The organism is Nocardia sp. NPDC003183, assembly GCF_053590715.1.
Genome location: NZ_JBSFTG010000020.1, coordinates 1 through 56,220, shown reverse-complemented (window position 1 = coordinate 56,220; position 56,220 = coordinate 1). Strand labels below are relative to the sequence as shown.

Below are 56,220 nucleotides of genomic sequence, written 5' to 3'. Positions count from 1 at the left end.
CAGCGGATCGCCGCGGTGGCACCGAACGACCCCGTCGTGCCCGCCACCGCCACCGCCGCCCTTCGCCTGCCGATCTGGCCGGTCACCGCGTCCACCCACGAGGACCGCTGAGCTCGGTGTAGAGAATGCGATGAGATCGCCGGCCGAGACTTTGTGACCTCTCCCGCCTCCCCCGCTTATCGCGCTGCCACACCGTGATTCGACTACCGTCGCGCACAGCATTTGAGTTGGTTGGAAGGTGGCAGTAAGCGTGGTAAGTACCAAGGCGAAGCTCGACGGGCTGGCCGAGATTCTGGCGATCGCCGCGGAACCAGCAGGTGAGGCCGCCGTAGCGAAGCGAGCGAAGAAGGGCGTTCCGAGCGTTCGCGAGCGGATGAACATGCTGCTCGACCCTGGGACATTCATCGAAATCGGAGCGTTGGCACGTCAGCCCGGACAGCCCGATGCCCTCTACGGCGACGGACTGGTGACCGGTCGTGGGCTGATCCATGGCCGGACAGTGATCGTGATCGCTCATGATCCGACCGTCTACGGCGGGTCGGTCGGTATCACGGCGGCGCGCAAGTTCATGCAGGCGCTCAAACTCGCGTTCGACAACGGTTGCCCGGTCGTGACGATCAACGAATCCCCCGGCGCGCGGGTGCAGGACGCGGCCGGTTCACTCGCCTCGTTCGGCGATATGACCCGGGTTCTGGAGAAGCTGTCGGGCTATGTGCCGCAGGTGTCGATCATGCTCGGCAAATGCGCAGCGGGCTCGGTCTACGGACCGATCAATACCGACGTGCTCGTCGGCACGAAGGATACCTACATGTTCGTCACCGGGCCCGACGTGATCAAGGCCGTCAACGGTGAGGACATCAGCGCCGAGGCGCTCGGCGGCGCGGAGGTGCAGGCCAAACGTGGCACCCTGCATCACGTCGCGGACAACGAGCAGGAAGCCTTCGACTGGGCCCGCAACTATCTCAGCTATATGCCGTCGAGCTGCCTCGAACAGCCGCCGGTCGTCAATCCCGGCCTGGAACCCGACATCACCGCCTACGACCTGGAACTCGAGACGATCATCCCGGATTCCGATCGTGCGGGTTACGACATGCACGACGTCCTGTTGCGCCTGTTCGACGATGGTGAATTCCATGAGATCCGGGCGGCTTTCGCCCCGAACCTGATCACCGGGTTCGCCAGGGTCGACGGCTATCCGGTCGGTGTGATCGCCAATCAGCCGCTGGTCCTCGGCGGGTCCGTCGACGCCGCGTGCTCCGACAAGGGGACCTACTTCATCCGGCTGTGCAACGCCTTCAACATCCCGCTGATCTTCGTCACCGATACTCCCGGCGTGCTGCCCGGCCTCGATCAGGAAGACGCGGGCGTGATCATCCGGGGCGGCCGGATGCCACGCGCGATCATCGAGGCGACAGTACCGATCATCAGCCTGGTGGTGCGCAAGTCCTATGGCGGCGCCTACGGAATGATGGGCTGCCGTCAGGTCGGTGCCGATGTCAGCTTCGCCTGGCCGACCGCCCGGATCGCCGTGATCGGCGCCGAAAGTGCGGTCGACCTCGCCGCCAAACGCCAATTGGCCGCTGTCCCCGAGGAACACCGCGCCGCGGCGCGCGATTTCATGATCAACCAGTACAACGAGACCATCGCCACCCCGTGGGTCGCCGCCGAGCGCGGCTACATCGACGCGGTGATCGAGCCCTCACGCACCCGCCTCGAGATCCGGCACGCACTGCGCCTGCTGCGCGACAAGCCGCCGGTCAAGCCGGAGTTCAACCCGCGTAAGCACCCGCTCTACCCCATGTGATCAGCCCGCGCGCGAACTGGTTTCGCTCGGAGGCCGATAGAGCTCTGTTGATCCGGACCCGCGGTGGGCCCGGATCAACAGAGCGGCGCGCAGATGACACAGACCGGACACGTCGTTGAGGTCGAACCCGGTCATCTGGCCGATCCTTTTCAATCGGTAGTCGACGGTGTTCGTGTGGATGAACATCATGCGCGCGGTCCGTGACCGCTGCATATTCGTGGACATGTACACCTCGAGCGTGCGTAGTAGTTCCGGATGCGCTTCGAGGGAATCGACGATGGAACTCAGATAATCGCGCGCGGGGCCCGGCCGGGTCAGCTGATATTCGAAGGCCAATTCGTGCGGGCGATATACCTTGCTCGGACCACCGAACCGATGCACGATTTCGACGAGTTCATGGACTTGCTCGGCGGCGTGCGGGATTTCGGACGGCGTCGCCGACGTCGCCACCGCACGCACCGGCACCTGCGCCGCGGCGGACAGGTGCACGATCAGCTCATCCAATTCCACCTGGGTGAATTCGTGCGCGGGCAACAGTAGCGTGCCGCCGTCCACGCTCAACAGCGACAGCACCTTCCCGTCACAGCGGTCCGCCAGTTCTGCCTGCACGCGGCGCAATTTCCGTCGCGCGACGACTTTCGCGTCCAGAGTGGGATCGAATTCCTCTGCGTGCGGCGGGAGTTCGAGCGCCATCACGTGATAGCGATCGGCGACCTCGATGCCACATTCGCGTGCCATCGTCGACGTGTTCTGGCCGCCGAGCAGCGCCGACGTGAGGGTGTGCACCGCGGTGTGGTGCTCACTGTCCACCGATCGCAATTCGCGGACGTAGGCCACCGAGACCGCCGAGGTGATCATCTTCTGGGCGTCCATCAGCCGCCGAGCCACCCCGACCACGGTGTCGTAGTCATGATTGGTGACGTTGGTGATGACGAGATCGAAGCCCAGTTTGAAGCCCTCGTGCACGGCGTCGTGAATGGTGTCGATCGGGATTCCCTCGCGCGCCCAATCGGCGGCGGCGGCCTGTACTCGCTCGACCCGTCCCGGGATATCGCGGCCGTCGAGCATGCTCCTGGTCAGCTCGAGACAGACGCGGGTCACCGTGGTGACGTCTCCGTCGAGTGCTTCGCCGGGCAGCGTGCCGCACGGCACGACATTCTCGATGAAATGCACCACCATCTGGCGGGATATCGTCCGTACATCCTTCAAGGGGTTCGACACCGGCCGCCCCGAAACGGTCAGGAACGGCTCGATGGACGTTGCGCCAGCCATGATGAATCCTTCCCACCCAGATCACTGGGCAAGCCCCCAAACTACCGTGAACGACAATCCCCCGTCCAACCTTCACTTGTGACAAAGAGTAAGAGAAGGCTGGATCAATGATGCTTTCCGACAAAGAAACCCGCGGGCCTGCGGGTCCACAACGGTGCGGCGGTGGCGGATCCGAACCGGAGCCGCGCACATCTTCACTCCGTGAACGGTGTCGCCACCGCCGCATTTAGCCGTGTCAGTCGGTTACAGGCAGAAGCTGACCTCGAGCACCGGGAGCGGAAGGGGAACACACACTTCCACCGAACCCGAGACGGGCGCAGGCGCCGCGGCCGTGGCGGTGCCTGCGCCGATCGCACCGGCGGACAGCGCGATCGCGGCGACGGCGAGCGGACGGGAAATTCTGGAGTTCATACGGTCATCCTTATTTGCACTCTGTGAAGCATCCCAGCTTCGGGACATCTCGATCAGATCACGGCCACCACGCGGACCGCTATCACCGTGCACAGGTTTTGACGTTCCAATTCCCTTTCCGCGGAATTGTCATGGATTTCCACAACAATTTCCATCGCGAACTTCTCGCGTTTCGTAGCGCCTTCAGGTATTGCGCGGCCGCCGGTCCCGAGCGGGATTCGGGATCGGTTGCGGCACTTGACGCATGAGCCATCTGCGCGGGCCGCCACCCGGCAGGTCGAGCACCCCGGTCGTCTCGAATCCGAGGCGTTCGTAGAAGGACAGGTTGTGGGGATTCGTCGTTTCCAGGTGCACGGGGACACCGTCCGCGGCAGCTCGGTACATTCCCGCCGCGATCAGATCCCGTCCGTGTCCGTGTCCGCGCGCCGACGCGGAGACGCCCACGGCCAGCAAGTGCCAATGCTGCTCCTGCACACCTGCCGCGTAGGTCGCGCGCGCACCGGCACTGGCACGTCCGGCATGCGAACCGTAGGTGTGGATCGATCTCAGCTGTCGACCCAGCGTCGCTCGCGGCAGGATGTGAAAGGTGGCCAGCCATACCGCGACGCCGACGATCGCGCCGGTGCTGTCGAGCGCGAGGTCGACGCCGTCGCTGCAATCGCGGGCGTCATCGAGCGAGAATCGAAACGAGCGGACGAGCCGGGTTCTGCGGCTGGATTCCTTCGGGTGCAGCCACAGGCTCGCCGGATCATTCGCCAAGGAGGCCGCCAAGAGTTCGGCGGCGACACCGAAGTCCTTCCGGTTGCCGGGGCGAACCCGCCGGGCATCTTCCTGTACCGCATCTCCCACGGGCGGAATGATAATGGCGAGCCGTCCGTCCGGCTGCTCGAGCAGGGCGATCAGACCGGAACGGCTCGGCCGCGCAGGTAGGCGATGACGTCCTCGGCGCCCGACTGGTTCGGGTCGGCGACGGATAATCGGAACTGGGTCACCGCATCGTCGAGTCGCGGTCCCGGCCCGTGTTCGGCGAGCAGAACGATGATCGCCTCCAGCACGGCAGGCCGTGGATTCGGGTCCGCCAGTAGTTCGTCCAGATAGGCGTCCGGTTCGAGCAATCGCAGTGCCCGGCGCGCGTAGGCATGGACGCGCACCGGCAAGTCGGCGCGCACGGCGTCGACGTCGGCCTGGAGCGCGGGGCGCTCCCGGTGGGCCGGATCGACGCGCAGCCACCACAACTCGGTCAGCTCCGCGCTCAGGCCGTGGTTGTCGATCACGCCGGGACCGGTGGCTTGCTCGAGCGCCGCCGGCGGGAGGTCGCGCACAGCGTCACGCCACGCGCAGTATTCCCACCAGGCGGTCGGCGTCGCGCTGAGCTCGAGACCGAATCCGAGCGCCTGCTGACCGTCTGTCCAGGTCCGCTGGACGCGGGTGCGGCGGATCGAGGCGACCCCGCCCTCGGTGACCTGGGTCCAGGATGCTTCCGTTCCGTGAAAGCCATATGGCCGCAACAGCTTTCCCGCCTCGCGGGTCAAGCGGCGTAGCGCAGAGTCCGGTCCGTCCATGAGAGCAGACTAACTTCGCGCACCGACAAGTTCGGTTCACCGAGCAACAGCGCCCGCTCCGCCGCATGTCGCGGCGGAGCGGGATTCACGCCCGGCGGTGGTTGGTTCGTCCTAGGAATCGACGACGCGGGCGCCCGTCGTCGCGGTGCGCACCGCGGCGGTGACCTGATCGGGCGCCTCGACCATCACCAGGTGCCCCGCACCCTCCACGACGATCGCCCGAGACGGCGCCAACGTGCGGTTCAGCGTGGCGCCGGCGCGAGCGCACAGCACTCGATTGCGGCTGCCCCAGACCGTGGTGATGGGCGGAAAGCCGGGGGGCGGCACGAACTCGTCCAGTTCGCCGAGCCGCGGGATCTCCCGGGAGATCGCGGCGGTGACCATCAGCCGGCGGGGTTCGGTCCAGCTCTCGCGTAGGTGCGCGACGATGTCCGCCGCGTGCGGCGCTTTCTCCGAGCCCAGCTGTTCTGCCACGATCAGTCCCGCCAGCGGGCCGGGAATGCGCACACGGGCAAGCAGCGCGTCGATGTGCACGCGCCGACCCAGTCGCGCCGCCCATGCGGTGCGGGTCGGCCGCAGAGTGGCCGGGGTCAGCGGGCTGCTCAGCACCAGTGACCGCACCCGGTCGGGATTGCGCTGTGTGTAGAGCAGCGACAGCGCACTGCCGAAACAGTGGCCGACCAGCGTCACATCGCGCAGATCCCGCTCCTCGAAGAACGCGGTGACCATGGCCAGATAGTTCTCGACGGTGTATCCGTTGTCGGGAGCGTCGGAATCGCCGTAGCCGATGAGGTCGATCGCGAACACCCGATGCGTCTGCCGCAGGGCGTCGAATTGCGCACGCCAGATGTGACGATCGCCGCCGAGGTTGTGCAGGAAGACGATCGGGGGCCCCGCACCCGCCTCGTCATAGGTGATCGAAGTTCCGCGAAAGTCGAAATACCGCATCCCCGGGCTTCCTTCCGGTGGCAGCCACGTGACCACGCCGTCGTGGTCAACCCACGGTAGCCCCGACCCCCTCGTCCGCACGGCGAAACTCTCGCTTCTGCTCCTCGGCACGCCACACCACCAGGGCGATGATCAGCGCGAACGCGACCAGTGCTGTCCCGGTCCGCAGGAAGTGGAACAGATCCCACCGCGCGAGGATGTCGGCGTAATCGGCGGGCGCGCCGTCGACAGCCCAGGCGTTGATCTTGTGGTTGATCGGCACGTTGCCGAGCCGGGTGATGAGGAACGATCCGACGACGAGCAGCGCGGCCGCCGCGGCGAGCGCCCGGTCCCTGCCCGTCTGCACGACGGCCAGGACGAGGCAGCTCAGCGCGGCGGCGGCCATGGTGAGTTGCATGCTGATGCTGTTGTTCTGCATGAGCTCGGTGTGGAATTCCAGGCGCATCTGCAGCGGGACCCGATGAAAAGTCGGGACCAGATTCGCGGCACCGTAGCCGAACGCACCGGCGAGAAGACCGGTGGTGAGCAGGGCCAGTGCGCGTATCGGAGCGTGTTTCATGAGGTCGAAGTTAGCCGCCCGCCTCTAACTCTGACAAGACTGTCAAATTTAATCGAGGCAGAACTCGTTGCCTTCGGGGTCGGTCATCACGATCCACCCGGCACTCATCGGCGGCTCGGGCTCGAAGCGCTCGCCCCGCTGCGCACCCAGCGCGACCAGTCGCGCGCACTCGGTCTCCAACGCCGCCATCCGCTCGTCCCCCTGCAACCCGGGCGCCGCCCGCACATCGAGGTGAACCCGGTTCTTCGCGACCTTGCCCTCGGGTACCCGCTGGAAGAACACCCGCGGACCGTGACCCGCTGGATCCTCGATCGCCGATTTCGAGTTCCGCTCCTGCGCCGGAACCCCGATCCGCGCGAGGAACTGATCCCACACCACGAGCGGGTCCACCCCGGCGGGCACCTCGACGCCCGGCGGCCCCGGATGCACGTATCCCAGCGCATCCCGCCAGAAGGTCGACAGCGCGGCCGGATCGTGCGCGTCGAAGGTGATCTGAATATGGCGGCTCATCAGTACTCCGTTCATGGCAACCGAACACACGGCGTGACAGATCTCCGGTCACCGTATGTCAGAGGTCCGACAATCTGCCGCTGTCGTTGCCGAGGACGGTGATTCGCCCAGTCCGAATCTGGCGTGGACGGCCTTCATCCAGGTGGGAGCCCACCAGCAGTCGTCGCCGAGCAGTTTCATCGTCGCGGGGACCAGGAGCATGCGCAGCACGGTGGCGTCGATGATGAGCGCGGCGATCATGCCGTAAGCGACGTATTGCATGAGGACGAGGTCGGAGAAGGCGAAGGCGCCGGTGACGACGAGCAGGATCAGGGCGGCGGCGGTGATGATGCGGCCGGTGTGGGCGGTGCCGATGCGAACAGCCTCCGTCGTGGAGGCACCCGCGGCCCGCGCTTCGACCATCCGCGAGAGCAGGAAGACCTCGTAGTCGGTGGACAGGCCGTAGATGATGGCGATGATCATCACCAGCATGTTGGCCTGGATGGGTTGCGGGGTGAAGTTCAGCAGACTCGCGCCGTGACCGTCGATGAAGATCACGGTGAGGATGCCCAGCGTCGAGCCGAGGCCGAGCGCGCTCATGAGGGCGGCCTTGATCGGCAGGACCAGCGAACCGAAGGTCAGGAACATCAGCAAGGTGGTGACGAGCAGGACGAGGGCGATCATCCATGGGATGCGCTCGAGCAGCGCGTCGATGCTGTCCTTCTGGATGGTGGGGACACCGCCGACGAGCATCTGGACCCCGTCGGGAAGTTCGATGCCGCGCAGGTACTCGATGGTGTCACCGGCCGCATCGGAGTCTGTGAGCGTCGTTGTGGTGCGGTAGACATCGGACTGCACCGGCGAGCGCGACGGCAGTTCGAACTTCGCCGCCAGCCCGGGTGCCCGGTTGGCCAGTTTCAGGGCCGCACCGATCGCGACGCTGTCGTCGGAGACGAAGATCAGGTCGATCGGATCCGATCGGCGGCCGGGGAAGGTCGCGTCGATCTGCTCCTGCGCGACGCGTGTGCTGTTGTCCGGCGGTAGATATCGTTCGCTGAAGCCACCGAAGGCGAGGTTGCGGGCGGGCAGAATCAGCAGCACCAACACCACGCACAGCACACCCGCGACCTTCACCGGATGCCGCATCACCCACTGGGTGCTTCGACCCCAGAAACCGTTCTCCACCTCGTGCGCGGACTTCGTTCGCCGGAGCCGTCTGCTGCCCCACAGATCCACGCGCGCACCGAGGATCGCGAGCATCGCGGGCAGCAAGGTGATCGCGGTGAGCGCCGCCAGCGACACGGTCGCGATGGCGCCGTAGGCGATGGATTTCAGGAACCCCTGCGGGAACAAGAGCATGCCGCCCGCGCTGGCGATGATCATCGTCGCGGAGTACACCACGGTGCGCCCCGCCGTCGTCATCGTGCGCCGCACCGCCGACGCGGTGTCGTAGCCTTCGGCGAGTTCCTCACGGAAGCGACTCACGATGAACAGCCCGTAGTCGATGGCCAATCCGGCGCCGATCATCGACACCACCGGCGCGACGAAAGAGTTCACCTCGGTGACGTAGGTGAAGGTGCGCACGATCCCGCTCGCACCCGCCATCGTCAACCCACCCACGATCAACGGCAGCGCGGCCGCGACCACACCGCCGAAGATGAAGAACAGCAGCAGGGCGACGACCGGGAAGGCGAGGACTTCCATCCGCCGAATGTCGTCGGACAGGGTGTCGTTGAGTGTTCCCGCCACCGGTTGCAGGCCGCCCACCTGCACGTCGACACCGGGAATCGTGAAGGCGTCCTTCACCTTTCTGGTGTTGCGCAGCATCTCGGTGTCGTTGTCGCCGACGATGGCCACGGCGGCGACCGCACGGGTGCGGTCAGGGGTCGCGAACAGCGAACCACTCGCCCGGCCCGTTTCCGTCGGCCAGTAGGCCCCGTTGACGCCGGAGATCGCGCCGGGATACGCACGAGGCAGGCTGTTGAGGTTGTCGACGATCTTGCGGCTGAACTCGGGATCGTCGACGGTCCGGCCGGGCGGCGCGGTGTAGAGCACCACCACATCGAGGTCGTGGTTGCGACCGAAGGCACTGTCCGCCAAGCGCCCTGCCAGCGCGGATTCCGAGCCGGGATCGTCCATGCCGCCCGAGCTCAGCTCATCGTGCAATCCCAGGCCGTACCCGCCGAGCGCCAGCAATGCGGCCACGACGACGCCGAGTACCGCGAACCGGAATCGATGGACCAGATCGCCCCAGCGCGCGAACACTAGCTCGCCGTCCGTTCATCGGCTCCGAGCGCAATCTCCAAGAGGCCGCGTCCTTTCCCGTGGTTCGCCTGATCTGCCTCCCATCAAAAGTACCGCCACTTCGCGGTTTTCCACCGAACGACTACGCGAGCAGGCTCACCGCGAGATTTCCTGACCTACGACCGCGCGCGCTGATCGACGCCGACCTCCCGTAGCGCGGCGATCAGGAAGTCGTTGACCGCGGCGGTTCGCTCGAGGTGGACGAGGTGGCCCGCCCCCGGAAGTTCCACGACCGCGCGAAGGTCGGTGACATTGGCACGGAGCGTGGCGAGGGGGTCACGACCGCTGAAGCCCTCCATGTCGGGATCGTTCTCGCCGTAGAGGAAGTACGTCGGGACCTCGATCCGGGCGTCGGCGAAAGGCTCGGAGAGCTCCCAGTTGCGATCCAGGTTGCGGTACCAGTTCAAGCCTCCGGTGAAACCGGTCCGTTCGAATTCGGTGGCGAGGGTGTCGAATTCGTCCTCGGTGAGCCAGGCCCACGGCAGCGAGGGCGCCTGGGGCAGCACATCCAGGTAACCCAGACCCGGCGGGTTCTTCCAGGTGTCGAGATAGTGGTAGTCGCCGGAGAGGGAGAAGTAGACGCGGGACAGGAATTCCCGCGGCCGTGCGGCGAGTTCGACATCGGCGACGCCGGGTTGCTGGAAATAGGACAGGTGCAGGAAGTGACGCTGGGCGGCCTTGGTCCAGAACGCCGACGGCGGGCGCGGCGGGCGCGGCGAGTACGGATTGTTCAGCACCACAACGGCTTCGACCCGCTCGGGAGCGCGGAGCGACAGTTCCCACACCAGTTGGGCACCGAAATCGAGGCCGACGAACACGGCCTTCTCGGCGCCGATGTCGTCGAGGAGCGCCAGCAGGTCGCCGATCACGGCCGCATTGGTATAGGCGGCGACATCAGCGGGCGCCTCGGTTCGGCCGTACCCGCGCAGGTCGGGCGCGATGGCCCGGTATCCCGCCTCGGCCACGGCGTCGATCTGCCGGTGCCAGATGAACCCGGTGTGCGGAAAGCCGTGACAGAACACGACCGGGTAGCCCTGCCCCTGCTCGGTGACATGCATCCGGATTCCGCCCGTGTCGAGGAATCTCTGCTCCACTACCGCCTCCAATTTCTAGAACGTGTTCTGATTTGACGGTAGTGTCCGGAGGTCATGAGCGGAACACCCAAGATTCTGGCCGGGCGCGTCGCGGTCGTCACCGGGGCAAGTCGTGGCATCGGCAAAGGCATCGCCCTCGAACTGGGCGCGGCCGGCGCGACCGTGTACGTCACCGGGCGCACCACCGAGCCGGGCAGACTGCCCGGCACCGTGCAGGAGACCGCCGCGATGGTCACCGAGTTCGGCGGGCACGGTGTCGCGGCGGTCTGCGATCACCGCGACGACGGTGCGGTCGAAAAGCTCTTCGCCCGGGTCCGCGAGGAGCAGGGCCGTCTCGACGTGCTGGTCAACAACGTCTACAACTCCCCCGCCGCCGCCCGCTGGCTGGGCCGCAAGTTCTGGGACGTGCCGCCCAAGGCTTGGGACGAGACCTTCGAAATCGGCGTGCGATCGCACTACGTGGCCAGCGTTTTCGCCGCGCCACTGCTGATCGAGTCGGCCGGGCTCATCGTCAATGTCTCCTCCCCCGGCGCGCGGCGGTACATGCACAATGCCGTCTACGGCGTCGGCAAGACCGCGCTGGATCGCCTCACCGCCGACCTCGCCCACGACCTGAACGGCACCGGTGCGACCGCCGTCTCGATCTGGCCGGGAATCGTGGATACCGAACTGCTGCAACTGGTCCCGGCCGACGAACACGGTCACCGCCGGGTGACCCTGCCCGGCGAGGGATCCTTCGATCTCGACGCCGCCGAGACCCCGCGATTCCCCGGGCGCGCCGTGGTGGCACTGGCCGCCGACCCGGGCCGGTCGACTCGCTCCGGGAAGTCCTGGAAAGTCGCCGACCTCGCCGAGGACTACGGATTCACCGACATCGACGGACGCATCCCGCGCGCCGACTGACTCCCCCTAGAATTACCTGCGACAGTGCGTTACATTTACATCGAGGATCAGCCGCTCGATGGCTGTCCAGGTGACAACGGAGAGAAACAATGACGTTCTCGAAAACCGCGGCTGCCGAGTACGCCGAAACCCTGCACACACTGTCGGAAGGGTCGGTCCATCGCCGGTTCGACCCCTACCTCGACATCGACTGGGACGCACCGGAACTCGCGATCGATCGCGACGATCCGCGCTGGGAGCTCTCCGGCGAGCTCGACCCGCTCGGCGCCACGAGCTGGTATCAGAACCTGCCGCTGGAGCGCCGGATCGAGATAGGGCGGTGGCGACAAGCCAACGCGGCCAAGGTCGGGCTGGCATTCGAATCCATCCTGATCCGCGGGATGATGCAGTACGCCATGACCTTGCCCAACGGCTCTCCCGAATTCCGGTACTGCCTCCACGAGATGACCGAGGAGTGCAACCACATCCAGATGTTCCAGGAGCTGGTCAATCGCATCGGCGACGATGTGCCGGGCATGCGGCCGATGTTCCGGGTGATGTCACCGTTCATCGGTGTCGCGGGCGGCTACTTCTGGGCCATTCTGTTCATCGGCATCCTCGGCGGTGAGGAGCCGATCGATCACTATCAGAAGGCGCTGATCCGCTCCGACAAAGAGACCCAGCCCGCCCTCCTGCGGATCATGCAGATCCATATCGCCGAGGAGGCGCGCCACATCTCGTTCGCCAACGAGTTCCTGCGCACCCACATCGCCCGCATGGGCCCGGTGCGCACCGCGGTCTGCGCGGTGGCGTTCCCGATCGCGATGCGCTGGCTGGCCGACGAACTGGTCAAGCCGTCGAAATCCTTCGCCACCAAGTTCGACATCCCCGACGAGGTATTCGACGACGCGTTCTGGCGCAGCCCCACCTCCCGTCAGATCCTCAGCGGATTCTTCGGCGACATCCGAACGCTGGTCGACGAACTCGGCATGATGAACCCGGTGACCCGACAGCTGTGGAAGCTACTGAAAGTCGACGGCGGCTACACCCGCTACCGCGGTGAGCCGCAACGCCGGGCGAGCTGATCGCCACTGATGCCGAGCGAATAACCCGCGTCGTCGTCAACTAAGATCAACGACGGTAATTCTCGGCACCCGAACGAACAGGACTCCCATGGCGCGCAAAGTCGTTGTCACACTTGTCGATGATTTCGATGGCACGTCCGCTGCCGATGCGACTGTCACATTCGGAATCGATGGGGCGGCCTACGAAATCGACCTGTCGGATGCCAACGCGGCACAGTTGCGTGAGGTGTTCGAACAGTGGGTTCCGTACGCGCGTCGCACCGGCCGCGCGAAGGCAGGCGCCGCACGTCGTCTCGGCGCGGCACCGGCGGCAGAATCCACCCGTCGCAACGATCTCACCGAGATCCGGGCGTGGGCTTCGCAGAACGGACACACGGTGTCCAGCCGCGGCAGGATCTCGGCGGACGTCATCTCGGCCTATGAGCAGGCCTCGGCGTAAAGTTTCGGATCGTCGACAGCACGGCGCGCATTCCCTCCGCGCGCCGTGCTGTTTTCGTTTCAGTTGGGCAGCGGGATATCGGCTTTGAATCGCTCGCCCGGCGGGAGACCGCGCAGCACCGCACTGGTCCAGGCGACCGCGGGCGGCCAGCCCGCGACGGCATTGACGATGTGTTCCGGCAGCGGCATCGTGTAGAACCGCAGATCCGCGCCCCGGTTCCAGTAGTCGTGCACCGTCGGTAGTACCGCCGACGTCGGGATCAGTTCGTCCCAGATTCCGTGCCACCAGAAGATCGGGCTGTCCGGAATATGGTGTCCCAGACTCTGGTCCGCGAGAACCTCCATCACCCCCGGTGCCGTTTCGAGTGACTTCCCCGGCTGGAAATAGGCACTGATCGGCCGGTACGCGCCGGCAGCGGCGATCGTGTAAACGCAACGACTGCGCATATCCGCCACGATCGCCTGCCCTTCCGGGGTCAGCAATTCCTTCGCGTCGAACTGATCGGGAAATTCCCGCGACAACGCGGCGAACCCGAGCCACATCGTGAAATTACCGGCGCCGGTAAGGCCCGGCCGCTGGGCGATCGCGTACTGGGCCTGGGCTCGCAGATCGGCGGGGAATCCACCCACCGCGGTGCCGAGCAACCGCACATCGGGGGCGTAGCTCTCGCGGAGTTCAGCCGCCCGGATCGAACCGGAGCCGCCGCCGGAGTACCCGTAGAGCGCGATCCCGGAGTCCGTCAGGCCCAATGCCGAGTTCTTCATGGCGCGCAGGCTGTCGAGCACCATTTTGCCTTCGTCGTAGGTGTTGAAGGTGTTGAACTTGCCGTCGAAGTCGGCGACATTGATCGCGAACCCCTGCGCAAGCCAATACACCGCCAGCGCAGCCTCTTTCATCGTGCCGGTCTGCAATGTGTAGGACGGGTTGCACGACGAATCGGTGGCGTCGATGGCTTCCTGGAAGGACACCACCGGCCGCGGACTGCCCGACCACGGGATACCGGGAACGATCACCGAGGTCGCGGTCGCGATCGGGTTGTCGTGCACGTCGTTGCTCCGGAACAGCAGCTGTTCGGTATGCACCGGGAAGGGTAGGCCGAGCAGGCGTGTCTGCACCGTTCGGGAACGGATGATCTGTCCGGGCGCATAGGAATCGAGCTCCGCCGGGTCGTCGTACCAGGGATCCTCGGCGGGCACCGGGATCGGCAGCATGTCGTAGAGCTGGGGTTCGGCGGGCAGCTGTGGGAGCTGGTTCTGATCCGGCGGGAAACTCGGATACGGGTCACCGGCGGCGGTGCCGACGCTCGATATCGCCAGGCACACCGCCGCCAAGGGCACCGCCGCCCACCTCGTTCCGAGCCTGCGTCCCCACCCCGGGCGAACGGTGGCTGCCGTGCTGCGCTGCATGGCGTCTCCTCTGTCTAGGTGACGCTGATTACAGCACGGTGACTTGTTTCTAACAAGACTTCTTGTTCACAAGTCCACCACTCGCCGTTGACAAGCGATCAATCGTGCCAATATTCTCTTCTTATACGCAGATACTTCTTTCAGGCAGAGTTAGTCGAGAGGCGCCCCCATGACCACCATCGCCACCACCCGCCCCACCAAATCCCGACGGCGCACCATCGGGCGAGCGCTCGGTGCCACCACCCTCGTGCTCGGCCTTGCCGGCGCCGCCGGCTACCTGTGGTTGGGCTACACCTCCGAGGTGCGCAACATCGGCGTCACCGAGTGCGCGAGCCTCGTCCCCGACGGCGGCACCGAGTCCGATCTGCGTGCGGTGTGCGCCACGCTCAGCGCGATGACCGCCGCCTGGGACCGCAACGACGCCGATGCCTTCGGCGCCACGTTCACCGAAAATGCCACCTACACAACGTTTATCGGCACCCACTACCGGGGCCGCGCGGATCTGACCGAGGCGCATCGCGCACTGTTCAACGGCTTCCTGAAAGGCTCCAAGCTCGCGGACTCCTTCCTCGATGCCCGCTTCTACGGCGCCGACGTCGCCATCGTCACCAGCCGCGGCGACCGCTACGACGACGACAAGCCCGCCGAACTGTCCAAGACCCAGACCTACACCCTGGTGCGCGAACCCGACGACCAGTGGCGCATCGCGGCCTTCCACAACACCCAGCGTCAGCCCAGGATGGAGCGGATCTCGTTCCTCTTCGACCCGGCAACCAAGCCGACAGCCGAACGATGAACACCGATCACCTTGTGCGAGTGGACAACCGGCGCGGGGTAGAGTGCGCGTGAACGTTACAGGGGTGTCGGCGCTCGATTCGGGGGAATACGGTGGACGAAGTCTTGGCCTTGATCGGGGTGGGTGGTCTGATCCCCACGATGATCGCCGCGGTGTCTGCGTGGTTCTCCGCGACATTCAGTCGCCGCGTCAGCAAGCGGGCCATCGAAGTCACCATGACCGGCGACACCGCTGCCCCGGTCGTCTCGGAACCGGCGGATCCGGCCACCGGCGACACCGGGACGCCGCGTCGTCGAACAGAGGAATACCTTCGCCAGGTACGCAGCGCGATGGCGCAGAGCACGGCGTTCTTCTGGGCGTACATGATCAGCGGTTGCTGCGGCGTGGTGGTGGTTCTCGCCGCGGCGTCGATGGTGGCGTTCGGCAATCGCGACGCCGCCGCCGCGACCTCGATCATGGGCGCGGTGCCGGTCGGGATCACCGCGCTGTTCTACAAGCGCTCCACCGACCTCGACAAGATCGTGGGCGAGAACCTCACCCGCTTGAGCAAAGCCGACGAGATCGCCGAGGCCAACCGTGCCGCCCACGATGTGGTGTCGCGGATGGGCGTCGGTGCCGATCAGGATCGGCTCCTGGCGATGATCGGTGTGCGGCAGCTCTTTCCCTCCGCCACACCCACCGAGGTGGCCGAACTCCTTCGCACGGTGCCCGTCGAAGCCGGGACGGTGACCTCGCGGGTGTGACGTGCGGACGGCGTTCAGTTGCCGTATTGCGCGGTCTCCGGGCGCTCGATCAAGAGCACGTGCGCGACCTCGTCGGCGACCGGCCGGTGCCGAATTCCCTTGGGCACCACGAACAATTCGCCGGGTCGCAGGATCACGGGTGCGCGGTCTGCCAGTTCGACGCGGAACGTGCCGTCCCAGCAGAGGAAGAGTTCGTCTTCGTCGTGGTGGTGCCAGGGAAACTCACCCGCCAGCCGGGCGACGCGGACGACGGTGTCGTTGACCGTTGCCAGCTCGTGCTGCTGGAACGGGCCGGGCAGGGCTGCGATGGCCGCGGGGATCGAGACGGAACCGGTGGTGCTCGAGGCTGTCATGGTGATCATCGTCGGGCCGCGCGGGGCGACGATCCAGCGCCAATCGAGCATAATTGGTCTGCCTATGGAACCAATTGACGTGACAGATCGGCTCGGCCGCTGGTCGGCGGGGCGTGGGCCGCTGTACGCCCTGCTCGCGGCGGGGTTGCGCGCGCTGATCGAGGACGGCGAACTGGCGCCGGGGGTGCTGCTGCCGCCGGATCGGACACTCGCCGTCGCCTTGTCGGTCGGGCGGAGCACCGTGGTAGCGGCCTACGACCTGCTGCAGGACGAAGGCCGGATCGTGCGGCGGCAGGGCAGTGGCACCCGCGTCGCGGGGACGCCACGGATCGATCCGCCGGCGACCACGAGTGAGCCGATGTTTCTCGACCTGCTCGAGCCGCGATCCGACGTGATCTCGCTGGCCTGCGCGGCGCCGGACCGGCCGCCGGTCGAACTGGCCGAGTCCTACGCGGCGATGCTGCCCGCGTTGGCCGCGACGACCGACGACATCGGCTACTACCCGTCGGGCCATCCGACGCTTCGGGAGGCCGTCGCCGAGTACTACCGGGGGCGCGGGCTGCCGACCGAGGCCGGGCAGATCCTCGTCACCGCCGGTGGGCAACAAGCACTGTCGTTGCTCGCCCGGGCTTACCTTCGGCCCGGCGATCACGTCCTCGTGGAAGCCCCGACCTACCCGGGGGCGTTGGAAGCCTTTCGCGCGGAGGCGGCGGTCGTCTCCGGACTGCCGCCCGGACTGCACGGTTTCGCGGGCGCGATCCGAGACCGTCGGCCCGCACTCGCCTACGTGATCCCCACCTTTCAGAACCCGACAGGGTCGGTGCTTTCCACGCTCGTGCGCCGCGGTCTCGCGGAAACATCAGCAGCAGAGGGGATTCCGCTGATCGATGACGAGGTGCTCGCCGAACTCGGTTTCCCGGGCCAGGAGACTCCGCCGCCCCTTGCCGTGTTCGCCGACACCGTGATCACCGTCGGTTCGCTGAGCAAGAGCGTCTGGGGCGGACTACGTATCGGCTGGATACGCGCGGCGACCCCCGTCGTGGCCAAGCTCGCCAGACTGCGCGCGGTGCACGATCTCGGCGGCAATCTTCCTGCCCAGCTGGCCGCGGCCGAGCTACTCCCCCGCCGCGACGGCATGCTGCGCACCCAGGCCGCCGAACGCGAGCGCCGCCACGACCACCTGTGTGCCGAGCTCGCGCGCCGGATTCCCGAATGGGACGTGGCGCGGGTCCGGGGCGGACAGACGCTCTGGATCCGGCTACCGCACGGTGATGGCGCCTCCTTCGCACAAGCCGCACTGCGACACCGTATTTCGATCCTGGCCGGCGGCGGGCTCGATCCGACCGGCGGCAGCGACCGTTATCTGCGGATCCACTTCCTGCATCCGCTGGAGACCCTCACCACCGCAGTCGATCGCCTCGCGCAAGCGTGGCGTACCTACCGCCCGCCGACCACACTCACTGCCGCCGCACCTCCGCTCGCGCTGTAGCCGACGCAGAGGTTGACCTTGACGCAGCGTCAGGGTTGCACCCTTGTCGCATGACGAACAACGACATCTCCTCGACGAAGCCCGCACCGCCGGTCGGCGGGTTCACCGAGATCGACGGCAATCGCCTTTTCGTCCATCGGTCGGGCAGTGGTGGACCGGCGGTGGTCTTCCTGCCCGGCGCGAGTGCGGTCGGCCTCGACTATTTCGGTGTGCAGCAGCAGGTTTCGCAGTTCACCAGCGCCGTGGTGTACGACCGCGGCGGCACCGGCTACAGCGATCCGCTGCCCCTGCCCCGCACCGCCACCGCGGTCGCCACAGAATTGCACCAGCTGCTGGGCACTCTCGACGAACTCTCAGGCCCTTATGTTCTCGCTGCCCACTCACTCGGATGCCTCTACGCGCACCGGTTCGCGCAGCTGTACCCGCGGGACGTGGCCGGACTGATCTGGATGGACGGCTTGCACCGAGACTGGGACGAGTTCATGCCACCGGCGATGGGACTGGCCGCGGCCGCGACGCCCGCACCCGATGCCGAGCAGCTCGAACGCCTGCGTACAACCCTTCGCGAAATGGCCGCCGGGCTGCTCGCGGACTACCCGGAACCGGTGCGGCGAGCATTGACGGAGGCGAAGGCGAGCGACGAGTGGATCCGGGCGGGCTTCGCCGAGCGCAACGGATTGCCGGAACTGGCCTCCGAATTGCACGCCGGGCCCAACATTCCCGACATTCCGCTGGTGGCGCTCAGCGTGCTGGGCCCGGACCCACACCAGTCGCCCGAGGCGCTGGCCGAGATCCACGACGGCAGGCGGCGAATGGACGCGGCGATGGTACGCGGGGTTTCCCAGGGGCAACAGCGCATTCTCTCCGACACCGTGCACCACCGGCTCTGCTTCGATCGCCCCGATGCCGTGGTCGAGGCGATCCGCGATGTCATCGACCAGGTTCGTCGCCGCTAGGATCGGCGCGGTGCTCACCATCGGCCAACTCGCGGCGACCGTCGGCGTGACCGTGCGCACCGTACGCCACTACCACCAGGTCGGCCTGTTGCCCGAGCCCGAGCGCGACGCCTCCGGCTATCGCCGCTACCCCGCGCAGGCGGCGGTCGATCTCATCCGGATCAGAACCCTCGCCGACGCGGGCGTTCCGCTGTCCCGGATCGACGCGCTGCTCCACGCCCAACCGGCCGAATTCGCCACGGCCATCAGCGAGATCGACACCGCGCTCGGGCGCAAGATCGATCAGCTCGCCGAGTACCGCCAGCGGATCGCCGAACTGGCAAGCGGCGAAAGCCTTTTCCTCCCCGGCGAGGTGGTCGCCCTGCTGAACCGGATGCGCGGTCTCGGCATCAGCGAACAACGGATACGCCTCGAGCGTGACGCCTGGATCTTGTTGCACGCGTTGGACGCCGACGCGATCCCGCACCGGGTCCGGGAGAAGAACGCCGAATTCGACGACCCGGAAACCATCCGCCTGTACCGCGCGGTCGATGAATCGGTCGACTGGCACCCCCACGACCCACGCCTCGACCGCCTCATCGACGACCTCGACGCCTGGGAAATCGCCCACACCCGCGGCCCCACCCGCTCCACCGAACTGGTCGCTTCCCGCATCGCGGAGTCCTCCCCCGCCTGGCAACGCATCGTCGACGCACTCACCCACCGCGCCGAACACCGAGCCTCCGGAACCTGACCCGATTGCGCGGTCGGTATCACGCTGGTCCGGACCGCGTCGGATCACTGCGCCGCGCTGCGACGCGGCACGTAGCGCGAGCTCAGCACGGCGATCGCGACGAAACACACGGCTGTCAGAATGATCCCGATGCGCGCACCGATGATCGGATCCGGAGCAGCCAGGCACCCACCCAACAGTGCGATCCCGATCGCCATTCCGACCTGACGCGAGGTGTTGAGGACTCCCGATGCCAGACCGGCACAGCGCGGCTCCGCGGAGGCCATCGCCGCACCGTTGCAGCTGGGCCCGAACAGTCCGCAGCCGAATCCGACGACCGCGGAGCCGAACAGCACGGCGGGCCACCTGTCCGGCTCTCCCACCGCCGAACACATGACAGCCCCGACCCCAGCGGTGAGGGACCCCGTGATCAGCAACCACCTCATCCCACGGTCCGCCCACCGGCGGTTGAGTACCAGGGTCGCGAACGTCCACAGAACAGCGAACGGCAGGAAGAACAATCCAGTGGTGCGGGCGTCGTAGTCCCACTGTGTCTGCAGGAACACCGCGAGCATGAATTGCAGGCCGTAGGCGCCGAATTGGAAAGCGAACCCGTTCGCGATCGAGGCGGAGAAGGGTGCGCTGCGCAACATCGTCAACGGCAGGACCGGCGACGGAACCCGCGATTCGGCCCCGACGAACCCCACCAGGAAGAGCACGGACGCGGCAAGGAGTACCAGCGTCAACGGCGACGACCAGCCACGTTCACCACCTTCGATCAGACCGCCGACGAGTGCCCCCAGACCCGCGATCGCCAGGAGTTGGCCTGTCCAGTCGAAGGATCCGTCGTCACGGCGTGCGGTTTCGGCGATGTGCCGCCAGGTCAGCCACAGCGCCGTCGCTCCGATCGGCACGTTGAGCAAGAAGATGGATCGCCAGCCCAGTACCTCGGTGAGCAGTCCGCCACCGATCGGCCCGGCAACCAGTGCGACACCGCCGGTCGCGCCCCACACGGTGATCGCGCGTGCGCGCTGCGTCGCGTCCGGATACATCCGGGCGATGATCGCCAGCGTGGTGGGCAGGACTCCGGCGGCGAAGATCCCTTGAACGCACCGCGCGACGAGGAGCACCGGCAAGGTCGCACTCACAGCGCAGATCAGCGACGCGACGGTGAATCCGCCCAGCGCCCAGGCGAACACCCGGCGCGCGCCGAGCCGATCAGCCAGCGTTCCCGCGCTGAGCAGCAGCGCGGCCAGCGGAATTGTGTAGACGTTCACCAACCACTGCACGGCCACCATCGACCCGCCTGTCTCGGCCCGAATCGACGGCAACGCGATATTCAGCGCGCTGCCGTCCAGCAGAATCATGAAGAACCCCAGGCAGAGTGCGGCCAGGGCGGCGGTTGTGTTCGGCGACCGCTCGCGACTCCTGCCCGATTGCGCGGACTCGTCCGCTGTCACAGACGCCCGTTCCGAACCCGCTGCCCCCATCGCGCCGCCTTTCGTCGATCCTGTACCTATGAGTACAGATCGCCACTGTACCTACTGATAGGTACAGTTGGGCGATGACCGCGTCCGAGCGATTGATCGAGAGCATGCACACCCTGCTGTGGGAACGCGGCTACTCGGGCACGAGTCCGCGAGCGGTCCAAGAGCTCGCCGGTGCCGGACAAGGCAGCATGTACCACCATTTTCGCAGCAAGGCGGCCCTGGCCGTCGCTGCCGAGCTGCAGATGAGCGACGAGCTGAAACACCAGATCACCGCCCGGCTGGACAGCGGGTCCACCACCCGCGAGAAGGTCTCGGCATTCTTGACCCTCGACGAAAATGTGCTGCGCGGTTGCCGACTCGGGCGGCTCGTCCAAGACGCGGCAGTGGTGGACGACGATTCGCTACGAGAGCCGATAGCCACGACGTTCGACTGGATCCAGGATCAGATCCGGCAAGTCCTCGCCGAGGGCAGACGAAACGGGGAACTCGACCCGAACCTGGATGTCGACGACCTCGCCGCCACGATTCTCGCTGTCCGACAGGGCGCCTATGTCCTTGCTCGCGGCGCACAGTCGAGCGAACCGTTTCGCCGGGCCACCCGGGGCATCCTTCAACTTCTGCCGCGATAGCCGAGGCCACACGCCGTCCCGCACGGTGCCCTGGATGCCACGCCCGGCCAGTTCGGCGTTGATCACGCCCGGCGAACAGTTGATCATGGATCCGTCTACGAAATATGTTCAGAGAGGCCGGTTTCGACATGGCGGTAGTGACCGTCCCACATATCAGGCACAGGGTCGTCGAGGTCGACGGGGTGCGGGTCTTCTATCGAGAGACCGGACCCGCGAACGCCCCGACACTGCTTCTCCTGCACGGCTTTCCGTCGGCCTCGCACCAGTTCCGACGGCTCATGGACGCCCTCGGTGGCCGATTCCGGCTGATCGCCCCCGACTATCCCGGTTTCGGGCACACCGAGGTCCCCGACGGTTTCGTCTACTCCTTCGAACGGCTGGCCGACATCGTCGAAGGCTTCGTCGACGCGATCGGCCTGGACCGATTCGTGCTGTACGCCTTCGACTTCGGCGGACCGGTCGGCCTGCGTCTGGCCACCCGCCGCCCCGCGTGGATCGCGGGTCTGATCGTGCAGAACGCGAACACCTACGACGAAGGCCTGTCCGACATGGCACGCGCGATGACCGCGAACAAGCCGGGACAGCCGGGCGCACAGGACAACGTTCGCCAGATCCTCGAACTGCCCGTCACCCGCGGCCAATACGAGGGCGGCACCACCGATCTCGAACTCGTCGCACCCGACGGCTGGACCCTGGACCAGCATTTTCTCGACCTCCCCGGCCGCAAGGACGCGCAGGTACACCTGGCCCTCGACTACCACACCAATGTGGCGCTCTACCCGGTGTGGCAGCAGTGGTTGCGCGAGCACCGGCCGCCGACGCTGGTGCTGTGGGGTCGCAATGACGCCTTCTTCCCCGAGGCGGGCGCCAACGCCTACCTCCGCGATCTCCCCGACGCCACCATCCACCTCTTCGAGACCGGCCATTTCGCGCTCGAGGAGAACCTTCCCGAAATCGCCCCGCTCATCAGTGATTTCGTGGACGGTCTGCGCCGGCGCCAGCCGATGAGGATCGCTGTCATCGGCGCCACGGGCAATCTCGGCGGTGCGGTTGTCCGCGCGGCGACTGCTCGCGGCATGCAGGTCACCGCGCTCGGCCGGGACACGGTGGATGTCACCGACGCGGCCTCGGTCAAGAATGCCGTCGCGGGACACGACGCCGTCGTCGCGGCGGTCAAGGGCGATGATCGACTGGTGCCGCGTGGCGCCGAGACCCTCCTGGCAGCCCTGCCCCTCGCCGGGGTCGACCGCCTGGTGTTCCTCGGCGGTGGCGGCAGCCTCGAATACGCACCGGGACAGCGCTTCCTCGATTCTCCGGAGTTCCCCGCCCAGTACCTGGCGACGGCCCGTGACCAGAGCGAGGCGCTGGAAATACTGCGTGCCGCCGACTCCCCGGTCCGGTGGTCCTACGTCAGCCCGCCGCCGGTGCACCTGGTCCCCGGCGAGGCGACCGGCGTCTATCGGGCCGAGGCTCGCGACACCCCGATCGTGGACACCGCTGGTGAAAGCCGGATCAGCGTGGGCGATTACGCGAGCGCGATCGTCGACGCGCTGGAGGACAACACTTTCGTCGGCCTGCGCTTCACCGTCTCGTACTGAGCGGTGCCGCGCCGACCTCAGCGCCGGAGAAGCTCGCGCAGGGCGGCGGTGACGGTCCGGGGGTCCTCCTCGACCACGAAGTGACCCGTGTCGACGGTGCGGTGGTCGAGGTCGGGTGCCCAGCTCGACCACAGTGCCGCCGCTTCGTATCCGAGCGCGGCGCCCCAGTCCTGCTGCATGACCGTGACGGGCATGGACAGCCTGGCGCCTGCCGCGCGGTCGGCGCGGTCGTGGTCGATATCGATCGTTGCCGAGGCACGATAGTCGGCCACGATCGAGGGGACAGCGCCGCGACAGGCGTCGAGGTACGCGGCGCGCACGGGCGCGGGGATCGCGTCCGGAGTCTTCGCCCACTGGTCGAGGAAGTAGGCGAAGAACGCGTCGGCGCTGGCGGCGATCATCTGTTCTGGCAGTCCGGGCGGCTGTGCCATCAGGTACAGGTGGAATCCGACGGCGGCGGTCGAGCCGTGCAGCACGTCCCACATGTCGAGTGTGGGCAGCACGTCCAGGCAGGCGAGATGGGTGACCGCGTCGGGGTGGTCGAGCCCGGCACGGAAGGCCACCAAGGCGCCGCGGTCGTGACCGGCGAGCGCGAAGCGGTCGTGACCGAAGACAGCGGCGGCGGCGACGATATCGGCGGCCATACTCCGCTTGGAGTAGGTGCCGGTGCCGGCTGCCGCGGGTTTGTCGCTGTCGCCGTAGCCGCGCAGGTCGGGGACTATCACTGTGTGGTCGGCCGCCAGGTCGGCGGCGACGTGACGCCACATCAGGTGGGTCTGCGGGAAGCCGTGCAGCAGCACGATCGGGGTTCCCGCACCGGCGACGGCGACGTTGAGGGCGACATCGTCGGCGACCGGGACGCGGTGGTAGTCGAAACCGGGAATGGTGCGGGTCATCGCGTGGGCTCTCGCTTCGTTCGAAGGGTGTTCCGCGGGGTCTGCGCGGATCGAGTTCGAGCGTGCGGTGTCGTGATGAGCAGCCGATGAACGCGCACTACATTGGCCTGATGCGGTTTCAGGTGCTCGGACCGGTCATCGCGCACGACGACCGCGGTGCGCCGGTCGCGCTGCGCGGTCCGCGCTACCGCGAGGTGCTGGCACGGCTGATCCTCGCGCACCGGCGGGTCGTTCCGGTCGGTCGCCTGGTCGAGGATCTGTGGGACGAGCCGCCCCCGAACGCGGTGGGTGCGGTCCGTACCTTCGTCGCCGGATTGCGGCGAGCACTGGAACCGGATCGCCCGCCACGCACGCCGCCACGTCTGCTCGTCACCGAGGGGCTCGGTTACGCGCTGCGACCCGAACCGGCGGATGTCGACGCGTGGCGATTCGACGATGCGGTGCGTTCGGCGGCAACCCTGCCGCCGGAAGCGTCGTTCTCGCTGCTCACCGCCGCACTGAGCTGGTGGCAAGGGCCTGCCTATACCGACTTCGCCGACGCCGGATGGGCGCAGGCCGAACGGTCGCGGCTCACCGAGCAGCGGTTGTTGGCCGTCGAGCGTCGTGGGGCGGCGCAATTGGCACTGGGTGCCGCCGCCGCCGCGGTTCCCGACCTCGACGCGCACGTCGCCGAACATCCCTGGCGTGAAGACGCGTGGGGGCTGCTGGCCACGGCCCTCTACCGTTCGGGCCGCCAGGCCGACGCGCTCGCGGTCCTCGCCAGGGCGCGGCGGATGCTGGCCGATGATCTGGGCATCGACCCCGGACCGGCGTTGCGCCGCCTCGAACACGACCTGCTCCGCCAGGCCGACTACCTCGACCCGGTCGCGACCGACCCCACAGCACGGGTGTGGGAACAGGCGCGTGCCGCCTACGACAGCGCGGTCCCACCGCGTACGAGGACGCGGCTGGAATCGACCGCGGGCTTGATGCGCGATCTCGCGGTCACGGGTGGCGGCGGTCTGGCGGCCGCACGCGCCCACCGGATTTCGGCGGTGGTCGCCGCCGACGACCTCGGTGACGCCGAGCTGACCGCGCGGGTGATCGGCATCTACGACGTCCCCGCGATCTGGACCCGCTCCGACGACCCGGCGCAGGATCGACGCCTCGTGGGTATCGCCGAGAAGACGCTCCTGCGCCTGCCCGCCCACGATGATGCCGATCGAGCCAGGCTGCTGGCGACCATCGCTGTCGAATCGCGCGGCGCTCTGCCGGTGGACGATCCGACCGAGGCGGGACTGCGCCCGCTGCGTGCCGCCCGCCAGGCCGAGGAGATCGCCCGGCGTCTGCACGACCCCGCCCTGCTGGCCTTCGCACTCAACGGTGTGTTCATGCAGAGCTTCCAGCGAGCGGGACTGGCGCACCGGCGCGACGCTGTCGGCACCGAGATCATCGCGGTGGCGGCCACCAGCAAACTCGCGACCTACGAGGTTCTCGGCCACCTCATCCTCATCCAAACACGATGCGCCTCAGCGGATTACACGGGCGCCGACCGACACGCCGATGCCGCGGACGCGCTCGCGCGGCGTTATGAATTGCCGCTGGTGGAGGTGTTCACCACCTGGTACCGCGCCTTACGGACCAGTGCGACAACAGACCTCGCGGTTGCGGAAGCCGCGTACGCAACGGCGGCCGCCTCACTCACCGGAGCAGGCATGCCGGGACTCGACCGTGGCCTGTTGCCACTGGCGCGGCTGAGCCTGGCTCTGCGGCGGCGCGAGACCGGCAGGATCGCCACGATCGCCCCCGAGACGGACTGGGGTCCCTATAAAACCTGGGTCGAACCCATCCTCCTCGTCACGCGGGGCGAGCTCGACGGTGCGCGAGAGGCCTTGCGCACCATGACATCCCCACCGCGCGACCTGCTGTTCGAAGCACTGTGGGCCATCGTGGCACACGCGGCCACCGCCGTCGGCGATCGCGAGACCATGCGCCGAGCCCGGACCCAGCTGGCCCCCGCGGCGGCCGAAACAACAGCGCAGAGTGGACTTCTCAGCGTAGGCCCGGTTCGCACCTACCTCGACGAGATCGATGCGGCGCTGCTGCGATCGCCGGTCGGATGAGGCCGAACTGCGCGCCGCCCGAGTCGGCCGATGCGATCAGGAGAAGACATAGTCGGTGAGTGGGAAATGACCACTGCGCCAGCCAGATTCGATGGTGGAGGTGGGTCGTAGGGGGACGTCGCCGTGTTTGTCGAAATAGTAACTGTTGGCGGTGACGCAGCTTTCGTCCCAGAACACCTGGCCGCCGCGGCGGGCGAGCATCTCACGGAAGTAGCGGTCGTTGGCTTCCTCGGTGACCTCGATGCGGTCCGCGTCGTTGGCCCTGGCGTGGTGCAGGCAGCGCAAGATGTGGCGGGTCTGGTTCTCGATCAGGGTGAAATAGGAGGCCCCGTTGTAGCCGTAGGGGCCGATGATGGAGAAGAAGTTCGGGAAGCCGGGGACGCTCACGCCCTCGTAGGCTTGCAGCCGGTTCTCGTCCCACCAGGTCTCCAGATCGCGGCCACCGACGCCGTGCAGGTCATAGGTCGGCATATTGCCCGATTCCATGACCTTGAAGCCGGTGGCGAGGATCAGCACGTCGGCGCGATGTTCGGCACCCGTGGCGGTGCGCACGCCGGTGGCGGTGATCTCGCTGATCGCCGCGGTTTCCAGGGTCACGTTCGCACGGTTGAAGGTCGACAGATAGTCGTTGGAGAAGCTCGGCCGTTTGCACCCGAGGGCGTATCGCGGGGTCAGCGCGTCCCGGACGACGGGGTCTTTCACTTGACGCCGCAGATGGGCCAGGCCCGCGCGTTCGCCGATGGCGGCGGTGGGCAGCGAGCGGTGATAGTGGGCGGCGAGCGGGAAGGTGACCTCCACGTAGGTCTGACTCACCAGGCGGGTCACGGTCCGTCCGCCGGGGACCTTCAGCGCCAGCCGGGCGGCGAGCGGCAGCGGCAGGTCCGGGCGCGGCAGGCACCAGATCGGCGTGCGCTGGAACACCGTCAGATGTTGCACCTGCGAGGCGATCTCCGGAATCACCTGGACCGCCGAGGCGCCGGTGCCGATGATCGCCACCCGCTTGCCCCGCAGGTCCTGGCGATGATCCCAGCGCGAGGTGTGCATGGTCGCGCCCGCGAAGCCTTCGATGCCGGGGATATCGGGCAGTTTGGGGCGGGTGAGCACACCGGTCGCGCTGATCACGAACCGTGCGGTCAGATCGTCGCCGTCGGTGGTGTGCAGCACCCAGCGGTCGGCCCGCTCGTCGAAATCCGCGCCGACCACGGTGGTACCGAAGCGGATGCGCGGACGGAGTTCGTACTTGTCCACACACGATTCGGCATAGGCCTTGAGTTCGCGACCCGGCGCGTAGACCCGTGACCAATCGGTGCGCTGTTCGAAGGAGAACTGGTAGCTGAACGACGGGATATCCACGGCGACACCGGGATAGGTGTTCCAGTGCCAGGTGCCGCCCACGCCGTCGGCCTCGTCGATGATCACGAAGTCGTCGAACCCGGCCTTGCGCAACTCGATCGCCACGCCGATGCCGGAGAAGCCGGCGCCCACGATGACGATCTCGTGGTCGATTCCCTTGGTGCTCATGCGATCTCCTTCACGAGTGCGGCCGACGGATGCAGGCGGCGGGGCCGGGCGACGGTGCGCACGACACAGCCCGCGTCCTCGGCGTAGACGATGCTGTCCACCTGATGCTCGATGCCGTCGACGGTGCGCACGCCCAGCGGCACCAACCGTGCGATCGGCCAGGTCACCAGGGTGCAGTGCGGTTGCCGCAGGGTGCGGTAGTAACTGTTGTGCACCGCGACGCCCGCGGTGTCGTCCGGTGTCAGGCGGTGGCGCAGCCACGAATCACGCACCTGGACACGCAGATTGACACCGGCGATGAGTCGCAGGAGTCTTTGCGGCATCGCCGCGGCAGGCAGCGGAACGCGCGGGAGCACCCACACCGCCTCGGTCTGGAACACCGTCACCCGTGCGGCCTCGGCGGCGATACCGGGCAGCAGGCGCGCGGCGGCCGCCCCGCTACCGATGATCGCGACCCGCTGACCGGTGAACTCGTGCCGGGGCGCGAAGGCTGTGCGGTGCACCTGGGAACCGGTGAAGGTGTCGGCGAAACGCAGCGTCGTCATTTCGCCACCGGTTCGTAGGTGAGCTCGTCGGACCAGGACGGTCTGCGGCCGAGCACCCGGATCGGGAACCGATCGATGCAGGCGTTGGACACATCGGCCAGTAACTGGAACGGCTGACGACGGTGAATCGTGGCCTTCCCGTGCATCTTCACCACGTGGTAGAGCGGGAGCTTGCGGATGGCCGGGCTGCGCTGCCCCACGTTCTCGAAACGGCGCACCGCCTGCCACAGCTTCTCCTCGTCGAGGCCCAGCGCCATGATGTTGGTCGACATCCGTGACAGCAATGGCGCGTACAGCAACGCGCCGAGCACAAACGAGGGGCGCACCGCGAAACCGGCTGTCTCGATGACGGTTCGGCGCAGCGGTCCCGCGCCGAGTTGTTCGAGAACCTGGAAACCTACTGCGAGGTGGCGGGATTCGTCGCTGTTGATGTGCCGGAACACCTCGTGGCACACCGGGTCGTCGACCTCGTCGAGCAGGAACTTCACCAGCGCGCCGTCGAGGGCGGTCTCCAGTGACGGGATGACGGTGCCGAGCACGGGCAGGGTCAGCTGGTCGGCGTAGCGGTCGAGCCAGCTGATGACGAGGCGAATGTTCTTGTTGGGCACCGGCATCGCCTCGCCGTCGGGGAGCATGCCCCAGCGGCGCATCAACGCCAGTTCCGCGTTGGCGTGCTTTTGTTCCTCGGCGTGGAAGTACCGGTAGATCTCCCGCAGTGGGCCGGGTGGCGCCTGGCGGGTCAGGGCGGCGAAGCCGCGCGCGCCGACGTGTTCGATCCACACCAGGTCGGCCATGAAGGTGGCCAATCGCGGGCGTTGCTCGTCGGTGATGGTGTCGGCGCCCGGTGCGTCCCAGTCGATATCGGCCAGCGCCCACTGCTTGGCGCGAATCGTGGCGAGCATGTCGGGGTAGGCGAACGTCATTGTTCGATCTCCTTCGGTGTGGATCAGCGCACGACCCGCTCCAGCAGGCCCGCCGAACGGGTATAGGTCGCGGGTAGCCAGCGTTTGGCCTGCCACAGCACCTTGGCCTCGAGCTGCGGCACCACATACAGCTCGCCGCGGTCCACCGCGTCCAGCGTGGTGCGGGCGATGGCGGCGGGCGCGCGGCCGGTCCAGCGCAGCAGCAGCCCGCCGAGCCGCTCGGCGGTGTCGTCCATCGGCGAATCCGCGGTCATGATGCTGGTTTTCACGCCGGTCGGGCACAGCACCGTGACGCCGACGCCGGTGCCGGCCAGCTCGGCCGACATCGTCTCCGACAGCGCCAGCACACCCGCCTTGCTGACGTTGTAGGCGGCCATCCGCGGTGCCGCGCCGAACGCGGCCGCCGAGGCGACGTTCACCAGCGACCCGTGCCCAGCCGCACGCAGGATCGGCGCGAAGACATGGCAGCCGTGGATCACGCCCCAGAGATTCACCCCGAGCGTGCGGTGCCAGTCGTCGAGGGCGAACTCGCCGACCACCGGTCCGCCCGCGCCGATGCCCGCGTTGTTGACGACAACGGTGGGCGGGCCGCCGAACCAATCCTGCGCGGTGGCCGCCAGCTGTTCGACCTCGTCGATCACGGTGACATCGCAACGGGTACCGATCGCCTCGGCGCCCGCCGCCTCCACCAGTTCAGCGGTTTCGGCCGCACGGTCGGGGTCGATATCGGAGCACACGACGCGCCCGCCTCGACGACCAAGTTCGACGGCGAACGCACGTCCGATTCCGCTGCCCGCGCCGGTCACCACAGCATCGGCGGCAGCGGTTCGGCGGTGTCCGCCGAAGGGGAACAATCGCATGGCAACTCCCGGGTCGACCCAGCGAGGCTCTAATTGGTGGCATCTGCCACCATTGGCCGCACCTGACACCAATTAGGCGCGCGGAGGAGTACTTTGTCAACCATGGATGTGCGCGCACCGGCACGGACCTGGGGCGGGCGGACCGCCGAGGAGCGCAGGGCGCAGCGGCGGATCGGCCTGGTCGAGGCCGCCCTCGATATCTGGCTCGACCACGGCTGGGCCGCGGTGACCATGCGCGGTGTCTGCCAGCGGGCCTCGCTCAACGATCGCTACTTCTACGAGCACTTCGCCGACCGCGACGAACTACTGGCCGAGGTCTGGGACGAGGTGTGCGCCGGGGTGTTCGCCGAACTGGCGAGCGTCGTCGCCGAGAACGCCGACCGGACCCCCCTCGAGATCACCCGCGCGGCCATCGCCTGCGCCGTCGGATTGCAGACCGATCTGCGCGGTCGTGCCCGGATTCTGCTGGCCGATCACGCGGGCAGCGCCGTGCTCGAACAGCGCCGCAAGACCATGCTCACCGACGCGACCGATCTGCTCATCGCCGCCGCGTGGCCCTATCTGCGCCCCGACGTCGACGAAACCGCCATGCGGATGAGCACATTGGCCGGCATCGGCGGCTTCATCGAACTACTGTCCGCGTGGCGTTCCGGTGTGCTCGACGTGGACGCCGAGCGCATCGTCGATCACACCAGCGCGATCGCGGCGCAACTCGGCGCGATGTTCCTTCCCCCGGAGATCATCGGATGATTCGCGCCGCCCGCCGGGCAGCGTTCGGCGCGACCGCGCGGCGGTACTACGCGGATCCTTTCAGCGCGCGCAAGCCGGCCGCCATGAACTCCGGGGTGGCCTCGGCGGCCCGGTCGGCGGCGGAACCGGTGTCGGAACCCTGATGGGCACGATGGGTGATGCCCTCGCCGATGATGCCGAGTTTGAAGTTGGCCAGCGCGAGGTAGAAGCCCCAGTTGTCGAGCTCGCGCCCGGACGCGATGGCGTAGGCCTGGGCGAGAGTGTCGGCGCTCGGCAGGCGCGGGCTGGTCCACGCCGCACGGGTCCCGAGGATCACGTCGAAGATCGGCGACCGGTAGACGCACATCAGGGCGACATCGGTGAGCGGGTCACCGAGGGTGGACAGCTCCCAATCGACCACGGCACGAACCTTTTCCGGTTCGGCGCTGTCGAGGATCGTATTGTCGATGCGGAAGTCCCCGTGCACGATCGAGGCCGATGTCTCCGGCGGGATCGCGGCGGCCAGTGCGGCATGCAGGGCTGCCACATCCGCGAGCTCGCGAGTTTTGACCCGCTCCCACTGGGATGCCCAGAGCTTGACCTGCCGGGCCACGAAACCGGTCGGCCTGCCGAATGATTCGAGACCGACAGCGCCCGGGTCCACCGCGTGCAGATCGGCGAGGACGCGGACCAGCGCGCACACACTCGAATCCACCTGTTCATCGGTGAGCGCGGCCAGGTCGTCCTGGTCGCGAAACACCGTCCCGTCGACGAACTCGACGACGGTCATCGGCGCGCCCAGCGCGGATCCGGTCGCGTCGAAGGCGATCGTTCTCGCCACGGGCACGGCCGATGCCTGCAACGCGCTGGTGACGGTGTACTCGCGGGCCATATCGTGCGCGGACGGGGTGAGCCCGGCGACCGGCGGGCGGCGCACCACCCAGCGCGAGACGTCATCGGCGGCGGCGAAGGTCAGATTCGACCGGCCCCCACTGATCAGTTCGACGCGCAGCTCGCCTTCCACCTCGACGCCGTTGGCGCGCAGGAACTGTTCCAGCGCGGCGATGTCCATGCCCGGCAGTGTCATTCGGAGTCCCGCTTCGTCCGCTTGGCGGCGCTCACCGCGCGTTTGGCGATGGCCCAGCGATGCACCTCGGAGGGACCGTCGTAGATCCGGAACGGGCGCACCTCGCGCGAGAGTCGCGCCAGCGGCAGATCGGCGGAGACGCCGAGCCCGCCACACATCTGCATACTCCGGTCGACGATGCGGAAGATCGCCTCGGCGGCATAGGTTTTCGCGATCGAGGTGGCATTCGCGGCGGGCTCGCCACGGTCGAGTTCCCAGCAGGCACGGGTCAGCAGTGCGCGGGTGGCGGCGATGTCGATCTCGTTGTCGGCGATCATCTTCTGGACCATGCCGAGGTCGCCGAGGCGCGAACCGAAGCCCTCGCGGTGCGCCACGTGCGCGACCGCGACGTCATGACCGCGACGCGCGGCGCCGAGCCAGCGCATCACATGGGTCATGCGGGCGGGGCCGAGCCGCACCTGGGCGTATTCGAAGCCTCGGTCCACTTCGCCCAGTACCGCGGACTCCGGGACGAGAAGGTCGTCGAAGAAGACCTCGCAGTGGCCACCGATCATCGACTTGTCGAGGGTGTCCAGATGGCGGCCGACCCGAATGCCCGGGCTGTCGGCGGGTGCCAGGAACATCGTGGCGCCGCCGCGCCGGCCCGGCTCGCCCGAAGTGCGGGCCATGATGATGAAGAACCCCGCCCCGTCGGCGCCGGTGATGAACCATTTGTGGCCGGTGATGCGCCAACCGCCGTCGGCACGGACCGCGCGGGTGCTCAGTGCGGAGGGGTCCGAGCCCGCACCCGGCGCCGGCTCGGTCATGGCGAAGGCCGAGCGCACCTCGCCGCGAGCGAGCGGGGCGAGGAACTGCTGTTTCTGCTCCGGGTCGGCGATATGGGCGAGCATGTGCACATTGCCCTCGTCGGGGGCGGCGATATTGAGGGCCGTCGGGCCGAACAGCGAGTAGCCCGCCTCCTCGAACACCGGGGCACGGTTCGACATGTCCAGACCGTGGCCACCGTATTCGAGCGGCGCGTGCGGGGCGAAGACACCGGCGTCACGGGCGGCCTGCTGGAGTTCGAGGCGCAGCTTCTCGCCACCGGCCGCGGCGATGTCGCCGTCGTGCGCGTCTTCGACCGGGAGCACGTGGTCGCGGACGAAGGTGCGGGTGCGGTCGGCCAGCCGCTGCACCTCGGACGGATAGGACAGGTCGATCGGCACGGGTCCGCTCCTCGGCTCGGTTGCCGAACGATCGCTCGGCAAATATCTGTTACGACAGTCGCACGCGCGTATTCATGCTGTCAACAAGCCTGGTAGGGCCAAGATGTATGTTCAGCTATTCTGAACATCATGGATTCGACGGCAGCCGAACAGCAGGCGGTGGGAGCGCGGGTGCGTCAGGCGAGGACCGCGGCGGGGTTGTCACTCCGGGCGACCGCGCAGCGAATCGGGGTCAGCGCGGCCACGCTGAGCGCCATCGAGACAGGCAAGACCGGCGCGTCGGTTCCGCGCCTGCGATCCCTCGCCGCCGAACTGGGCACGACGGTGGCCTGGCTGATCGGCGACCGGCGCACCACCGGCGCTGCTCCCCCCGAACCGCGCGCGACCGATTCGCGCCCCACCCACCTCGCCGGGAGCCCCGCCCCCGGCGAAACCGGATCGCCCGACTCCGGCGCACCGGACTCCTGGCGTGAGTTCCCGCCCCTGGATCTCGACCCGGTGCTCGCCGCCGCCATCGATTCCTTCGTCGAGACCGGGTATCACGGCGCCACGATGCGCTCGATCGCCGCGCGGGCGGGCATGAGCGTGCCCGGTGTCTACCACCACTACCGCGACAAACAAGACCTGCTGGTCCGCGCACTCGACCTGACCATGGACGAATTGCACCGGCGGGTGCGCGCGGCACGCCTCGACGGCACGAACGGCCGCGAACGAGTGAGCCGTGTCGTCGAAGCGCTCGCCCTGTTCCACACGCACCACCGCGAACTCGCCTTCATCGGTGCCAGCGAGATGCGCAGCCTGAACTCCGCCGATCGCGATCGGATCACCGCCTCCCGCAACGAGATCCAATACCTTCTCGATGCCGACATCGACGCCGCGCTGACCGAGGCGAACCGATCGACCGCCCAGGCCCGCCACGCGGGACGTGCCATCGCGACGATGTGTACCGCACTGCCCCAGTGGTTCCGGCTCGACGGCCCGTCCTCTCCCGAACAGATCGCCGCCGCCTACGCGGACTTCGCCCTCGGACTGCTCGGCGTGGACGGCCGGCACCGATAGCGAAACGGCGCGACAGGCTTCAGCTCTCCGCCTTGCTGGTGATGTCGTCGAGGGACTCGCCCATGGTCTCGGGCACCCGGCGATAGCAGAACACCAGCGACAGCGCGGAAACGACCGCGAAGAGGAAGAACATCGTCGACGCCCCCCAGAGTTCGCCCAGCGGCGGGAACACCAGGGAGACAGTGAAATTGCCCATCCAGATGAGGAAGGTGCAGATACTCATCGCGGTGGCGCGGATCGGGGCGGGGAAGATCTCCGAGATCAGCAACCAGGTGGGAACCCCGACGCCGAGCTGGAAGGCACAGACGTACACGATCATCAATGTCACCAGCACATAGCCGGTGGCAGTGCTCTGCGTGAGACGTTCCATCAGACCCATACCGACCAACGCGACGACCATGATCGCCAGACCGAGGAACATCGGTGGGCGCCTGCCGATCTTGTCGACCAGGCTCATGCCGAGCATCACGCCGATCACCGCGCCGACACCGATGCCGATCGACGAGGTGATCGCCGCATTGTCACCCATCCCCGCCTGAGCGAGAGTGGACGGTGCGTAGTAGATGACGGTATTGACGCCGACGAATTGCTGAATCAACGCCAATCCGATTCCGGTGTAGAACAGCGCACGCACCTTCGGTTTCCGCAACTGGTCGCTCAAACTGTCCTTGACCGCCGCATCGGCGGCCTCGGACTGTTCGATCTCGGCGATCGTCGGCTCGACATTCTCCGGGTAATAAGACCGTTCGAGCACTTTCTTCGCATCGGCGGTACGACCCTGTTTCAGATACCACCGTGGTGAATCGGGCATGAAATACATGCCGATCACGAGCGCCGCCGCCGGAATCGCCGCCATCGCGAGCATGAGCCGCCAGTTCCCGGTCGGGGCGAGCAGCGCGTTGACGATGTAGGCGAGCAACTGCCCGCTGGCGATCATCAGCGAGTTCATCGACACCAGGCGCCCGCGATAGGTCGGCGGGGAGATCTCGGAAACGTACATGGGGACCACCAGCGAGGCGGTACCGACAGCGACGCCGAGGACAAGGCGGGTGATGATCATGACCGTGGCATCGGGCGCCAGCGCCTGGGCGAGCGCGCCGAGGAAGAACAGGGCGCCCGCGAACAGCAGCGTCGTCCGCCTGCCCCACCGGTCGGCCATCCAGCCGCCGGTGATCGAGCCGATCGCGGCGCCGATGAGCAGCGAACTCGTGATGACGCCGACCTGGGTCTGGCTCAGTGCGAAATCAGGCGTGAGGTAGACGAGCACGCCGGAGATGACGCCGGTGTCGTAGCCGAACAGCGCGCCGCCGAGCGCGGCGATGACGACGACAGTGAGCACGAACTTCTTGATCCTGGCCCGCATCGCCGCCCGCTCCGGCGAATCGGGTGGCGTCGCGACCGCTGATTCGGTGGCAGGGGACACCATCACCGTCTCCGGTCCGTCCTGGACGGTGTGCGGTACCCGGACCGAGGTATCGATATCCGGCCCGATCAGGCGTCCGCCGGAAACCTGCGCCACAGGAACGGTGGAGTTCAAGACGGTGCCGCGCCGCTCCGGCTCCTTATCGGTGGATCCACGAGGGGAATCGGGCATGTCCACACCTCCGCCGGATGGAGTAGGTCGATTCCTGCACCTTAATCGAGCGCGGAAGGGTTCGCGATAGCTCGAAATCCACGGATATTGCGTCCACAAATCAGAGGTAAGGGCGATCGGGGAATGTATCCCACCCCCTGCGTGGGATACATTCCCCGATCAACACACTCTTATCGGAATCGCCGCCGACCGAAATACTCACCGTTTGCCCGGATCGGAGAAAGTGTCGCGTAGCTGTCCGACACCATCCATCCGTCAAACCGCAATCACCGGATGCCGCTTTTGCCGGGTTGTCACGAATCTCGTCGACACTCGGCTATCGACGATGCAGCGACCGGACGGTGGCCGCACCCCAGAGCATCAGGCTCGCGGCCGCGGCCATATAGAGGAAATAGGCCAGCACAACCAGAACGGACCCGTAGTTGCCTACCCAGTCACTCAGTCGCAGCAGGCCGACCACACCGAGGCCGAGCAGGATCAGCCCGAGGATCAGCCCCGGCATCGCCAGCGGCGCGACGGGCGATTCGATCGCGGAGGTAGAGGAGACGCGGCGGCCTCGCTCGGTAATTGATAGATTGCTGTTCGATTCGAAGTAGATGCTGCTCATAACAACACGTCCCCTTCCGGACAGCCGCCCCGACACGGCCGATAAGTGATCTATACCGGATCTTTCGATGACCGCCACGCCGCAGCGGAAGTGCGGGTCGTCCGCGACCCCGGATCCCTGTCGACCCGGTCCATGATCACGAACGGTTAACGTTCAGCAATTACAAGCTTGCCAGCCGGGCCGAACAGAGAAAAGATGGTGTGATCTGCATCACATCGAACTCCTGTGCGACACGATCCGATAACGTGCGTTACATTTCGTCGAAATACGGGCAGGAACTGGCGAAAACCCCACACAACTGGGCATCTGTTCAACAAGCCGACACTGCTGTCATTTATCGAACCGTTACGGCCCTGACGTGGGAAAACACACACTCCCGCCTCCCGCGATCCAGTTGGTACCTCCCCGAGCCACCGACACGGCACCGTGACGGAAACCGCTCAGCGAACGCGCTCCTCCACCCGAAATCACCACGCCCCGAACAACTTCGGTGTCGACGCCACACAGAAACCGTGCCGAGACGCGGAAGTTCTCCTACTATGGGCCACGTCCCGCACCGCAGCACCGTACGAGGGGGCGTCGAGGATGAGCGACAACGCGCATGTGATCGACCAATCCAAGCCGAGCATCGCCCGTGTCTACGACTATCTACTCGGCGGCAAGGACAACTACGAGGTCGACCGCGCCGTCGGTGACCACTTCAAGGTGAACCTGCCCGGCTCGGTCGACATCGCGTCCACCAACCGCCGAGCCCTCACCCGTGCGGTGCGGGCCATGGCCGAGGCCGGGCTGACCCAGTTCCTCGACTTCGGCAGTGGGCTGCCCACCGCCGACAACGTGCACCAGGTCGCCCAGTCGATCGATCCCGACACCCGCGTGGTCTACATCGACAACGACCCGATCGTGCTCGCCCATGGTCGCGCACTGCTGGCGACCAACGACCACACCACCGTGATCCACGCCGACGTCCGCGATTCCGCGGCGATCAGGGCCGATCCCGAGGTCGCCCGGCTGATCGACTTCGACAAGCCGGTCGGGCTCATCTTCAGCGCGATCCTGCACCACCTCAACGACGAGGAGGACCCGCAGTCGGTGGTCGCGTACTGGGCGCAACAGATTCCCGTCGGCTCGCGCGTGTTCATCTCCCACTTCCGCTCCGGCGACAACGCCGAGACCATCCAGGCCGAGTCCAAGCTGCAGTCGACCTTCGGGCGCGGCCGGTGGCGCACCGACGCGGAGATCACCGCACTGTTCGGTGATCTGCGCGTGCAGGCCCCCGGCGTGGTCGCCGCGGCCCGCTGGCATCAGGTGAACGAGGATTCCGCACACATCGGCGCACCCAATCGGGACCTGTCGGTCTGGGAGGAACTGATCGTCTCGGCGATCGCCGAGAAGCGGTAGGACCGATCGCCGAGGCTCGAAACTTTCCGGCCGCGACTTCTGCGTGGGTTCGAACGAGGGAACGCGTCACGTCGGCTATCTTGATCTAGTTTTTCGATGCTGCTGGATCGTTCGTGTCGCTTCGCCGAAATCGCGTGCCGCGTGAGATCCACGCCTCGCGCTGTCGGCGACCCTCTCAGACGAAGGGACGCCGGTCACCATGCCCGCACCCGTTATCCTCCACGGCCGCATCGCACGGCTGGAGCCGCTCGCACCTCACCACGTTCCCGGACTGAGCGCCGCGGCCGCGGCGCTCGACGGACCGGCCGGGTTCACCGTCGTCCCGCACGGTGATCAGGAGGCGCGCACCTATGTCTTCCAGGCCGAAGCGGCGCAGCTGGCAGGCACAGCGCTGGCCTTCGCGATCGTCACCGTCGCCGACGAGTGTGTGGTCGGGGCGACTCGATTCGCCCGGCTCGACTACTGGCAGGGACCACTGACCTGGCCGTTGTCCGCCGAACCGGTCACCTCGGTGCCCGGCGGGGCGATCCCCGACGCCGTCGAGATCGGCAATACCTGGCTCACCCCCGCGGTGCGGGGCGGTCAGGTGAATCTCGACTCCAAGCTGCTGCTGCTCACCCACGCCTTCGACAGCTGGGGCGTGCGGCGGGTGACCCTGCGCGCCGACGCCCGCAACCTGCGCTCCCGGGCGGCGATCGAACGACTCGGCGCGGTGAGTGACGGTGTGCGCCGGGCACATTCGCGTGGGCTCGACGGCGCGGTGCGCGACACCGCGTTCTATTCGATCCTGCACGACGAATGGCCGGGGGTGCGCGGACGGATCATCGAACAACTGGCCGCCCGCGCTGCCCTGCGGGGCGCGCCGCTGATCCCGGCGACCGCGGCGGCGTTGCGGCCGTTAGCTTCTTCGCCGATCGGTTGAGGTCTCAGCCCGGCAGCGACTCGATGCGGTCGACGATCAGGTCGGCGAGTTCGTCCGGACGCTCCTCGGGCAGCCAGTGCGAGCCGTCGAGCACGGCAAAGCGATAGTCACCGGTGACGAATCCGCGGGTCAGCTCGGCACCACGACGGGTCAGCGCCGCGTCGCCGGTGCTCCACACGTGCGTCACCGGCACGGTGACGCGTGCCGTCACCGTGCGCGGTGTGATCAGCGCCAACGCGCGATACCAGTTCAACGCGGTGGTGAGAGCTCCGGTGTTGATGATCTCGGTGTGCACGCGGTCGATCGCGTCGGCGGACATGCCCGATGTGGCCAGGATCTGGTCGAAGACGCCGGGCCGCGCGCGAATCAGGCGCTCCGGGAGCGCCGGCAGCTGGAACAGCGCCATGTAGGACGAGCGAAGGAGCTGATCGCTGCTGATCATCGAGCGGGCGAAGGCGCCGGGATGCGGCACCGACACGGTCACCAGCGTGCGGACGAGTTCGGGGCGGGCCGCGGCCACCGACCAGGCGACCATCGCGCCCCAGTCGTGCCCGACCAGATGCACCGGACCTCGGTCGATGTCCTCGATCAACGCGACCACGTCGTCGACGAGTTCGGGCACGCGGTAGGCGAGGCGGCCGGACGGCCGAGCACCGGGTGAGTAGCCGCGCTGGTTCGGGGCGATGGTGCGGTAGCCGCGCGCGTTGAGCAACGCGGTGAGTGGCTGCAACGAGGTCGCGGTCTGCGGGAAGCCGTGCAGCGCAACGACGACGGGGCCGTCGGGCGGTCCGGAGTCGACGACGTCGAACTCGAGTCCAGCCCTGGTGAAAGTGGTCAACTGGGTGCTCAACGAACCCTCCGATCCAGTAACTTACTTATCGGTAAATTACTCGGGGCCCATACCTGGCGTCAACAGCGCTCACCGTCCTGTTCCCCCGTGCACGACGGCGACTTCCGCACCACCGAGGTCGAAGGCCCGGTGCAGGATGCGCACGGCTTCGTCGAGGTCGGTGTCGCGGACGAGCACGGAGATGCGGATCTCCGAGGTGGCGATCAGGTCGAGGTTGATGTTCGCCGCGGCCAGCGCCTCACAGAAGCTCGCGGTGACGCCCGGATTGTTGCGCATGCCCGCGCCGATCAACGAGACCTTGCCGACGCGATCGTCGTAGCGAACATCGGCGAAGCCGATCTCGGCACGGCGGTCGCGCAGCAAGGCGACCGCCCGCGCGCCGTCGGCGGCGGGCAGGGTGAAGGTGATGTCGGTGCGGCCGGTCCCGGTGTTCTGCACGACCATGTCGATGCCGATCTCGGCGTCGGCGACCGCGCGGAACACCTCGGCCGCGTAGCCGGGCTCGTCGGGCAGGCCGACAACGGTCACCTTGGCCTCGTTGCGGTCGTGCGCGACGCCGGTGAGCACGGCCTGGTCGGCGGGGATGTCGGCCATCGAGCCGAAGACGGTGGTGCCGATCGCGTCGGTGTAGGACGAGCGCACATGCACCGGCACCTGGTAGCGGCGCGCGTATTCGACGCAGCGCAGCATGAGGACCTTCGACCCGCAGGCGGCCATTTCCAGCATCTCCTCGTAGGAGATCTGGTCGAGTTTCTGAGCGTCGGCCACGATGCGCGGGTCGGCGGTGAAGACTCCGTCGACGTCGGTGTAGATCTCGCAGACATCAGCTTTCAACGCCGCGGCCAGCGCGACCGCGGTGGTGTCGGAACCGCCACGGCCCAGCGTGGTGACATCGTCGCTGTCCTGGCTCACACCTTGGAACCCGGCCACGAGCACCACCTCGCCGTCGTCGAGTGCGCGGCGCACCCGGCCCGGGTCGACTTCGATGATCTTGGCGCGGCCGTGGGCGCCGGTGGTGATCACGCCGGCCTGCGAGCCCGTCAACGATCGCGCTTCCGCACCGAGTGCATGAATCGCCATGGCCACCAAGGCATTCGAAATCCTCTCACCGGCGGTGAGCAACATGTCCAACTCGCGCGGTTCCGGCGCGGAGGCGATCCGGCCCGCCAATTCGAGGAGCTCATCGGTGGTATCGCCCATTGCCGAGCAGACCACCACCACATCGTGCCCCTGCTTCTTCGTCTCCACGATCCGCTCGGCGACCCGCCGGATCCGCTCCGCGGTGGCTACCGACGAACCGCCGAATTTCTGCACAACCAGGGCCATCCCGAGTCCTCTCCCCTGCTCCCCCGCACGCGATCCGCGGGTGACCCCTTCGAGTATCCAGGCAATCCGGGCACGGCCGTACCAATTCGGCAACGAAAACGACTGCCGCCGAATGGTTTCGGCGGCAGCCCTCGATCACGTGAGCGCCGGGACCGTCATGGCGGCCGGCGAAAAGGACGCGCTGCTCGTCTCGCTCTACGACAACTGGATCACCGCGGTGGCGGCGGCGATCACGTTCGTGGTGTGAGCCGCGGCGCTGTTCGGTACCCGACTGGTCCGCCGCCCGGTGGCAGCGGCGGCGGACCGCTGCCACCGGGCATTTTCAGGTTTCTGGCGTATTCGGGTCGCCCTCGGAGTGGCGGACCGTTGGCCATCGTCGGAGCAGCAATCCCGGGCTGCGGATCAGACCGTGCGCGGATTCCAAGTCGTGACGGCCCAGATGACCACCACATCGAGCACGATGATCAGGATCGACCACGCCGGATAGTAGGGCAGCCACAGGAAATTCGCGATGATCGACAGTGACGCGATGACGACCGCGACGATCCGCGCCCAGGTCGCGCCGCCCATCAGCCCCAGCGCGCTCAGCGCGAGTACGATCCCGCCGATGATGTGGATCCAGCCCCATGTCGTGGTGTCGAATTCATAGACGTAGTCGATGCCGACGACGAACAGGTCGTCCTTGGCCACCGCGGCGATGCCCTGCAGAACGGACAACACGGCGACGACCAGGAGCAGGATCGCGGCGCCGATGGAAGTGCCTGCGGCGAAACCCTGCTGGACCGGATGCTCGGTTTCCGATAAGTGAGCCATCATGAATCCTTCCGTAGAAGACCGACGACCAACGTTTCCCGATGGCAGCCGCGAGGGCCTCACCCGAAACGGATGAACCGGATCGCCACACGGGCCTGCCCGTCGACGCCGCGCCTGCGAGCTCGCCGGCGCGCTGACCCCTCGGCAGCGCCACCTCGACTACAGGCTGAAGGCGATCGCTCGCAGGATCAGGACGGCGATGAACACGGCGGTGAAGGCCAGGTCCAGGGAGAAGTCACCGATCCGGATCGGCTTGAGCACCTTGCGTACCGGGGCGATCACCGGTTCGGTCGCGGCGTGGGTCACCTCCCTGGCTTTGCGGGCCCACTGGGGACCGTTGCCCAGCGCATCGATCCAGTCCACCACCATCCGGGCGATCAGCAGCACCAGAAAGACTGTCAGCGCGTAGCCGACCAGGGTTCCCACAAGACTCATGACGCACTCCCTCGCGGAGGCCTCAGAGGACCTCTTACCGCTCTCAACGTGCCCGACATTGCCAAGGTGTCCACCACCCGGTTGTTCTCAGTCGATTATCAGGCCCGCGGCCACGTTCTTCGTGGTGATCGCGGGCGCGGCGTGGTGCGTCCGAGCGGTAATGGCGAGCGGCGACGCCTACTCTCCGTGGCGGGCGTCCGTCGGCTCGTAGCGACTGGTGAAGTCGAGAATGCGGGCAGTCACCGGCTTCGGGATCTCGTGGAACAGGCCGTGCCCGGCCCCGCGGAAGATCTCGACTTCACAGGTGGGCACGTTGTCGCGCAGGCGTTGTTCGGCAAGTTGCGAGTCGACCACCAACGACTCCGACCCGAGCAGTACCAGCGTCGGCATGGTGATCGTGGCCAGCCGCTCGTCGGTGAACATCTTCGGGTAGCCGATCGAGGGTGCGTATCCCAGCGCTGCCTTCACCCCGTCGAATTCCGCGTCGGTCAGGGTGACGCCGGGGTTGAGCCGCGCGTTCATCGCACGCAGGTTCTTGTCCGTGGGCCGGGCACCGACCCGGATCATCGTCCACAGCAGGCTCCACTTGATCTTCGTCAGCGTGCCGCCCGGCTCGAGCACGGTCAGGCTCGCCAGGCGGCGCTGCGTAGTGGTGGCGATCGCCATCGCCTGCCAGCCGCCCTGCGAGTAACCGACCAGGTGGACCTGGTCGACGCCGAGCCCGTCGAGAACCTCGCCGAACCAGGTACCGAAGCCGTTTTCGTCGATCGGTGCGGTCTGCACGCTCAGGCCGGGAGCGCCGATCATTTCGGGCATGTAGACGACGCGGTCACGAGCGAAATCCTCGATGACGCGGTTCCAGGACAGGCTGTTGGCGCCGAGTGAGTGCATGAGCACGATCGGGACACCCTCTCCCGCACCAGATTTACGGACACGAGTGGAACCGAAAGAAGTGGAGACCTCGAGCAGGGTCGACGGCACCGTCCACTGTTTCTCCAGTTCCCGATAGGTCCGCAGGTACTCCTCGCGTGCCTTGTCGTTCTTGAATCGCCCGATCTTGGCCATGACCACCCCTGTTTCTCGTTGGTGATATCACCGTACCACATAGATGGTATGGGCGTACCATGAAAATCCGCCAGGACAGTAGGAGGAGCGATGCCACGTTTGGCCGACCACGAAGAACGGCGCAGATCGATCACCGGTGCTGCTCGACGGGTCATCGCCCGCGGCGGACTGGAAGCCGCGACCTTCCAGTCCGTGGCCGCCGAAGCCGGGGTCTCGGTGCGGTCGGTGCAGTACTACTTCGGCACCAAACGGGAGTTCCTGCTCGCCACGCACCGTGCTGTCGTCGAGGATTCCGGCGCCCGGATGGCACAGGGATTCGCGGCTCTCGGGCCGGACGCCGGTCCCCGCGATATCGTGCGCACGATCCTGATCTCGGTCCTGCCCCTCGACGAGGCAAGTCGGCGCGACGCCGTCATTCTCGGCATCTTCCACGCCGCGACACTCACCGGCCCCGACGTCGAATCCGCCGATACCGCGGGCGCCCCGAACTACATCATCGACGCGGTCGCGGGACAACTACGGCAGCTGCGCGGTCCTGACGCCGACGAGAAGACGCTCATCGCCGATGCCGAGGTGATCCTGCTCGCCGTCGGCGGGCTGACGCAAGGAATGCTCACCGACGACCACTATGCCGCGCGCGCGACACACTTGGTCGACCATCTGCTCGACCGCGTGCTCGACGCCTGAAAAACGAAGAGCCCCGGCGATATTCGCCGGGGCTCACTCGTCTGACACTCGAACTACTTCTTACGTTCCTTCTTCTCGCGCACACGCACCGAAATGCGCACCGGCGAACCGTCGAAACCAAACTCCTCACGCAGGCGGCGCTCCAGGAAGCGGCGGTAGCCTGCCTCGAGGAACCCGGTGGTGAACAGCACGAACGTCGGCGGGCGGGTGCTCGCCTGGGTGGCGAACATGACGCGGGGCTGACGGCCGCCACGCATCGGCGGTGGGGTGGCCGCGATGACTTCCTTGAGCCAGGTGTTGAGGCGGCCGGTGGAGATGCGCTTGTCCCAGGACTCGAGCGCGGTCTCCATCTGCGGTACCAGCTTCGCCACGGCGCGGCCGGTGTGAGCCGAGATGTTGACCCGCTGCGCCCACGGCACCCGCACCAGATCGCGATCGATCTCGCGCTCGAGCATGTAGCGGCGGTCCTCGTCGACCAGGTCCCACTTGTTGAACGCCAGCACCAGCGCGCGACCGGACTCGGCGACCAGACTGATCACGCGCAGGTCCTGTTCGGTGATCGGCACCGAGGCGTCGATCAGCATGATCGCGACCTCGGAGGCTTCCAGTGCCGACTTCGTCCGCAGCGAGGCGTAGAACTCGGTGCCGGTGGCATTGGAGACCTTGCGGCGCAGACCGGCGGTGTCGACGAACTTCCACGTCTTGCCGCCCAGCTCGACCAGCGAGTCGACCGGGTCGACGGTGGTGCCCGCGACATCGTGGACCACCGAACGCTCGTCGCCTGCCAGCTTGTTGAGCAGGCTGGACTTGCCGACGTTCGGCTTGCCGACCAGTGCCACGCGACGCGGTCCCGCGACGGCGGTACCTTCGCGCGGGGTCTCGGGCAGCGCGCCGAGCACGTCGTCGAGCAGGTCACCGGTGCCACGGCCGTGCGCGGCCGAGACCATGCGCGGTTCGCCCAGGCCCAGCGACCACAGCGAGGCCGCCTCGATTTCGACCTTCTGATCGTCGACCTTGTTGGCCACCAGGATCACCGGGATCTTGGAGCGGCGCAGCTTGCGCACCGCGGCCTCGTCGGTCGTGGTAGCTCCGACGGTGGCGTCGACGACGAGCAGGATGGCGTCGGCGGTTTCCATCGCCACCTCGGCCTGGCGCGCGACGTGCTGCTGCAGACCCTTGGCGTCGGGTTCCCAACCGCCGGTGTCCTGCACCATGAAGCGGCGCCCGGCCCAGTTGGCCTCGTACGAAATGCGGTCACGGGTGACACCGGGAACGTCTTCGACCACTGCTTCGCGGCGGCCGAGAATGCGGTTGACCAGGGTCGACTTGCCCACATTCGGGCGTCCGACCACGGCCAGCGTGGGCATGGCGACGTGCTGTTCGCCTTCGCCGTCCCCGTCGATGTCGAGGACTTCCCATTCGGACTCGTCGGTCCAGGTTCCGTCGCCTACGAGAATCTCTTCGATCATCGCGGACCTCCTGTCGTGGCCGAAAGCTGCTGAGCCACCACGCGATACAGCTCCTCGATGGTCTGTGCCATCGTCAGGTCGCTGGTGTCGACGAGCACCGCGTCGGCGGCGGGGCGCAACGGCGACACTGTACGGGTGGAGTCGAGGGTGTCGCGGCGCTGCACGTCGGCCAGCACGGCCGCGTAATCGTCGCCGCGGCCCTCGCGGATGTTCTGTGCGTTGCGCCGCTCGGCGCGTGCCTCCGCGGAGGCGGTGAGATAGATCTTGGCGTCGGCGCCGGTGAGTACGACGGTGCCGATATCGCGGCCTTCGACCACGATGCGTCCGGCCATCGCCGTGATCTCGCGTTGCAGGGCGACGAGCTGCTCGCGCACCTGCGCCACCGCGGAAACAGCGGAGACGGCCTTGGTGACGGCGTCGCCGCGGATCTCCGCCGAGACGTCCTCACCGTCGAGTTCGATCACCTCGTGGCTGGGGTCGGTACCGATCGAAAGCGGCAGTGCCGCAACAGTTTCCGCGATCGCAGCCGAATCGGTCAGCTCGACACCCGCACGCAGCACGCGCAGGGTCGCGACCCGGTACATGGCACCGGTGTCGAGGTAGCGGGCGCCGAGGCGCGCGGCGAGCCGACGCGACACGCTGGACTTACCGGTGCCGGAAGGACCGTCCATCGCGACGACGAGCGTCGCGTCACCGGTCATCCGGTCGCCGGTGAATTCCAGGGGAAAGTCCACACCGTTCACAGCTGCACCGCCTCGTAGAGTTTGCCGATCTCGTCGCGGCCGAGCACCCGCAGCGTGCCGGGACGCTGGTCGCCCAGTGCCACCGGGCCGAGGTGGGTGCGCACCAGCCGGATCACCGGGTGGCCGACCTCGTCGAGCAGCCTACGCACGATGTGCTTGCGGCCCTCGTGCAGCACGAGCTTCACCAGCGACCGGCCCTGGTATGCCTCGAGCACCATGAACTTGTCGACCTTGGCGGGCCCGTCCTCGAGCTCGACGCCTTCGCGCAAGCGCTTGCCGACCAGGCGGTAGTTCACCTCGCCGTCGACGGTGGCCAAGTAGGTCTTGGGAACTTCGAACGAGGGGTGCATCAGTCGATGCGCCATCTCGCCGTCATTGGTGACCAGCAGCAGGCCCTCGGTGTCGGCATCGAGACGGCCGACGTGGAACAAGCGCTGACCAGCGGCGATCCGCTCGGCGATGATATCGCCGACGCAGGGGCGCCCCAGGTCGTCGGACATGGTGGACTGCCAGCCCCTCGGCTTGTTCAGCACCAGGTGCACCAGCTCGTCGCGGACCACGACACGGGTGCCGTCGACGCGCACGACCGCGTTCTCGGCGTCGATGCGCAGACCCTGCTCACGCACGATCTTGCCGTCGACCTCGACGCGACCGGCCGCGATCATCTCCTCGGCGGCGCGACGCGAGGCCACACCCGCCTTGGCGAGAACCTTCTGCAAACGTTCGCCTTCGCCCCAGGGAAGCTTCTTGGGCCCCTCGGTGACATCGGCGTGCTGGTGCCGCGCGGGCTTGGCGTTGTTCAGGATCGTCGGAGCGACGACCTTCTTCTGCGGCTTCGTGGACTTCTTGCGAGCCGCGAAGGCTTGAGTGCCTGCCGAAGCGCCGCTGCGCTGACCAGCTGGGCCTCCACGCTGTCCGCGGTCGGCGTCACCACGCGGGTAGCCGCCACCGCTGGAGGCACCGGTGCTGCGACGGTCATCACGCTGACCTGCGCCCGCGGGGCCACCTCGACGGTCGTCACGCTGGTACCCACCGGCGGACGCGCCGCGACCGGCCGGGGCGCCGCGTCGATCGTCGCGCTGGTATCCACCGGTCGAACTGCCGCGACGGTCACCACCGGTGGACGCGCCACGACGGTCATCACGCTGGTACCCACCGCCGGTGGATCCACGACGACCGCCGGACTCGGCGTCACGCTGGAAACTGCCTGCGGACCGGGCTGCTGTCTGATTGCCGCGCTGGAAGCCACCCGCGCCGGTGCCGCGCCGGCCCGGAGCCGCTGCGCGGGAGCCACCCTGCCCGGTGCGCGCACTGTCGCCGCGGTTGCCCGCGGTTCGATTCGCGCCACTGCGGGGCTGGTCGCTGCGATTTCTTCGATCCGGTGTGCCATCTCGGCGAGCGGAATTATTCATCTGTCCTGTCAATCGTCGGTGCCGAGGTCCATGTCGGACTCGGCGGGTTTTTTCAGCCTGGTGAACCGGGGATCGGTTTCCAGGCTCTCGCTGATCTCGTCGATCAGATCGACGCCGGGAAGCAGCGGCGCCAGCAGTGGCAGGTCGCCGAGAGAGGCGAGCCCGATCCGTTCGAGGAACAACTCGGTGGTGCGGTACAGCGTGCCGTTGGTTTCGGGGTCCTGACCCGCTTCCGCGATCAAGCCTCTGGCCAGCAGTGTGCGCATCACTCCGTCGACGTTCACCCCTCGGACCGCGCTGACCCGCATGCGGGTCACCGGCTGGCGATAGGCCACTACCGCCAAGGTTTCCAAGGCGGCCCGGGTCAGTTTCGTCCGGGCCCCGTCGAGCAGTACCCGCTCGACATAGGGCGCGTACTCCTGTCGAGTATAGAAGCGCCATCCGTCACCGACGAAACGCAGGTCGATGCCGCTGCCGCGCGCGCTCAGTTCCGCCGACATCGCGCGCAGGACGGTTTCGACCCGCTCGCTGGTGTCGTCCAAGGCCGCTGCCAGCTGTTCTGTGGGTGCCGGGGCGTCGACGACGAGCAGCATCGCCTCCAGTGCCGACCGCAATTCGAGGTCGTCGAGTGGCTCGGAGGTGAATTCCGCCACTGCCTCTGTCATCCGTAATCCTCCTCGAAGGTCAACGCCGCTGCTTCCGCGTCAGGGTCGAGCTCGCCGAGCCAGCTGACAGCCAACGGCCCGAGCGGATCGGGTTGGTCGAAGGCGATGGTCTTACCGCGGTACAGCTCCAGCAACGCCAGGAACCGCGCCACGATTTCCACCGGGACTGTGCAGTCGACCACCAATTCGGCGAAGGTGGTCCAGCCGCCCGGCCCGCGTTCCTTCAACAGGGCCAGCACCAGCTCGGCCTGCTCGGCGACCGAGATGGTGTGCATGTGCAGATGCCCGAGCCCGACCTCGGCGACCGGACGTGGCCGGAAGGCCGCCGCCGCGATCTCGGCGAACGCGGCGATATCCACCCCGAGGGTGACCTCGGGCAGCAGTCCTTCGAACTGTTCCTCGAGCGCCACCGAGCGCGGATACCGGCGCAGGGCCGCGGCTTCCAGCTCGGCGAGCAGTTCGGCCACCTGCTTGAACGCGCGATATTGCAGCAATCGCGCGAACAGCAGGTCGCGCGCGTCGAGGAGTTCGAGATCGTCGGCGTCGGTCATCTCACCCGAGGGCAGCAGCCGGGCGGCCTTGAGGTCGAGCAAAGTGGCGGCGACGACGAGGAATTCGGTGGTCTGATCGAGAATCTTGTCCGCGCGCAGCTTGGTGTTCTCGGCCAGCTCGGCGGTCAGGGCCTTGGTGTAGGCGATGAATTCGTCGGTGACCTGGTGCAGCGCGACTTCGGTGACATCGAGTTTGCGCGAGCTGATCAACGTCAGCAGCAGATCGAACGGCCCCTCGAAATTGGTGAGCCGCAGATGAAAACCGGATTTGTCCGCGGCCGGCACCGCGTCTTCGGGTACTGCTTGCACCGCAGGTGTAGCTCCGATCACCGGCCAGACCGGTGGATGACTTCTCGTGCCATCGCTCGATACGACTCGGCGCCGCCCGATTTCGGCGACCAGGTGGTGATCGGCTCCCCGGCGACGCTGGCGTCGGGAAAGCGCACGGTGCGTGAGATGGCGGTGTCGTAGACCAGGTCACCGAACACCTCGACCACCCGCGACATCACCTGACGCGAATGCAGCAGGCGCGCATCGAACATGGTGACCACGATGCCGTAGAGGCTCAGTCGCGGATTCAGACGGTCGCGCACCTTCTCGACGGTGTCGTTGAGCAATGCGAGCCCGCGCAGCGAGAAGTACTCGCATTCCATCGGAATGATCACGCCGTCGGAGCAGGCCAGCGCGTTGACCGTGAGCAGACCGAGCGAGGGCTGGCAGTCGATGAGGATGTAGTCGTAGCGATCGCGCACGCTGTGCAGGGCGCGGCCGAGCGACTGTTCGCGGCCGACCTCGTTCACCAGCTGGATCTCGGCGGCGGAGAGGTCGATGTTGCTGGGTAACAGGTCCATGCCGTCGACCTTGGTGGTCTGCAGCACGTCGTCGACCTTGGCCTTGCCGCCGATCAGCAGGTCGTGCACGGTGAGTTCGAGGTCGTGGTGTGCCACCCCGAGCCCGGCCGAGAGCGCACCCTGGGGGTCGAGATCTACGAGCAGCACCCGGCGACCGTACTCGGCCAGTGCCGCACCGAGATTGATGGTCGAGGTGGTCTTTCCGACCCCGCCCTTCTGGTTGCACATGGCGACGACGAGTGCGTCGCCATGTCGCTGGACCTGGGGTGGATCGGGCACCAGTCGCAGCGGGCGCCCTGTCGGGCCCATCTCGACGGCCTCGGCGACCTCTTCCGGTCCACCGTCCCACGGTGTTTCCGCTGTCGTCACGATCCGCTGCTCCTTATACGTTTTCCTTGCCGGTAACCCCTGTCGAGGGTAGCGAGGCCGATCCGGGACCGGCTCGCTTTCGTACGGTCCAACTCTGGGTAGACGCTACCGCTCGGACCGGTGAGGTACAGCATGGCAACGCCGGGCGTGTTCGCACGATACCTGCTCAGCGGGTATCGGAGGTGCCGGTTCACGTCGCACGGGGATGGGCAGTGGCCCACACTTCACGCAGGGTGCTCACCGTCACGAGCGTGTAGATCTGGGTCGTGGTCACCGAGGCGTGGCCGAGCAGTTCCTGCACCACCCGCACATCGGCGCCGCCGTCGAGCAGATGGGTCGCGAAGGAGTGACGCAGGGTGTGCGGCGAGACCGTCGCCCCGATTCCGGCGCGTTCGGCGGCAGTCTGCAAGACCTGCCACGCGCTCTGCCGCGACAGTCTGCCGCCGCGGGCGTTGAGGAAAAGAGCTCCGCCGGAACCCTTTCCGCTCGCGGCGAGAGCGGGTCGACCGCGCACCAGGTACGCGTCGACAGCCGCGAGCGCCGGGCGGCCGATCGGGACGAGGCGCTGCTTTCCACCCTTGCCGTGCAGCACCACACAGCGTTGCTCGGCGTCGATGTCGTCGACGTCGAGTCCCACCATCTCCGAGATACGCGCGCCCGTGGAGTAGAGCAACTCCAGCAGCGCCCGGTCACGCAGTCCGCGCGGGCCACCGTCGGAACCGTCCGGTTCGCCACCCGCCGATTCGAGAAGTCGCAGAACCTGGTCGTAGGGCAGCGCTTTGGGCAGCCGGCGACCCGGCGCGGGTGGTTTCACCGCATGCGCCACATCGGTATCGGTGAGTCCCTCGGCGGCGGCGAACCGGTGCAGTCCGCGGACCGCGATCAACGCCCTCGCCACCGAACCCGCTGCCAGCGCGGGATAGTCCGCTCCGCCGGCGCGCAACGCCATGGTGAATTCGGCGACATCGTCCTGGGCCACCGCGCCCAACGATTCGACACCGCGCCCGGTCAAGAAAGCCCGGTAGCGGGCGAGGTCACGACGGTAGGCGCCGAGGGTGTTGCGCGCGGCTCCCCGCTCGACCGCGAGATGGTCGAGATAGGCGGCTATCTCCCGCTCGAGCACGCCCTCGCCTGTCTAGTCCCCGCCGACCGCTGCGGTGTTCACGCGTGGTTGCCGTGCGTCGATGCCGCCTCGGCGGCCTTGCGCCGCAGGAACGTGGTCGGCTGACCGGGCCACGGTGCGTCGGGTGCGCGCAACGGAACCCCGCTCGCCTCGGCCGCGGCATAGGCGAGCACTCCCGCGACCGCGGTCGCGTTGACGATCTCCCCCGCCAACGCGGCCCGCACCGCCTCGGCGAGTGGCATCCGCACCAGCTCGAGATCAGCTTCCTCGTGCTCGGGATCGGGCCGGTCGGTGGCGCTGAGACCGGTCGCGAAGAACACCCGCAGCGCCTCGTCGGTGAAGCCCGGCGACAACGCCACATCCACCAGCACCGACCACTGCGCGGCGGCGAGGCCCGTCTCCTCGGCCAGCTCACGCTTGGCCGCGGTGAGCGGGTCCTCACCGTCGATATCGAGCAGCCCGGCGGGCAGTTCCAGCAGCCTGGTACCGATCGGATGCCGGTACTGACGGATCAGCACCACGTTGCCGTCGTCGTCGAGCGCGAGCACCGCGACAGCACCGTGATGCTCGATCACCTCACGCTCGGCGACCCGCCCGTCCGGCATCCTGACCTGATCCTGGCGCAGAGCCAGGATCGCGCCGCTGTAGAGCACCCGGCTCGACACCGTCTCGAAGTCGTGACTACCGGGCTCGCTCATGCGTTCCTATCGCCGATCTTCCTAGGCTTCCGCGGTGGCCTGCTCCGCGAGCTCTTCCTCCGGGAAGTCTACGGGAAGCCGTTCGGCCAGTTTGTATTTCAACGCGGCGTTGATCAGCGCCGCGAACAGCGGATGCGGCCGGGTCGGACGGCTCTTGAGCTCGGGATGCGCCTGGGTGGCGACGAAGAACGGATGCACCGAAGCCGGGTACTCGACGAACTCCACCAGGTGCCCGTCGGGCGAGGTGCCGGAGAAGACCAGCCCGCTCTTGGCGATGGCATCGCGGTAGGAGTTGTTCACCTCGAACCGGTGCCGGTGCCGCTCGGACACATTCTCGGTGCCGTACGCCTGCGCGACGACCGAGCCCTTCTTCAACGTGGCGGGGTAGGCGCCCAGTCGCATGGTGCCGCCCAGATCGGCTTCGCCGGCGACAACGTCTTCCTGGTCGGCCATGGTCGAGATGACCGGGTTCTTGGTGTCGGGCTCGAATTCGGCCGAGTTCGCGTCGGCGATACCGACCGAACGCGCCGCCTCGATGACCACGCACTGCAAACCGAGGCACAGGCCGAGCAGCGGGATACCGCGACGGCGGGCGTAGCCGATCGCGCCGAGTTTGCCCTCGATACCGCGGATGCCGAACCCACCGGGGATCAGCACCGCGTCGACGTCACGCAGCGCCGCCTGCGCGCCGACCTCGGTCTCGCACTCGTCGGACGGCACCCAGCGGATGTTCACCTTGGCGCGATGGGCGAAACCACCCGCACGCAACGCCTCGGTCACCGACAGGTAGGCATCGGGCAGATCGACGTACTTGCCGACCAGCGCCACCTCGACGGTCTCCCGCGGCGAATGCACGCGATCGAGCAGATCGCCCCACACCGCCCAGTCCACATCGCGGAACGGCAGCCCCAGCTTGCGCACCACATAGGCATCGAGGCCCTCGCTGTGCAGCACCTTGGGGATGTCGTAGATCGACGGCGCGTCCGGCGTGGAGATGCACGCCTCCACATCGACGTCGCACATCAGCGCGATCTTGTTCTTGAGACCCTGCGGGACCTCGCGGTCGCAACGCAGGATCAGCGCGTCGGGCTGGATACCGATATTGCGCAGCGCGGCCACCGAGTGCTGCGTCGGCTTGGTCTTGAGCTCACCCGAGGGCGCCAGATACGGCACCAGCGACACATGCAGGAAGAACACATTGTCGCGACCCACATCGTGACGGATCTGGCGGGCCGCCTCCAGGAACGGCTGCGACTCGATGTCACCGACGGTGCCACCGATCTCGGTGATCACCACGTCCGGCACATGCCCCTCGAGATCGGGACCCTGCATCGCCAGGATGCGGCTCTTGATCTCGTCGGTGATATGCGGAATGACCTGCACCGTATCGCCCAGATACTCACCGCGGCGTTCCTTGGCGATCACCGTCGAATAGATCTGGCCGGTGGTCACGTTCGCGTCCATCGTGAGATCGCGATCGAGGAAACGCTCGTAGTGCCCCACGTCCAGGTCGGTCTCGGCGCCGTCTTCGGTGACGAACACCTCGCCGTGCTGGAACGGGTTCATGGTGCCCGGATCGACATTGAGATACGGGTCGAGCTTCTGCATCGTCACCCGCATGCCGCGCGCGGTCAGGAGCTGACCGAGGCTGGAGGCGGTGAGACCCTTACCCAATGAGGAGGCGACGCCACCGCTCACGAAGATGTGCTTGGTGGCACTTTTAGCCTGATTCCGTTGATGACCCACGGACCACCACTGTACCGCTAGTCCGCCTCTCCGCGTATTTTGCCGGTCGTTAGCGGGCGGCGTGTTGGGTTCGCGGTGGTGAGGTTCTCACTCAGCGGGGCATGGCTACCAGTGTCAGCGACGTCGCTGTCGGGCCTGTTCCGTAGCGGCCCGCGCCGCCGGTCAGTTGTTCTGTCAGGGCGAGTGTTGTTGTCACCCGGCCGATTTCGCGGTCGATATTGTCGACGGTGGTAACCGTGGTCGCGAGGGGGGCCTGGGCTCGGACGGTGGCTATCGGGGCGTTGCCCTCGGCGGCCCCTTGGCGACCTGCGAGGACAGTGCCCGCGGCTCTTGCTCGGAGGGCGGCGGTGAAGCGGGCGATAGTCGCGCCCTGGCCGGTGTCGGGTTCGACACCGTTGCCGGTGATGACCACGGCCAGTTGCGCGGGTCTCGTCGGCGGGTCGGTGTAGGTGAGGAAGTCGCCGCCCCGGAGGGTTTCGAGGATCAGAGACAGTTCCTCGGGGGTGCTGCGGGGGTGGTTGGACACGGGGTCTTGGAGCAGGGCCAGGCCGAGGAGGTCGCCCGCGAGGCTGCCCTGGTCTACGGCGCCGGTGTTCAGTTGGGCCCCCGCGGGGACGATATTGGTCAGGGTGGAGCGCATGCGGTCGCCCTCCCCCGCGTCGACGAAGGACTCCGTCAAGGCGATGCGGCCGGTCACTGTGGCGCCCGCGGTGCGCAGGGAGTTGCTCACGCCGTCGATGTCGGCGGGGTCGGCGTCGGGGGTGGTGAGGACGACGACGGTGCGATCGGCCAGGGTGCCGTTCAGGATGCGCGCCGCCGAGCCCGCGATGAACTGGTCGGCGGACTCGAGGCGGGCGGTGAGCTGGGCGTTCTGCGCGGTCAGTTCGTCTACCTGGGTGTTCAGGTCGGTTTTGTCCGACCGGAGGCCCGAGATCATGGTGCCCGCGAGGGTGTGTGACCCGAGCACCACACCGACCGCGAGCGCGAGGAAGATCGCCGCGATCGAGATGGCGTGTTGACGCAGCGAGATCACAGCAGACCACGCACCCACAGGACGAAGCTGTTCCAGTACTCGATCGCCCAGTCCAGCACCTCGGAACCGTTGTGCGAAGCCAAGATCACCACCACGATCGCCACCAGGGCCGCCAGCACCACCAGCGCCACCGCGGCGCCCGCGGAACGATGCCGGTACAGGGTGGACACCGCGTTCGCGTCGACCAGCTTCGCGCCGACCTTCAATCGGGTCAGGAAGGTGGCCGGATTGCTGTCACGCCGGCCACGGTCGAAGAAGTCCTCGAGCGAAGCGGGCGCGCCCGCCAGCACGATCAGCGACGCGCCGTGATGGTCGGCCAGCATCAACGCGAGATCGGTCGGCGAACCCGACGACGGGAACGTCGTGGCGCCGATCCCCAGGTCCTGGATGCGCTCGAGGCCCTTGGCATGGCCGTCGGTATCGGCGGGCAAAATCATCTCGGCGCCGGATTTCAACGTCTCCGTGCTGATTTCGTCGGGGTCACCGACGATCAGGTCGGGCGTGTACTTGAGCTTGCGCAAGGTATCGGCGCCACTGCCCACACCGATCAGAATCGGCGCGTACTCCTTGATGAACGGCTTGAGCCGCTGTAATTCCGCGAGATGGCCCGAACCGTCGGCGATGACGACCACGTGCCGGTTACGCATGTCCAGCTCGATATCGGGCACACCCACACCATCGATCAGCAGCGCGCTCTCGGTACGCACGAATTCGGTGGTGTTGCCCGCGAATGCGTCGAGGTGATCGGCGAGTCCGTTGCGCGCCTCGATCATCCGGTCCGCGATGGCCGTCTCGTCGAACTCGATGCCCTCGACCAGGACCTCGGGTTCCTTCTTGGTGAGCCTGTCGGCGTAGACGATGCCGCCGTCGATGCGGACCTTCGACCCGTCCTTGATCCTGCCGAACGCGTCGGAGGACACCGTGTCCATCAGCACGATCCCGTTGGCCACCAACACCTCTGGCCCCAGGTTGGGATACCGCCCGGAAATCGAGGGCGAGGTGTTGATCACCGCGAGCACCCCCGCCTCGACCAGCCGATCGGCGGTGTGGCGGTCCAGGTCGGTCGCGTCGAGGACGACCACGTCCCCGGGACCGACCCGCCGCAGCAGTCGTCCGGTATCGCGATCCACCCGGGCGATCCCGGCGACACCGGGCAGCGTTTCCGTGTTCCGTGACAACAGCGCCGGCATCTTCATGAGGCCGATGATGAAGCCAAACCCTCAACCTTTGGTGGAGGCGCGCCGGTCGGAGCACGGGTGCCGACTACCCGTATGCTCCGGGTCACAGACATTTCGGACAGGAGACACATCCATGCCACGTAGCACCGTCGAAACGGTCTTCGACGCACCTCGCGACATCGTCTACCGCCTCTTCACCGAGCGTGAGGCCGTCAGCCCGTACCTGCCGATCCAGGTCAAGCTCATCAAAGCGGGCGATCCGGCCACCGGCGTCGGCGCCCAGCACCTGCTGGGTTTCGGCAAGGTCGGCGTCACCGAGGAGATCACCGCGCTGACCCCCGGTGAGCGGATGGAATACAAGATCGTCAAGGGCGCCCCGGTCAAGCGGCACGTCGGCACCATCACCTTCGCCGATACGAGTGAGGGCGGTACTCGGGTGGTCTACACGATGGAGTCGGAGCCGTCGCTGCCGGTGCCTGCGCCGGCGCTGGAGTTCGGATTGCGTCAGCTGACCAATCAGCTGATCGGCGGGGTGCGTAAAGCACTGCGCTGAGGTTGGTGGGGCTCGGGACTCGGTGATCGGTAGTCCTGGAGGCACTGGCTGTATTTTTGGCGCGCTGGCGCGCGCGTGTCCGCGGCCCTGATTGGCCCGCCGGTCAGGCACCGGGGCTTGCTCTGGCGACGAACGGTTCGCGGGCAAGATCGCCTCGGAGGTGCTGCGCAGGCGGGCGGTC

57 protein-coding genes (1 of these 57 only partly in view) are annotated in these 56,220 nt (G+C 67.2%); 20 read left to right on the top strand and 37 right to left on the bottom strand.

Features of this window, described 5'->3' with window-relative positions; all coding sequences use genetic code 11:
- On the top strand, window positions 1–111 hold the 3' portion of the coding sequence (locus ACWDXS_RS32735; protein ID WP_387448609.1) for an FAD-dependent oxidoreductase. It extends 1,638 nt beyond the left edge of the window; 111 of the gene's 1,749 nt are visible here — the last part of the coding sequence; its start codon lies off the left edge, out of view; its stop codon occupies window positions 109–111.
- A gap of 139 nt (window positions 112–250) precedes the next feature.
- Window positions 251–1,804 (top strand): acyl-CoA carboxylase subunit beta, encoded by a 1,554-nt coding sequence (locus ACWDXS_RS32730; protein WP_378630165.1) that lies wholly within the window; start codon window positions 251–253, stop codon window positions 1,802–1,804.
- On the opposite strand, the gene ACWDXS_RS32725 is transcribed toward ACWDXS_RS32730, so the two are convergent.
- The 9 genes from ACWDXS_RS32725 to ACWDXS_RS32685 all read right to left on the bottom strand — a co-directional run bounded on the left by ACWDXS_RS32725 (window position 1,805) and on the right by ACWDXS_RS32685 (window position 10,407).
- Complete coding sequence (locus ACWDXS_RS32725) at window positions 1,805–3,076, bottom strand: PucR family transcriptional regulator (protein WP_378995082.1); 1,272 nt, start codon at window positions 3,074–3,076, stop codon at window positions 1,805–1,807.
- 243 nt (window positions 3,077–3,319) lie between these two features.
- A complete protein-coding gene (locus ACWDXS_RS32720; protein WP_378995084.1) occupies window positions 3,320–3,487 on the bottom strand; it encodes a hypothetical protein in 168 nt (55 codons plus the stop codon).
- A gap of 183 nt (window positions 3,488–3,670) precedes the next feature.
- Window positions 3,671–4,336 (bottom strand): GNAT family N-acetyltransferase, encoded by a 666-nt coding sequence (locus ACWDXS_RS32715; protein WP_378995086.1) that lies wholly within the window; start codon window positions 4,334–4,336, stop codon window positions 3,671–3,673.
- Window positions 4,337–4,386: 50 nt separating this feature from the next.
- Window positions 4,387–5,049 (bottom strand): hypothetical protein, encoded by a 663-nt coding sequence (locus ACWDXS_RS32710; protein ID WP_449971731.1) that lies wholly within the window; start codon window positions 5,047–5,049, stop codon window positions 4,387–4,389.
- A gap of 111 nt (window positions 5,050–5,160) precedes the next feature.
- Window positions 5,161–5,997 (bottom strand): alpha/beta fold hydrolase, encoded by an 837-nt coding sequence (locus tag ACWDXS_RS32705; protein ID WP_449971728.1) that lies wholly within the window; start codon window positions 5,995–5,997, stop codon window positions 5,161–5,163.
- 46 nt (window positions 5,998–6,043) lie between these two features.
- Window positions 6,044–6,556 (bottom strand): anthrone oxygenase family protein, encoded by a 513-nt coding sequence (locus ACWDXS_RS32700; RefSeq protein WP_378995094.1) that lies wholly within the window; start codon window positions 6,554–6,556, stop codon window positions 6,044–6,046.
- 48 nt (window positions 6,557–6,604) lie between these two features.
- A complete protein-coding gene (locus tag ACWDXS_RS32695) occupies window positions 6,605–7,066 on the bottom strand; it encodes a VOC family protein (protein ID WP_449971725.1) in 462 nt (153 codons plus the stop codon).
- Between the two features lie 48 nt (window positions 7,067–7,114).
- The gene (locus ACWDXS_RS32690) at window positions 7,115–9,310 is read right to left on the bottom strand and encodes an MMPL family transporter (protein ID WP_449971722.1); all 2,196 of its coding nucleotides are present in this window, start codon (window positions 9,308–9,310) and stop codon (window positions 7,115–7,117) included.
- A gap of 155 nt (window positions 9,311–9,465) precedes the next feature.
- On the bottom strand, window positions 9,466–10,407 hold the full coding sequence (locus ACWDXS_RS32685) for an alpha/beta fold hydrolase (RefSeq protein WP_449971823.1): 942 nt from the start codon (window positions 10,405–10,407) through the stop codon (window positions 9,466–9,468).
- A gap of 90 nt (window positions 10,408–10,497) precedes the next feature.
- Between ACWDXS_RS32685 and ACWDXS_RS32680 the strand changes: the two genes are divergently transcribed.
- The 3 genes from ACWDXS_RS32680 (at window position 10,498) to ACWDXS_RS32670 (ending at window position 12,849) form a co-directional block, all read left to right on the top strand.
- Window positions 10,498–11,346: an SDR family NAD(P)-dependent oxidoreductase gene (locus ACWDXS_RS32680; RefSeq protein WP_449971719.1), complete on the top strand. Its 849-nt coding sequence runs from the start codon at window positions 10,498–10,500 to the stop codon at window positions 11,344–11,346.
- 89 nt (window positions 11,347–11,435) lie between these two features.
- The gene (locus ACWDXS_RS32675) at window positions 11,436–12,410 is read left to right on the top strand and encodes an AurF N-oxygenase family protein (RefSeq protein ID WP_378995102.1); all 975 of its coding nucleotides are present in this window, start codon (window positions 11,436–11,438) and stop codon (window positions 12,408–12,410) included.
- A gap of 88 nt (window positions 12,411–12,498) precedes the next feature.
- A complete protein-coding gene (locus ACWDXS_RS32670; RefSeq protein ID WP_378630144.1) occupies window positions 12,499–12,849 on the top strand; it encodes a histone-like nucleoid-structuring protein Lsr2 in 351 nt (116 codons plus the stop codon).
- Window positions 12,850–12,908: 59 nt separating this feature from the next.
- Here the strand turns inward: ACWDXS_RS32670 and ACWDXS_RS32665 are convergent, their stop codons facing one another.
- A complete protein-coding gene (locus ACWDXS_RS32665; RefSeq protein WP_449971716.1) occupies window positions 12,909–14,255 on the bottom strand; it encodes a lipase family protein in 1,347 nt (448 codons plus the stop codon).
- 169 nt (window positions 14,256–14,424) lie between these two features.
- Here ACWDXS_RS32665 and ACWDXS_RS32660 point away from each other — a divergent pair, with 169 nt between their 5' ends.
- Both ACWDXS_RS32660 and ACWDXS_RS32655 read left to right on the top strand, forming a co-directional pair.
- On the top strand, window positions 14,425–15,051 hold the full coding sequence (locus ACWDXS_RS32660) for an SgcJ/EcaC family oxidoreductase (protein ID WP_449971713.1): 627 nt from the start codon (window positions 14,425–14,427) through the stop codon (window positions 15,049–15,051).
- Between the two features lie 92 nt (window positions 15,052–15,143).
- Window positions 15,144–15,794: a TRADD-N-associated membrane domain-containing protein gene (locus ACWDXS_RS32655; protein ID WP_379313710.1), complete on the top strand. Its 651-nt coding sequence runs from the start codon at window positions 15,144–15,146 to the stop codon at window positions 15,792–15,794.
- A gap of 14 nt (window positions 15,795–15,808) precedes the next feature.
- On the opposite strand, the gene ACWDXS_RS32650 is transcribed toward ACWDXS_RS32655, so the two are convergent.
- Window positions 15,809–16,147 (bottom strand): cupin domain-containing protein, encoded by a 339-nt coding sequence (locus ACWDXS_RS32650; protein WP_387448639.1) that lies wholly within the window; start codon window positions 16,145–16,147, stop codon window positions 15,809–15,811.
- A 79-nt stretch (window positions 16,148–16,226) separates the two neighbouring features.
- Here ACWDXS_RS32650 and ACWDXS_RS32645 point away from each other — a divergent pair, with 79 nt between their 5' ends.
- From ACWDXS_RS32645 to ACWDXS_RS32635, 3 genes are read left to right on the top strand one after another with little or no spacing between them, the layout of a single operon-like run.
- Window positions 16,227–17,636, top strand: coding sequence for an aminotransferase-like domain-containing protein (locus tag ACWDXS_RS32645; protein WP_449971709.1), 1,410 nt, complete (start codon window positions 16,227–16,229; stop codon window positions 17,634–17,636).
- 50 nt (window positions 17,637–17,686) lie between these two features.
- Complete coding sequence (locus ACWDXS_RS32640) at window positions 17,687–18,592, top strand: alpha/beta hydrolase (RefSeq protein ID WP_449971706.1); 906 nt, start codon at window positions 17,687–17,689, stop codon at window positions 18,590–18,592.
- Window positions 18,564–19,325: a MerR family DNA-binding transcriptional regulator gene (locus tag ACWDXS_RS32635; protein WP_449971703.1), complete on the top strand. Its 762-nt coding sequence runs from the start codon at window positions 18,564–18,566 to the stop codon at window positions 19,323–19,325. Before ACWDXS_RS32640 ends, ACWDXS_RS32635 begins: the two co-directional genes overlap by 29 nt.
- A 44-nt stretch (window positions 19,326–19,369) precedes the next feature.
- Here the strand turns inward: ACWDXS_RS32635 and ACWDXS_RS32630 are convergent, their stop codons facing one another.
- Window positions 19,370–20,764 (bottom strand): MFS transporter, encoded by a 1,395-nt coding sequence (locus ACWDXS_RS32630; protein WP_449971700.1) that lies wholly within the window; start codon window positions 20,762–20,764, stop codon window positions 19,370–19,372.
- Between the two features lie 104 nt (window positions 20,765–20,868).
- On the opposite strand from ACWDXS_RS32630, the gene ACWDXS_RS32625 reads away from it, so the two are divergent.
- Window positions 20,869–21,423: a TetR/AcrR family transcriptional regulator gene (locus ACWDXS_RS32625; protein ID WP_378995120.1), complete on the top strand. Its 555-nt coding sequence runs from the start codon at window positions 20,869–20,871 to the stop codon at window positions 21,421–21,423.
- Between the two features lie 128 nt (window positions 21,424–21,551).
- Complete coding sequence (locus tag ACWDXS_RS32620) at window positions 21,552–23,021, top strand: alpha/beta fold hydrolase (protein ID WP_449971697.1); 1,470 nt, start codon at window positions 21,552–21,554, stop codon at window positions 23,019–23,021.
- 17 nt (window positions 23,022–23,038) lie between these two features.
- Here the strand turns inward: ACWDXS_RS32620 and ACWDXS_RS32615 are convergent, their stop codons facing one another.
- The gene (locus tag ACWDXS_RS32615) at window positions 23,039–23,917 is read right to left on the bottom strand and encodes an alpha/beta fold hydrolase (protein WP_449971694.1); all 879 of its coding nucleotides are present in this window, start codon (window positions 23,915–23,917) and stop codon (window positions 23,039–23,041) included.
- A 110-nt stretch (window positions 23,918–24,027) separates the two neighbouring features.
- Here ACWDXS_RS32615 and ACWDXS_RS32610 point away from each other — a divergent pair, with 110 nt between their 5' ends.
- Window positions 24,028–26,019, top strand: coding sequence for an AfsR/SARP family transcriptional regulator (locus ACWDXS_RS32610; RefSeq protein ID WP_449971691.1), 1,992 nt, complete (start codon window positions 24,028–24,030; stop codon window positions 26,017–26,019).
- Window positions 26,020–26,055: 36 nt separating this feature from the next.
- Here the strand turns inward: ACWDXS_RS32610 and ACWDXS_RS32605 are convergent, their stop codons facing one another.
- From ACWDXS_RS32605 to ACWDXS_RS32590, 4 genes are read right to left on the bottom strand one after another with little or no spacing between them, the layout of a single operon-like run.
- Entirely contained in the window at window positions 26,056–27,540 is a 1,485-nt protein-coding gene (locus ACWDXS_RS32605) for a flavin-containing monooxygenase (protein ID WP_449971688.1), read from the bottom strand.
- A complete protein-coding gene (locus ACWDXS_RS32600; protein WP_387448667.1) occupies window positions 27,537–28,085 on the bottom strand; it encodes an NAD(P)/FAD-dependent oxidoreductase in 549 nt (182 codons plus the stop codon). The genes ACWDXS_RS32605 and ACWDXS_RS32600 overlap by 4 nt, the downstream gene beginning before the upstream one ends.
- Window positions 28,082–29,008, bottom strand: coding sequence for a ferritin-like domain-containing protein (locus ACWDXS_RS32595; protein WP_379313058.1), 927 nt, complete (start codon window positions 29,006–29,008; stop codon window positions 28,082–28,084). Before ACWDXS_RS32595 ends, ACWDXS_RS32600 begins: the two co-directional genes overlap by 4 nt.
- A gap of 23 nt (window positions 29,009–29,031) precedes the next feature.
- Window positions 29,032–29,868: an SDR family NAD(P)-dependent oxidoreductase gene (locus ACWDXS_RS32590; RefSeq protein ID WP_449971683.1), complete on the bottom strand. Its 837-nt coding sequence runs from the start codon at window positions 29,866–29,868 to the stop codon at window positions 29,032–29,034.
- A 102-nt stretch (window positions 29,869–29,970) separates the two neighbouring features.
- Here ACWDXS_RS32590 and ACWDXS_RS32585 point away from each other — a divergent pair, with 102 nt between their 5' ends.
- The gene (locus ACWDXS_RS32585) at window positions 29,971–30,618 is read left to right on the top strand and encodes a TetR/AcrR family transcriptional regulator (RefSeq protein WP_378995136.1); all 648 of its coding nucleotides are present in this window, start codon (window positions 29,971–29,973) and stop codon (window positions 30,616–30,618) included.
- 46 nt (window positions 30,619–30,664) lie between these two features.
- On the opposite strand, the gene ACWDXS_RS32580 is transcribed toward ACWDXS_RS32585, so the two are convergent.
- Together ACWDXS_RS32580 and ACWDXS_RS32575 are read right to left on the bottom strand one after the other, a co-directional pair.
- Window positions 30,665–31,684, bottom strand: coding sequence for a phosphotransferase family protein (locus tag ACWDXS_RS32580; RefSeq protein WP_449971680.1), 1,020 nt, complete (start codon window positions 31,682–31,684; stop codon window positions 30,665–30,667).
- Window positions 31,681–32,889, bottom strand: a complete 1,209-nt coding sequence (locus ACWDXS_RS32575; protein ID WP_378995140.1) for an acyl-CoA dehydrogenase family protein — start codon at window positions 32,887–32,889, stop codon at window positions 31,681–31,683. The genes ACWDXS_RS32580 and ACWDXS_RS32575 overlap by 4 nt, the downstream gene beginning before the upstream one ends.
- Window positions 32,890–33,018: 129 nt before the next feature.
- On the opposite strand from ACWDXS_RS32575, the gene ACWDXS_RS32570 reads away from it, so the two are divergent.
- Window positions 33,019–33,948 carry a TetR family transcriptional regulator gene (locus ACWDXS_RS32570; RefSeq protein ID WP_378995142.1) on the top strand — a complete coding sequence of 310 codons (930 nt, stop codon included), beginning with the start codon at window positions 33,019–33,021 and terminating at the stop codon, window positions 33,946–33,948.
- A 19-nt stretch (window positions 33,949–33,967) separates the two neighbouring features.
- Here ACWDXS_RS32570 and ACWDXS_RS32565 read toward each other — a convergent pair whose 3' ends face one another.
- Together ACWDXS_RS32565 and ACWDXS_RS32560 are read right to left on the bottom strand one after the other, a co-directional pair.
- Window positions 33,968–35,542 (bottom strand): sugar porter family MFS transporter, encoded by a 1,575-nt coding sequence (locus ACWDXS_RS32565; protein WP_449971677.1) that lies wholly within the window; start codon window positions 35,540–35,542, stop codon window positions 33,968–33,970.
- 316 nt (window positions 35,543–35,858) lie between these two features.
- A complete protein-coding gene (locus tag ACWDXS_RS32560) occupies window positions 35,859–36,149 on the bottom strand; it encodes a hypothetical protein (protein ID WP_449971674.1) in 291 nt (96 codons plus the stop codon).
- A 585-nt stretch (window positions 36,150–36,734) separates the two neighbouring features.
- Here ACWDXS_RS32560 and ACWDXS_RS32555 point away from each other — a divergent pair.
- On the top strand, window positions 36,735–37,550 hold the full coding sequence (locus ACWDXS_RS32555) for an SAM-dependent methyltransferase (RefSeq protein WP_449971671.1): 816 nt from the start codon (window positions 36,735–36,737) through the stop codon (window positions 37,548–37,550).
- Between the two features lie 199 nt (window positions 37,551–37,749).
- Window positions 37,750–38,472 carry a GNAT family N-acetyltransferase gene (locus ACWDXS_RS32550; protein ID WP_449971668.1) on the top strand — a complete coding sequence of 241 codons (723 nt, stop codon included), beginning with the start codon at window positions 37,750–37,752 and terminating at the stop codon, window positions 38,470–38,472.
- 4 nt (window positions 38,473–38,476) lie between these two features.
- On the opposite strand, the gene ACWDXS_RS32545 is transcribed toward ACWDXS_RS32550, so the two are convergent.
- Window positions 38,477–39,322 (bottom strand): alpha/beta fold hydrolase, encoded by an 846-nt coding sequence (locus ACWDXS_RS32545; protein WP_449971665.1) that lies wholly within the window; start codon window positions 39,320–39,322, stop codon window positions 38,477–38,479.
- Between the two features lie 69 nt (window positions 39,323–39,391).
- On the bottom strand, window positions 39,392–40,648 hold the full coding sequence (locus ACWDXS_RS32540) for an aspartate kinase (RefSeq protein WP_378630092.1): 1,257 nt from the start codon (window positions 40,646–40,648) through the stop codon (window positions 39,392–39,394).
- Window positions 40,649–40,760: 112 nt separating this feature from the next.
- Between ACWDXS_RS32540 and ACWDXS_RS32535 the strand changes: the two genes are divergently transcribed.
- Window positions 40,761–40,895: a hypothetical protein gene (locus ACWDXS_RS32535; protein ID WP_449971662.1), complete on the top strand. Its 135-nt coding sequence runs from the start codon at window positions 40,761–40,763 to the stop codon at window positions 40,893–40,895.
- A gap of 155 nt (window positions 40,896–41,050) precedes the next feature.
- On the opposite strand, the gene ACWDXS_RS32530 is transcribed toward ACWDXS_RS32535, so the two are convergent.
- From ACWDXS_RS32530 to ACWDXS_RS32520, 3 genes are all read right to left on the bottom strand, one after another.
- A complete protein-coding gene (locus ACWDXS_RS32530; RefSeq protein WP_449971658.1) occupies window positions 41,051–41,461 on the bottom strand; it encodes a DUF7144 family membrane protein in 411 nt (136 codons plus the stop codon).
- A 159-nt stretch (window positions 41,462–41,620) separates the two neighbouring features.
- Window positions 41,621–41,896 carry a YggT family protein gene (locus tag ACWDXS_RS32525; protein ID WP_378995159.1) on the bottom strand — a complete coding sequence of 92 codons (276 nt, stop codon included), beginning with the start codon at window positions 41,894–41,896 and terminating at the stop codon, window positions 41,621–41,623.
- Between the two features lie 177 nt (window positions 41,897–42,073).
- Window positions 42,074–42,961, bottom strand: coding sequence for an alpha/beta fold hydrolase (locus tag ACWDXS_RS32520; protein ID WP_449971655.1), 888 nt, complete (start codon window positions 42,959–42,961; stop codon window positions 42,074–42,076).
- A gap of 90 nt (window positions 42,962–43,051) precedes the next feature.
- Here ACWDXS_RS32520 and ACWDXS_RS32515 point away from each other — a divergent pair, with 90 nt between their 5' ends.
- A complete protein-coding gene (locus ACWDXS_RS32515; protein WP_378995163.1) occupies window positions 43,052–43,648 on the top strand; it encodes a TetR/AcrR family transcriptional regulator in 597 nt (198 codons plus the stop codon).
- Window positions 43,649–43,701: 53 nt separating this feature from the next.
- On the opposite strand, the gene der is transcribed toward ACWDXS_RS32515, so the two are convergent.
- The 11 genes from der to steA form a co-directional block, all read right to left on the bottom strand.
- The gene (der, locus tag ACWDXS_RS32510; RefSeq protein WP_378995165.1) at window positions 43,702–45,117 is read right to left on the bottom strand and encodes a ribosome biogenesis GTPase Der; all 1,416 of its coding nucleotides are present in this window, start codon (window positions 45,115–45,117) and stop codon (window positions 43,702–43,704) included.
- Window positions 45,114–45,818, bottom strand: coding sequence for a (d)CMP kinase (gene cmk / locus ACWDXS_RS32505; protein WP_378995183.1), 705 nt, complete (start codon window positions 45,816–45,818; stop codon window positions 45,114–45,116). The genes der and cmk overlap by 4 nt, the downstream gene beginning before the upstream one ends.
- A gap of 38 nt (window positions 45,819–45,856) precedes the next feature.
- Window positions 45,857–47,272, bottom strand: a complete 1,416-nt coding sequence (locus tag ACWDXS_RS32500) for a pseudouridine synthase (RefSeq protein WP_449971651.1) — start codon at window positions 47,270–47,272, stop codon at window positions 45,857–45,859.
- An 8-nt stretch (window positions 47,273–47,280) separates the two neighbouring features.
- Window positions 47,281–47,937 (bottom strand): SMC-Scp complex subunit ScpB, encoded by a 657-nt coding sequence (scpB, locus tag ACWDXS_RS32495; RefSeq protein WP_101463266.1) that lies wholly within the window; start codon window positions 47,935–47,937, stop codon window positions 47,281–47,283.
- Window positions 47,934–48,797, bottom strand: a complete 864-nt coding sequence (locus ACWDXS_RS32490) for a segregation and condensation protein A (protein WP_378995169.1) — start codon at window positions 48,795–48,797, stop codon at window positions 47,934–47,936. Before ACWDXS_RS32490 ends, scpB begins: the two co-directional genes overlap by 4 nt.
- A gap of 17 nt (window positions 48,798–48,814) precedes the next feature.
- A complete protein-coding gene (locus tag ACWDXS_RS32485; RefSeq protein ID WP_101463778.1) occupies window positions 48,815–49,648 on the bottom strand; it encodes a ParA family protein in 834 nt (277 codons plus the stop codon).
- A gap of 250 nt (window positions 49,649–49,898) precedes the next feature.
- A complete protein-coding gene (gene xerD / locus ACWDXS_RS32480) occupies window positions 49,899–50,831 on the bottom strand; it encodes a site-specific tyrosine recombinase XerD (RefSeq protein ID WP_449971648.1) in 933 nt (310 codons plus the stop codon).
- Window positions 50,832–50,869: 38 nt separating this feature from the next.
- Window positions 50,870–51,529, bottom strand: coding sequence for an NUDIX domain-containing protein (locus tag ACWDXS_RS32475; RefSeq protein WP_378995173.1), 660 nt, complete (start codon window positions 51,527–51,529; stop codon window positions 50,870–50,872).
- Window positions 51,530–51,550: 21 nt separating this feature from the next.
- Window positions 51,551–53,275 carry a CTP synthase gene (locus ACWDXS_RS32470; RefSeq protein ID WP_378630070.1) on the bottom strand — a complete coding sequence of 575 codons (1,725 nt, stop codon included), beginning with the start codon at window positions 53,273–53,275 and terminating at the stop codon, window positions 51,551–51,553.
- 91 nt (window positions 53,276–53,366) lie between these two features.
- Window positions 53,367–54,308, bottom strand: coding sequence for a copper transporter (locus ACWDXS_RS32465; protein ID WP_378995186.1), 942 nt, complete (start codon window positions 54,306–54,308; stop codon window positions 53,367–53,369).
- On the bottom strand, window positions 54,305–55,504 hold the full coding sequence (gene steA / locus ACWDXS_RS32460) for a putative cytokinetic ring protein SteA (RefSeq protein ID WP_378995175.1): 1,200 nt from the start codon (window positions 55,502–55,504) through the stop codon (window positions 54,305–54,307). The genes ACWDXS_RS32465 and steA overlap by 4 nt, the downstream gene beginning before the upstream one ends.
- 115 nt (window positions 55,505–55,619) lie before the next feature.
- Here steA and ACWDXS_RS32455 point away from each other — a divergent pair, with 115 nt between their 5' ends.
- Window positions 55,620–56,039, top strand: coding sequence for an SRPBCC family protein (locus ACWDXS_RS32455; protein WP_379314046.1), 420 nt, complete (start codon window positions 55,620–55,622; stop codon window positions 56,037–56,039).
- The last annotated feature ends 181 nt before the right edge of the window (window positions 56,040–56,220 follow it).

Coding starts and splice junctions, on each gene's coding strand:
- ACWDXS_RS32550 (WP_449971668.1), top strand. CDS start 37,750: ATGCCCGCACCCGTTATCCTCCACGGCCGCATCGCACGGCTGGAGCCG.
- der (WP_378995165.1), bottom strand. CDS start 45,117: ATGATCGAAGAGATTCTCGTAGGCGACGGAACCTGGACCGACGAGTCC.
- ACWDXS_RS32535 (WP_449971662.1), top strand. CDS start 40,761: ATGGTTTCGGCGGCAGCCCTCGATCACGTGAGCGCCGGGACCGTCATG.
- ACWDXS_RS32665 (WP_449971716.1), bottom strand. CDS start 14,255: ATGCAGCGCAGCACGGCAGCCACCGTTCGCCCGGGGTGGGGACGCAGG.
- ACWDXS_RS32705 (WP_449971728.1), bottom strand. CDS start 5,997: ATGCGGTATTTCGACTTTCGCGGAACTTCGATCACCTATGACGAGGCG.
- ACWDXS_RS32560 (WP_449971674.1), bottom strand. CDS start 36,149: ATGAGCAGCATCTACTTCGAATCGAACAGCAATCTATCAATTACCGAG.
- ACWDXS_RS32600 (WP_387448667.1), bottom strand. CDS start 28,085: ATGACGACGCTGCGTTTCGCCGACACCTTCACCGGTTCCCAGGTGCAC.
- ACWDXS_RS32500 (WP_449971651.1), bottom strand. CDS start 47,272: ATGAATAATTCCGCTCGCCGAGATGGCACACCGGATCGAAGAAATCGC.
- ACWDXS_RS32585 (WP_378995136.1), top strand. CDS start 29,971: ATGGATGTGCGCGCACCGGCACGGACCTGGGGCGGGCGGACCGCCGAG.
- ACWDXS_RS32620 (WP_449971697.1), top strand. CDS start 21,552: ATGGCGGTAGTGACCGTCCCACATATCAGGCACAGGGTCGTCGAGGTC.
- steA (WP_378995175.1), bottom strand. CDS start 55,504: ATGAAGATGCCGGCGCTGTTGTCACGGAACACGGAAACGCTGCCCGGT.
- ACWDXS_RS32640 (WP_449971706.1), top strand. CDS start 17,687: ATGACGAACAACGACATCTCCTCGACGAAGCCCGCACCGCCGGTCGGC.
- cmk (WP_378995183.1), bottom strand. CDS start 45,818: ATGACCGGTGACGCGACGCTCGTCGTCGCGATGGACGGTCCTTCCGGC.
- ACWDXS_RS32520 (WP_449971655.1), bottom strand. CDS start 42,961: ATGGCCAAGATCGGGCGATTCAAGAACGACAAGGCACGCGAGGAGTAC.
- ACWDXS_RS32720 (WP_378995084.1), bottom strand. CDS start 3,487: ATGAACTCCAGAATTTCCCGTCCGCTCGCCGTCGCCGCGATCGCGCTG.
- ACWDXS_RS32540 (WP_378630092.1), bottom strand. CDS start 40,648: ATGGCCCTGGTTGTGCAGAAATTCGGCGGTTCGTCGGTAGCCACCGCG.
- ACWDXS_RS32525 (WP_378995159.1), bottom strand. CDS start 41,896: ATGAGTCTTGTGGGAACCCTGGTCGGCTACGCGCTGACAGTCTTTCTG.
- ACWDXS_RS32710 (WP_449971731.1), bottom strand. CDS start 5,049: ATGGACGGACCGGACTCTGCGCTACGCCGCTTGACCCGCGAGGCGGGA.
- ACWDXS_RS32565 (WP_449971677.1), bottom strand. CDS start 35,542: ATGCCCGATTCCCCTCGTGGATCCACCGATAAGGAGCCGGAGCGGCGC.
- scpB (WP_101463266.1), bottom strand. CDS start 47,937: ATGACAGAGGCAGTGGCGGAATTCACCTCCGAGCCACTCGACGACCTC.
- ACWDXS_RS32590 (WP_449971683.1), bottom strand. CDS start 29,868: ATGCGATTGTTCCCCTTCGGCGGACACCGCCGAACCGCTGCCGCCGAT.
- ACWDXS_RS32605 (WP_449971688.1), bottom strand. CDS start 27,540: ATGAGCACCAAGGGAATCGACCACGAGATCGTCATCGTGGGCGCCGGC.
- ACWDXS_RS32670 (WP_378630144.1), top strand. CDS start 12,499: ATGGCGCGCAAAGTCGTTGTCACACTTGTCGATGATTTCGATGGCACG.
- ACWDXS_RS32615 (WP_449971694.1), bottom strand. CDS start 23,917: ATGACCCGCACCATTCCCGGTTTCGACTACCACCGCGTCCCGGTCGCC.
- ACWDXS_RS32530 (WP_449971658.1), bottom strand. CDS start 41,461: ATGGCTCACTTATCGGAAACCGAGCATCCGGTCCAGCAGGGTTTCGCC.
- ACWDXS_RS32570 (WP_378995142.1), top strand. CDS start 33,019: ATGGATTCGACGGCAGCCGAACAGCAGGCGGTGGGAGCGCGGGTGCGT.
- ACWDXS_RS32625 (WP_378995120.1), top strand. CDS start 20,869: ATGACCGCGTCCGAGCGATTGATCGAGAGCATGCACACCCTGCTGTGG.
- ACWDXS_RS32455 (WP_379314046.1), top strand. CDS start 55,620: ATGCCACGTAGCACCGTCGAAACGGTCTTCGACGCACCTCGCGACATC.
- ACWDXS_RS32485 (WP_101463778.1), bottom strand. CDS start 49,648: ATGGGCCCGACAGGGCGCCCGCTGCGACTGGTGCCCGATCCACCCCAG.
- ACWDXS_RS32675 (WP_378995102.1), top strand. CDS start 11,436: ATGACGTTCTCGAAAACCGCGGCTGCCGAGTACGCCGAAACCCTGCAC.
- ACWDXS_RS32580 (WP_449971680.1), bottom strand. CDS start 31,684: ATGACACTGCCGGGCATGGACATCGCCGCGCTGGAACAGTTCCTGCGC.
- ACWDXS_RS32610 (WP_449971691.1), top strand. CDS start 24,028: ATGCGGTTTCAGGTGCTCGGACCGGTCATCGCGCACGACGACCGCGGT.
- ACWDXS_RS32475 (WP_378995173.1), bottom strand. CDS start 51,529: ATGAGCGAGCCCGGTAGTCACGACTTCGAGACGGTGTCGAGCCGGGTG.
- ACWDXS_RS32515 (WP_378995163.1), top strand. CDS start 43,052: ATGCCACGTTTGGCCGACCACGAAGAACGGCGCAGATCGATCACCGGT.
- ACWDXS_RS32685 (WP_449971823.1), bottom strand. CDS start 10,407: ATGCATGTCACCGAGCAGGGGCAGGGCTACCCGGTCGTGTTCTGTCAC.
- ACWDXS_RS32660 (WP_449971713.1), top strand. CDS start 14,425: ATGACCACCATCGCCACCACCCGCCCCACCAAATCCCGACGGCGCACC.
- ACWDXS_RS32700 (WP_378995094.1), bottom strand. CDS start 6,556: ATGAAACACGCTCCGATACGCGCACTGGCCCTGCTCACCACCGGTCTT.
- ACWDXS_RS32650 (WP_387448639.1), bottom strand. CDS start 16,147: ATGACAGCCTCGAGCACCACCGGTTCCGTCTCGATCCCCGCGGCCATC.
- ACWDXS_RS32680 (WP_449971719.1), top strand. CDS start 10,498: ATGAGCGGAACACCCAAGATTCTGGCCGGGCGCGTCGCGGTCGTCACC.
- ACWDXS_RS32635 (WP_449971703.1), top strand. CDS start 18,564: ATGTCATCGACCAGGTTCGTCGCCGCTAGGATCGGCGCGGTGCTCACC.
- ACWDXS_RS32595 (WP_379313058.1), bottom strand. CDS start 29,008: ATGACGTTCGCCTACCCCGACATGCTCGCCACGATTCGCGCCAAGCAG.
- ACWDXS_RS32695 (WP_449971725.1), bottom strand. CDS start 7,066: ATGAGCCGCCATATTCAGATCACCTTCGACGCGCACGATCCGGCCGCG.
- ACWDXS_RS32725 (WP_378995082.1), bottom strand. CDS start 3,076: ATGGCTGGCGCAACGTCCATCGAGCCGTTCCTGACCGTTTCGGGGCGG.
- ACWDXS_RS32555 (WP_449971671.1), top strand. CDS start 36,735: ATGAGCGACAACGCGCATGTGATCGACCAATCCAAGCCGAGCATCGCC.